Below are 57,671 nucleotides of genomic sequence, written 5' to 3' on the forward strand. Positions count from 1 at the left end.
GTGAAGCAGCTCGAGTACGAGAACTACGTCGGGAGTTTCTACCTGAGGACCGGGAAGTTGGGCTCCGCCATCAAACGTCTCAGCGAGGCGCTGCTGCGCTTCCCCAACGTCGCGAAGCTGGACCAGACCCTGTTCTACCTGGCTAAGGCCTATAAGGAGTCCGGGGACAAGGAACAGGCGCGCATGATCCTGAAGCGGCTGGAGACGGAGTTTCCGCAGAGCCCGCTGAACCGCGAGGCCGCCAAGCTTAAGCTGGGCTTTGCCGGTTCCACCTCGCAGCGCGGCTGATCAACCGGAGGTAACAGGAAATATGGCAGAAGAAAAGAAAGAACCTTGGCTCAACTACCTGGCACTCACCACCATCGTCCTGGCGGTCTGCGCCACCATGGCGACCTTCAAGGGGGGCGGCTACTCGACCCGCTCGGTTTTGAGCCAGACCCAGGCCTCGGACCAGTGGGCCTTCTTCCAGTCCAAGAGCATCAAGGGGTACCTCTACGAGATGCAGAAGGACCAGGTGGAGATGCAGCTTAAGACCATGAACGGCAGACTCTCTCCGGAGCTCGCCGCCGAATACCAGAAGAAGATCGACGGGTACGGCTCGAAGATCGCCAAGTACGAGTCGGAGAAGGCGAAGATCCAGGCGGACGCCAAGAGGCTCGAACAGGTGCGTGACGACGCGCAGCGCCACGGCAAGGCCTTCGGTGTCGCCGTGATCTTCCTGCAGATCGCGATCCTGTTCTCCTCGATTGCAGCCCTCTTGAAGAAAAAGTACATCTGGGTTATCGGCGTGGTCGTGGGCGCCTACGGCATCCTGCAGTTCGCGAACGGGTTTTTGCTGTTCATGTAGCCGCGTCCGGTTCGGCCAGTTGGGGATCCGTTCCGCGGCTGCCCGCCCCCCTGATAGCCGCAGCGCAGTCAGTCATAAAAAAAGCGGGCTCTCCTTTTCTTGGAGGGTCCGCTCTTTTTTTGCCGGGAATTCGGTGAGGCCGGATGACGCGTCCCCTCACCCTTGCGGGACAGGGTGAGGGGGCAGTGGCATTCCTGCAGACGAGCGGCTTCACCCACTCCCTGTCCCCCTCCCGTCAAGGGAGGGAGGATTGGCCCCTCTCTCTGATTCTGAACTTCCAATAGCTGCGGTACAGGTTCAGCTCGGCATGTCGCCGGTCGCCTGGCCCATCAGGTCCAGCATGGTCGCCCCCATCTTGGTGGGGCTTGGTGACACCGCCACGCCGCACTCGGCGAGCACCCGGATCTTGTCCGCGGCGCGCCCCTTTCCGCCGGTGATGATGGCGCCGGCGTGCCCCATGCGCTTGCCGGGAGGTGCCGTCACGCCGGCGATGAAGGCCGCCACGGGCTTCTTCATGTTGGCCTTGATCCAGTAGGCGGCCTCCTCCTCGGCGCTGCCGCCGATCTCGCCGATCATGAAGACCCCGTCGGTGTCGGGATCCTCGTTGAACAGCTCGAGGACGTCGATGAAGTTGGTGCCGATGATCGGGTCGCCGCCGATCCCCACCCCGGTCGACTGCCCGAGACCCGCGTCGGTGAGCTGTTTCACCGCTTCGTAGGTGAGCGTGCCGGAGCGCGAGACGACGCCGATCCTCCCGGGCTTGTGGATGTAGCCCGGCATGATACCGACCTTGCACTGGCCGGGGGTGATCACCCCGGGACAGTTAGGGCCGACCAGGCGCATCTTCGATTGGCCCAGGATCGCCTTCACCGGCACCATGTCGCGCACCGGAATCCCCTCGGTGATGCAGACGGCGAGTTCGAGCCCGGCATCGGCCGCTTCCAGGATGGCGTCCGCCGCACCCGGCGGGGGAACGAAGATCATCGAGACGTTGGCGCTGGTATAGCGCACCGCCTCTTCCACCGTGTTGAAGACCGGGATCCCCTCGATGTGGATCCCGCCTTTACCGGGGGTCACCCCCGCGACCACCTGGGTGCCGTACTCCCGGCACTGGCGGGTGTGGAAGAGCCCGCTCCTGCCGGTGATCCCCTGCACCACGACCCGCGACTGGTTATTGATCAGTATGGACATGACGATCTCCCAACGTCCGTTCTTAGTTCTAAGCCAAGTTCTACGTTTTCAGATTTTGGGTTCTGGGTATGAACCCTGCCCTAATAATCGAGCGGGGCGGGCGCGTGGGCCAATCGTGGCCGGCCGCTACTGCCGCAGCATGGCGACGATCTTTGCTGCCCCGTCGCCCAGGTTATCGGCGCTCTGCACGTTGAGACCGGATTCGGCGAGGAGCCGCTTCCCTTCCTCGACCTGGCTGCCGTCCATGCGCACTACGATGGGGAGGGTGCAGTTCACCTCGCCGGCCGCTTCGATGATCCCCAGGGCGATCACGTCGCAGCGCATGATGCCGCCGAAGATGTTGACGAACACGCCGCGGGCGTCGGCGTCCTCAAGGATGATCTTGAAGGCCTCGGCTACCTTCTCGCGGGTCGCACCGCCACCTACGTCCAGGAAGTTCGCAGGCTGTCCGCCGTACTCGGCGAGAACGTCGAGGGTCGCCATGGCGAGTCCCGCACCGTTCACCATGCAGCCGATGTTGCCGGAGAGTTTGATGTAGGAGAGGTCGTATTTGCCGGCGTTGATCTCCAGGGTATCCAGCTGGGAGTAGTCCATCATGTCCGGGTACTCGTGGTGCCGGAAGATGGCGTTGTCGTCGAAGCTGGTCTTGGCATCCATGGCCAAAAGCCAGCCGGCCCGGGTCACCACCAGCGGGTTGATCTCCACGAGGACGCAGTCCTTCTCCTGGCAGACTCGGTAGAGGTTCAGCATGAGGGTCACGCAGTCCTCGCAGATGCTTCCGGTAAGCCCCAGGCTGATGGCGAGCTTGCGGGCCTGGTAAGGGCGCAGCCCCAGCGCCGGATCGATGGTGAACATGAGGATCTTCTCCGGGCTGCGCTTGGCGACCTCCTCGATGTCCACGCCACCCTCGGCGCTGGCGATCAGGCAGTAGCGCGAGGAGTTGCGGTCCAGGGTGATGGAGAGGTAGAACTCCCGCGCCACCTCGACCGCCTCCTCGACCAGGATGCGCCGCACCTTGAGCCCTTCCGGACCGGTTTGCGGCGTCACCAGCCTTTTGCCGAAGAGTTCCTTACCAAGGTCCTGCGCCTGCTCCGGGTGGTGCACCACCTTGACGCCGCCGGCCTTGCCGCGGCCGCCGGCGTAGATCTGGGCCTTGACCACGCAGTGTCCACCCAGCTCCTTGGCGGCGCGCTCCACCTGGTCCGAGGTGAGCGCCACCCGGCCGCGCGGCACCGGAATCCCGTACGTCGAGAGAATCTCCTTGGCCTGGTACTCGTGAATGTTCATGGTTCGCTCCTGAGTCCGACTGCCGTGGCGACTGTTCGTTTATTAGAAAATAACAACAGGGAATGTTTATCACGGAAGCCTCAAAAGGCAAGCGGCCAAGGTGCGGGGAGAACGCTGCCCGGAAAGGGTCAGTTTGACGCCGGATTCATTCACTCAGACGGCGGTTTTGCATTGCCTCGCCCGCTCCGGCGAGTGTATAGTCCTCATGAGGCCGCCGGCCACGCCCGGCGTCCATGAAACCAGCAGGAGTGCTCATGTCCCAACAGCAGTTTTTCGCCACCACGGCCAAAGGAGTGGAAGAGGTCCTGGCCGCAGAGCTCACCCGGAGCGGTCTTTCCGGCGTGGTCCAAGAAAACGGCGGAGTCCGTTTCGCAGGCGGGCTGGAGGCGGCCTACCGCGCCAATCTCTGGTCCCGCACCGCAAGCCGGATCCTGATGCCGCTCGCCGAGTTCCCCTGCCAGAGCCCGGACGAGCTCTACCAGGGGGTGCGCGCCATCCGCTGGACCGAGTTCCTCACGCCTGCCCACACCCTCGCGGTGGACTGCAACCTGCGCGACTCGGCACTCACCCACTCGGGTTTCGTCGCCTTGAAGACCAAGGATGCCGTTGTGGATGAGTTGCGCGACCGGTTGGGAAGCCGCCCGAGCGTCGACACCAAGGACCCGGACCTGCGCATCAACGTGCGCCTCTTCAAAAACCGCTGCACGGTGAGCCTGGACCTCTCGGGGATGCCGCTGGACCGGCGCGGCTACCGCCTGGAGCGCCACGAGGCGCCCCTGAAGGAGAACCTGGCGGCGGCTCTCGTCGAGCTCTCCGGCTGGGACTGCAGCACCCCCTTTGTGGACCCGATGTGCGGTACCGGCACCATCGCCATCGAGGCGGCGCTCAAGGCGCTGCGCATCCCGCCCGGCCTTTTGCGTGGCAGTTTCGGCTTTCAACGCTGGCCGGGGTTCGACAAGAAGCTCTGGCAGCGTCTGGTGGACGAGGCGCGCCAGGGGGTGCTGAGCGCGCTGCCTGCCCCGGTCTTCGGTTCGGACATCTCGCACTCGGCGGTCGCCATGGCGCACCAGAATGCCCGGCGCGCCGGTGTGGGGGACCTCGTCACCCTGGGACGCGGGGAGCTCGCAGAACTGACACCGCCTCCGGGACCCGGCGTCCTCGTCTTCAACCCTCCCTACGGCAAGCGCCTGGGCGAGGAAGAGGCCCTGAAGCCGCTCTACAAGCAAATCGGCGACATCCTGAAGCAGCGCTGCAAAGGGTACAACGCCTACCTTTTTACCGGCAACCTCGAACTCGCCAAGTCGGTGGGGCTCAAGGCGTCTCGGCGCATCGTGCTCTTCAACGGGCCGATCGAGTGCCGTCTTTTAAAGTATGAGATGTACTGACCCTTGAGTGTCATTAAACCTTGACACTAGGTATCTTTTTACCTATAGTTGAATTTCGCTTTTCGGGCCTATAGCTCAGTTGGTTAGAGCTACCGGCTCATAACCGGTCGGTCCCAGGTTCGAGTCCTGGTGGGCCCACCACCCTCAACAATTAGGATGATGTGAGGATGCCCTTAAAGCACCTGGTCAGACGAAAAAATACACGAAAGTGGAGAGAAAGAGTGCACACCGATGAGGTTGCACTCTTTTTCTTTTGTGCGCGATGATTACTCCGAAACTTTCAGATATAGTTGGAATCACTAACAAAATAGCTCCAGCGCAGTTCGCGGAGTCCTGGGATAACGTTGGCCTGCAGCTCGGGGAGCCTGCCCAGGAGGTCTCCCGGATCATGGTGGCCCTCGACCCGGGTGCCCCCGCCATCGAAGCTGCCATCGCTGACCGTTGCGACCTTCTGGTGACCCATCACCCCTTCTTCTTCACCCCGCTGAAAAAGATCACCAGCGCCGACGAGACCGGCCGTCTCGCCCTGCGCGCCGTGAAGAACGATCTTGCCATCATCTCGCTGCACACGAACTACGATATCGCCTCCGGTGGGGTGAACGACCTGCTCGCCGGCCGCCTCGGGCTCAGCGATTGCCAACCGCTCAAGATCACCGGGGCCGCTGAGTACCTGAAGCTCGTGGTGTTCGTCCCCAAGGGTCACGAAGAGGCGCTTCTCAAGGCGCTCTCTCCCTCCATGGTGAACCTGGGGAACTACCGGGACTGCTCCTTCCAGGCCGACGGGGTCGGCCGCTTCACCCCGCTTCAGGGTGCGAACCCCTTCGTGGGATCGGTCGGGCGCCCGCAACGGCAGGAGGAGGGGCGGCTCGAGGTGCTCATCGCGAAGCAGAAGCTTGCCGCCGCGGTGAGCGCGCTCAAGGGGGCGCACCCCTACGAGGAGCCCGCCTTCGACATCTACCCCGTGCTGAACCAGGGGGAGGTGCGCGGACTGGGGCGGATCGGGGTGCTTGCCGAGCCGATGAGCGCCGCAGCCTTCGCGCTCCAGGTGAAGCAGGCGCTGGCGGCAAGCGGCGTGCGGTTGGTCGGGAACCCGGAGCGCGCCGTGAAGAAGATCGCCCTGTGCGGCGGTTCGGGGGCCTCGCTGTTGCACGAGGCGGCCCGCAAAGGGGCGGATGTCCTGGTGACCGGGGATGTGAAGTATCACGAGGCGCGCGAGGCCGAGGCGCTGGGGCTTGCCCTCGTCGACGCCGGGCATTTCGCCACCGAGTGGCCCATGGTGCACGGGCTGGCTGCGGCACTGGTCAAGGCGCTCGAGGCACGGAAGTATCAGACTGAGGTAGTGGCGTATCAGGGAGAGCGGGAACCCTTCAGTTTCTTTTAGGATTCTCGTTCCTTAAGACATAACAACAAGGTGTTGGGGAGGCAGATTTTGCGGAACAACTTGAATGCGCTGTACGAACTGCAGGAAATTGACCTGCGTATTGACGGATTGGATGGCGAGAAAGCCCAGCTGCTGGCTGAGGCTGCTGCTTTAGAGGCGAAGCTGGCCGAGGCACGCGAGAGGATTGCGGCGCGCCGCGAGGAGCTGGCTACCCTCGAAGCGGACAAGGAGGCCCTCGAAGCGAGCCTTGCCGGCGAGCAGGAGAACATCGTCCGCTCCGAGTCGCACCAGAAGGAGATCAAGACTCAGAAGGAGTACCAAGCCGTCTCCAAGGAGATCGCCACGGCGAAGAAGCAGATCACCGAGCTGGAGGAGCAGATCCTGCAGAAGGTGAATGCGATCGCGGAAGTAAACGCCGACATCGCCAAGAAGGAGTCCGACCTGGGGGAGCTGGAAGGTAACGTCACCACCCAGAAGGACGAGGTGCAGCACCGGGTCGAGGCGCTTGATTCGGGGATCGCCGCGGATGCCGCCAAACGGGAGGATACGGTGAAGGGGCTGCCGGCATCCATCATGAAGCGCTACATCCGGCTGCGCGACCAGCGTCGCGGTGTGGCCGTCGTCGAGGCGCGCGAGGGGAACTGCCTGGGGTGCAACATGCACCTGCCGCCGCAGCTCTACAACATGTTGTTCAGGGCCGACGACGTGATCACCTGCCCGCACTGCCAGCGCATCCTCGTCATGCGGCCGGCAAACGAGCAGTAATAACGGCCGTTCTACGTTCTAGGTTCTACGTTCTAGGTTAAAACCCGGGAAATGCACATTGCAGCAGGTTGCAAAGTGCAGTGGGGTTTGGTTCTTAACAGAGAACTTAGAACGCAGAACCTAGAACTGAAGTTAGGTTTTTCGGTTTGGCCGAAGCAGACCAGATGGCCGCTGCCTGCCTGAGCTTAGGCGCAGGCGGGGGGAGGAAAGTCCGGGCTCCACAGGGCATGGTGCTGGATAACGTCCAGCGGGGGCAACCCCAGGGATAGTGCCACAGAGAGAAGTCCGCCCGTCACGCTGAAGCTGCCAAAAGCGGGCTCGCCCGCCAAAGGCTTCAGCGCAGCCGGGTAAGGGTGAAAGGGTGAGGTAAGAGCTCACCGGGTCCGGCGGTGACGTCGGATGCCAGGTAAACCCCACCAGGAGCAAGACCAAATAGGGAAGCGTCAAGGGCGGCCCGTCCGTGCTTCCGGGTTGGTTGCTTGAGGGTGCCGGCAACGGTACTCCTAGATGAATGACCATCGCCCGCTTCCGGGTAACCGGCTGCGGGAACAGAACCCGGCTTACGGGCTGCTTCGGCCAATTTTTTTCTAACGACAGAGGCGGGTAGACCGCGGCTCCCCGATCACCTAAGTGACCGTCGGGTAAGGGCCGGGGTGCCGCCGCAGTAAACGGAGCGCCATAGAGGCGAGAGTCAGCCGCCTGTATGGCCCTTTTTGTTGGAGTAGGTGGGGCAAGTATGAAGGAACTCGGCGCGCACTGGCACGACGGAGTGCGCGAGGTAGAGCGGCTCTTTATGGGCCTCCCCAAGGAGCAACTGCCGCGCCTGCGGGAGCTTGCCGATCAGCTCAAGGCGCTGAAGGAAAACCTGCAGGAGCTGGTTGCCTGGGTCGACGCGGGGAGCCACTGCGCCGCCTGCGGCGGGGCGTGCTGCGTGGCGGGGAAGTTCCACGTAAGCCGCGTCGACCTGCTGGTGTACCTGCTGGACCGGGCACCACTCTTCGAGCCGCTCTTCGGCAACGGGCTCTGCCCCTACCTCGCTCCCGACGGCTGCCTGATGCCGGCCGCCTATCGTCCCTTCAACTGCATCACCTTCAACTGTGAACGGATCGAGGACCGGCTCACCGAAATGCAGCGCGCCGCCTTCTACCAGGGCGAGCGCGAGCTTAAGCGCTGTTACGGCGAGATCCGCTCTTTTTTTCCGGGGAATTCCATGCACGGTGCGGTCCTTGCCGACTGCCCTGCGTGACCAAGAAAGGGCAGGACCCAGACCACCGGAGGCAGTAACCATGGCAACGATTCACGACCTCGTGCTCGCGCACATCGACAATAAACCGGCCTTCTACGCCAGGATCGAGGAGATCACCCCCGACGTGAAGCCGGGGTGGTGGAAGGTGAGGCTCCTCGTGCTCACCGTTCCCCTGCAGGTCTACACCTGGATCCTCGACGAGAGCCAGGTAAACGGCGCACCCTTCACCATGGGGGAGACCCCCATCATGCTGGAGAAGGTGGTCCCGCCGGAGCCGCCCCAGAAACCGCTCGCCCCGGTCCACAAGGGGGGCGGCAAGAAAGACAACGTAGTCTCCCTCTTCGACCGCAAAAAGTCCTAAGCATTTCCTGCATATCCTCCCGGCGGAGGCGCCTGCCTCCGCCGGGTTACCACCCGATGTGTCCTTTTTAACCCTCCGAAATAACAGCCCTATTTTTCCACTTGTTGCCACCGCCCCCTCCTGCCAGGCCTCCCTTTGCTTAACTGCTTGGAAAATCTCCGAAAAATTCCTTTTTCCCGGGCATATTTGCCTTGACAACCTATTTACCCTCCCGTATAGTTCGTCCGCAAAGTGGTATAAAGTGGTAAGAGGTGCCATAAAGTGGTGAGGTAGGCATGTTCAGAGGGAAATTCGAAACGTCGATCGATGCCAAGGGGCGCACCAGCATCCCCGCGAAATTTCGCGAGGTTCTGGTGGATACCTTCGGTGACGAGCGTTTTTTCCTCACCAAGTCGAGCCCGGTGCGCCTGGGCGACGGCGCCGTCGGCTACGGCCTGGTCATCTACCCGTACCAGAAATTTCTCGAACTCGAGGAGCAGCTGAAGGACGGCAGCGGTCTGGGGCTGAGCCTTGCCGAGCTGGCCGCCGTGAAGCGCACCGTGCTGGTGCCGGCCGTCGAGTGCACCGCGGACAAGCTCGGCCGCGTGCTCGTTCCCAACGACCTGAGAAAGAGCGCGCTCTTGGAGCGCGAGATCATCTTCGTCGGTATGCAGACCAAGGTCGACATCTACAGCCAGGCAGTCTGGACCAAGGTCTGCGAGCAGGACGAGCAGAACTACCCGATCGATTCCCCGGCACTCGCGGCGTTGGGACTTTAGATGGAAGACTTCCACCACATATCGGTCCTACCCGACGAGGTGCTCGCGGGGCTCGCCCCGCACGCGGGAGGGGTCTACGTGGACGGCACCCTGGGAGGCGCGGGGCATGCGGGGCTGATCCTCTCGGCCTGCGGGCCGGACGGCATCCTGATCGGTTTCGACCGCGACGCCGACGCCCTCGCGGTGGCCCGGAAGCGGCTGGCGCCCTTCGGCGACCGGGCCCGGTTGGTTCAGAGAAACTTCGCCGAGGTAGCGGCCGCCTTGACCGAGTTCGGCATCGACCGGATCGACGGCTTCGTCCTTGACCTCGGGGTCTCCTCTTACCAGCTCGACACCGGAGAGCGCGGCTTCAGCTTTCAGGCCGATGCGCCCTTGGACATGCGCATGGACCGCTCCAGCGGCCCGAGTGCCGCGGACCTGGTGAACACGCTTTCCGAGACGGAGCTTTTCCGGATCATCTCGGAGTACGGCGAGGAGCGCTGGGCCAAAAGGGTGGCGGCCTTCATCGTTGCGGCGCGGGACAAGGAGCCGATCCTCACCACCTTCCAACTGGTGGACGTCATCAAGGGCGCGATCCCGAAGGCGAAGTGGGAAGAGCGCCTGCACCCGGCGACCCGGACCTTCCAGGGGCTGCGCATCGCGGTGAACGACGAGCTGGGAAGCCTGGAGCGCGGTCTGAACGACCTGCTCGGCTTCCTCAAAAAAGGGGGGCGCGGCGCGGTGATCTCCTTCCACTCCCTGGAGGACCGCATCGTGAAGAACAGCTTCAGGGCCGCGGCGAGCGGCTGCAGCTGCCCCAAAGAGCTCCCGGTCTGCGTGTGCGGGCGGGTGCCCCAGTTCAAGGTCCAAGGCGGCAAGCCCAAGCGCGCCACGGACCAGGAAGTTCAGGAAAATCCCCGTTCGCGCAGCGCGAAGTTGCGGGTCATCGAGAAGATCATCTAAGAAGAGGGTTGTGTCATGGGACAAAGTAAAGTTGCTTACGGCAAGGTCGCCGCACCGGCGCGCACCGGAGCGGTCCCCAGCAGGGAAAGTCTGATCACGCTGCCGTACCTGACCGGGGTGATGGTGCTCCTTACCCTGGTGTCCATTTTCCACGTCTGGTCCCGGGTCGAGGTGATCGACCTGAACCTGAAGATCTCCGAATCGGCCCGCCTCCTGAAGGAACAGCAGCAGGAGAACAAGCGTCTCAAGGTCGAGGTGGCATCCCTGAAGGCTCCGGCCCGCATCGAGGTGCTCGCCAAGGGTGAGCTGGGGATGACCCTTCCCACCGAGCAGCAGGTGGTCCTGGTCAAGTGATCGAGAAACGGGAGAAATGGGCTCGGCTCCGGATGCGAACCGTGGCCGCCATCTTCGCCCTGGTTTTTGTAGTGACCGCCGGGCGTGCCTTCTATCTGCAGGTGCTGCAGAAAGAGCGCCTGGTGAAGCTCGCAGAGAAGCAGCATCAACGGGTGGTGGCGCTCACCCCCGGGCGCGGCGCGATCTTCGATCAGCACAACGCGCCGCTTGCCGTTTCCATCGAGATGGACTCCTGCTACGCCGAGGTGAAGCACCTGGAGAACGTCCCGGAGGCGGCCGGCAAACTGGCGCCGCTTTTGGGCTACAGCGCGGCCGAGTTGGAGGCCAAGTTAAAGGGGAGCCGCAACTTCGTCTGGCTGGGGCGCCGCCTGGCACCCGAGGTGGCCCAGAAGATCCGGGACCTCGATCTGGAAGGGATCGGCTTCGTCAAGGAGACCAAGCGTTTCTACCCCAACTCCGAGGTGGCGGCCCACGTCATCGGCTTCACCGGCACCGATCCGGGCGGGCTTGAGGGGGTGGAGAAGAAGTACGATTCCACCATCCTGGGGAACACCGGCTTCCTGGTCACCCAGCGCGACGCCCTGGGGCGCGATATCGACCTGCAGCAGGCCGGCGAGGGGAAGAGCGGCACCAAGGGGAACAACGTCGTCCTCACCCTGGACAAGAACGTGCAGTACATCGCGGAGAAGGAGCTGGCCCAGGCGGTCGTGAAAAACGGCGCCAAGGGGGGGATCGCGGTGGTCATGGAGCCGGAGACCGGGCGGGTGCTGGCCATGGCCAACTACCCGACCTTCAACCCGAACAGCCCGTTCAAGTACGGGCCGACCACCCTGAGAAACCACGCCATCTCCGACAGCTTCGAGCCGGGCTCCACCTTCAAGATCTTCCTGGTGGCAGCGGCGCTGGAAAACCACGCGATCCGGCCGAACGACAGCTTCAACTGCGAGAACGGCGTCTACAACTTCGCGGGGCGCACCATCCACGACACGCACAAGTACGCCTCGCTCACCGTGCCGCAGATCCTCAAGTACTCGAGTAACATCGGGGCGGCAAAGATCGGCAGCAGGCTTGGTGCGGAGCGGCTCTATGCGGCGCTCACCGGGTTCGGCTTCGGCGAGAAGAGCGAGATCGACCTCCCCGGGGAGACGGGGGGGCTGTTGCGCAAGCAGTCCAAGTGGTACGGCATCGATCTTGCCACCATCTCCTTCGGCCAGGGGGTGACCGCGAGCGCGCTGCAGATAGCCACCGCGGTCTCGGCGGTCGCCAACGGCGGGAACCTGATGAAGCCCTACTTGGTGGATCACATCGCCGACGACTCCGGCAACGTGATCAAGCAGTTCGCCCCCCAGGTCAAACGCCGGGTGATCTCCCCGGACACCGCCAGGAAGGTGGCCCACATGCTGGAGGGGGTGGTCAACGAGGGGGGGACCGGTACCGGTGCCGCCGTCGACGGCTACCGGGTCGCCGGCAAGACCGGAACCGCCCAGAAGGCCGACGGCCGCAGCTACTCGGCGAAGAAGCGCACCGCCTCCTTCGTCGGTTTCGTGCCGCTGGAGAACCCCAAGCTCACCATCTTGGTGGTGGTGGACGAGCCCACCACCAGCCCCTACGGCGGGGTGGTGGCGGCGCCGGCGTTCAGCGCGATCGCGCAGCAGGCCCTGTGCTACCTGAAGGTGCCGCTGGACCGTTCGGTGAAGAAGAAGGCCGAGCCGGTCGAGGAAAAGAAGGAGCTGCAGCCCGCTCCGGAGGCCGCCGAGGGAGGGACCGTCGAGGGGAGTGTCGCGGCGGGGGGCGAAGCCGGAAGTATGCCGAATTTCAGGGGCATGAGCATGCGTCAGGTACTGCGCATTATGGAAAAGCGTGGTCTCAATGTTAAACTGCAGGGGAGCGGCCGGGCCGTAGAACAAAGCCCACCGCCGGGAAGCCGGATCACCACGCAGGACCCTGTCTGGGTCCGGTTCGTCCCGTCCGCATGATATGAAATGGGGGTAGCATGAAACTCCGGGATTTGTTGAGCTGTCTCGAAGGTGCCCAGGTGATCGGGAACAGCGATGTCGAGATCGAGGCCCTGCACTACGACTCGCGCAGTGTCGGCCCAGGCGGGCTCTTCTTCGGGCTGCGCGGTGTAAAAAGTGATGGCTGCCAGTTTCTGGAAGCCGCGGTACACGGGGGGGCGGTCGCAGTCGTTGCGGACCGCCCCTGCGCCGTTGCCGGGGCCACCTTCGTCCAGGTACCCGACGCGCGCCGTGCGATGAGCCTCTTGGCGGCGCGTTTCTACGGCGAGCCGACTGCCGCCATCCCCACCATCGGGATCACCGGCACCAACGGCAAGACCACCACGAGCTACCTCGTCGAAGGGGTGCTGGAAAAGGCGGGGGTCCCCGCTGCGGTGCTCGGCACCATCAGCTACCGCTTCGGCGGCAAGGACATCCCGGCCCCCAACACGACCCCCGAGTCGGTCGACCTGCAGCGCACCCTGCGCGAGCTGGTGGACCTTGGTGCGCGCGGCGTGGTCATGGAAGTATCCTCGCACAGCCTCGAGCAGCGTCGCGCCGACGGCTGCGTCTTCGACGTCGCGGTCTTCACCAACCTGACCCGCGACCACCTCGACTACCACCTCGACATGGAGTCCTACTTCGCCAGCAAGTTGCGGCTCTTCACCGACCTCACCACCCCCGACGACCGCAAGCCCCGGCGCCGCGCCGTGGTGAACCTGGACGACCCCTACGGCCCGCGTATCAAGGCCGCCGCCAGCTGCCCCGTGCTCACCTACGCGATGGCGGGCGAGGCCGACGTGACGGTCGCCGAGGTCGACTTCTCGGTCAACGGCATCAGCTGCCGGCTGAACACCCCGCGCGGCGAGCTGAGCCTGCACTCCGACCTCCTGGGGCGCTTCAACCTGTACAACATCATGGCCGCCGTCACTGCCGGCATCGCTCTCGAATTTTCCGACGAGGCGATCCGTGCCGGCATCGAGGGGCACAAGAAGGTGCCGGGGCGGGTCGAGCGGGTCATGAACGACAAGGGGATCACGGTGCTGGTCGACTACGCCCACACCGGCGACGCCCTGGAGAACGTGCTCGCCACGGTGAGCGAGCTGAAGACCAACCGGATCATCACCCTCTTTGGCTGCGGCGGCGACCGCGACAAGGGGAAGCGGCCGGTGATGGGGGAGATCGCCGCGCGCCTGAGCGACCTGGCCATCATCACCTCCGACAACCCGCGCACCGAGGATCCCCAGGCGATCCTGGCCGATGTCCGGGCCGGGGTGGCACCGCTCGGGCTCAAGGAATACGGCGCCGACGAGCTGGCGGCGGGTTTCGAGCAGAAGGGTTTTGCCACCATCGCGAACCGCCGCGATGCGATCCGCGCGGCGCTGAAGGCGGCGCGCCCGGGCGACATCGTGGTACTGGCCGGCAAAGGGCACGAGGACTACCAGATCATCGGTACCCAAAAGCACCACTTCGACGACCGCGAAGAGGCCGCCGAGGCGTTGAAAGAGCTGTAGCATCATGTTCGTCCGATCAGTCGGATCGGTCCGATTCTAGAAAATAAGCAGGAGCAGTAATGGCACCATTTACCCTTGAAGAGCTGGCCCAGGCAACCGGCGGAACCACGCTGGGTGCGGCGGGCGCGAGCGCAACCGGCGTCTCCACCGACTCGCGCAGCGTTTCCGGCGGACAGCTCTTCGTGGCCTTGCGGGGCGAGCGCTTCGACGGCCATGACTTCATCTGCGCTGCGGCCGAGCGCGGCGTCACCCTTTTCCTGGTGGACAGCGCCTGGCAGGCGGCTCATGAGCTTCCGGCCGGCTGCTCCGCGGTCGTGGTTCCCGACACCCTCAAAGCCTTGGGCGACCTGGCCGCCTGGCACCGGCGCCGCTTCAAGATCAAGGTGGTGGGGATTACCGGCAGTAACGGCAAGACCACGACCAAGGAGATGCTGGCGCGCATCCTGACCCAGACCGGCCCCGGCCTCAAGACCGAGGGGAACCTGAACAACCTGATCGGCCTGCCGCTCACCCTCTTGCGCCTGACCGGCAAGGAGCGCTGGGCGGTGCTGGAAATGGGGATGAGCGCCTTTGGCGAGATCGACCGCCTGGCCGAGATCGCGGCACCGGACCTGGGGATCATCACCAACGCCTTCCCGGCGCACCTGGAGACCCTGGGGAGCGTGGAAGGGGTGGCCAAGGCCAAGGGAGAGCTCTTCCTGCGCCTGAAAGACGGCGCCTATGCCATCTACAACGTGGATGATCCCCTCATCTCCAAGTGCCCGACCCACGCCGACGTGAACCGGCTCACCTTCGGGCTGCGCGGCGCCGAGGTGAGCAGCGCCTCCATCAAGAGCCTGGGGAAGAAGGGGGAGAGCTTCACCCTGCGGCTCCCGAACGAGGAGTTCCCGGTAGAGCTCGCCGCGTACGGCCGTCACAACATCTACAACGCGCTGGCAGCGGCGGCCGCGGCCTACGCGCTGGGGATTCCCGGCGAGGTGATCAAGCAGGGACTCGAAGATTTCACCCCGTACGACAAGCGTTTCCAGCTCGAAGAACACGCAGGAGTGGTGCTCGTCGACGACAGCTACAACGCGAACCCCGCCTCGATGAACGCCGCACTCACGACCCTCAAGGAGATCTGCGATGCCGGTCGTGCCGTTGCGGTTTTAGGCGACATGCTCGAACTCGGGCTGGGGACCGAAGAGGCCCATCGCGAGCTCGGCAAACAGGCCGCGGCCAATGTGGAGCGGCTCTACCTCCTGGGCGACCTGGCCACGCTGGTGGCCGCAGGTGCGCTCGAGGCCGGAATGACATCCGATCAGGTCCTGGTGGCGCAGAGCCATGAAGAGATCGCCAGGGACCTGCTGGCCTGGCTGCAACCGGGCGATTGTGTAATGGTCAAGGGTTCCCGCGGCATGCGCATGGAGCGGGTGGCGCAAGCGGTGAGGGATGCCCTGGGGACTCCGGTGCAAGGAGGAAATAACTGATGCTGTACCACCTGCTCTTCCCGCTCGCCTCGAGCTACAAGCTTTTCAACGTCTTCAAGTACTTAACCTTCCGCACCATCTACGCCATGATCACGGCGCTGGTGCTCTCCTTCATCGTGGGCCCCTGGGTGATCCGCAAGCTGGAAGGGCTGCAGGCCCGCCAGGTGATCCGCACCGACGGCCCCGAGTCGCACCTGAAAAAACAGGGGACCCCCACCATGGGTGGCGTCCTCATCCTGGTCTGCATCATCGTACCGACCCTGCTCTGGGCCGACCTAAGAAACGCCTTCATCTGGCTTACCCTCTTCATCATCGGCGGCTACGGCCTCTTGGGCTTCTTCGACGACTACAAAAAGGTGGTGGAGAAGAACCCGAAAGGGCTCTCCCCGCGCCAGAAGATGTTCTGGCAGATCCTTTTGGCGGGCGCCGTCGCCATCACGCTCTACAACCTCCCCGGTTTTTCCACCGAGCTCTACCTCCCCTTCTTCAAGAAGGTGCACCCCGAGCTGGGGCTGCTCTTCATCCCGTTCGTCACCGTGGTGATCGTCGGGGCCAGCAACGCGGTGAACCTCACCGACGGCCTGGACGGCCTGGCCATCGGGCCGGTCGCCATCAACGCCGCGACCTACATGCTCTTTTGCTACATCGCCGGTAACGCGAAGCTCTCAGGCTACCTGGCGATCCCGTACGTGCCGGGTGCCGGCGAACTGGCGGTTCTCTGCGGCGCGGTCATCGGCGCGGGCCTTGGTTTCCTCTGGTACAACTCGTACCCCGCCGAGGTCTTCATGGGGGACGTCGGCTCGCTCGCTCTGGGCGGCGGTCTGGGAACCCTGGCGGTCCTGACCAAGCAGGAGATCCTCCTGGTGATCGTGGGGGGCGTCTTCGTGGTCGAAGCACTTTCGGTGATCTTCCAGGTCGGCTCCTACAAGTACCGCGGCAAGCGCATCTTCCGGATGGCGCCGATCCACCACCACTTCGAGCTGAAAGGGGTGGCGGAGCCGAAGATCATCGTGAGGTTCTGGATCATCACCATCATCCTCGCACTGGTGGCGATCTCGACCCTGAAGATGAGGTAGCAAGGCTTAAGCGGGTACTCACCATTTTTTCCGCAAATGAGGGTGGTTTTCAGGTAGTATGCTGAGTTTTTCGGGACGATCCGCCCCGACGGGGCCCGCCCCGGACTTCGGCATGGCAAGGCGAAAAGCGATGGAACTTAACGGGAAAAAGGTTTTGGTGGTAGGTCTGGCCCGCACGGGCGTGGCGGTGGTGCGCTTTCTGGCGCAGCAGGGCGCCGAGGTGACCGTGACGGACATGCGCGACGAGGAGAAGCTGGCCGAGAGCCTGGCAGAACTTGCCGACCTGGAGCTCAACCTGGAGCTGGGGCGCCACGTGCCGCACAGCTTTTTGATGGCGGACCTTATCGTGGTGAGCCCGGGTGTCCCGATGGACATCAAGCCGCTTCTGATGGCGCGCTCCCAGCACCGCCGCGTGGTGAGCGAGGTCGAGCTCGCCTCCTGGTTCATCGAGGCCCCCATGGTCGCCATCACCGGCACCAACGGGAAGACCACCACGACCACCCTGACCGGCGAGATCTTCAAGGCCTGTGGTTTGGAGACCTTCGTGGGGGGGAACATCGGCCGGCCGCTCATCGAGCTGGCAAGCTCCGGCGAACGCGTGGACCGCGTGGTGGTGGAGCTCTCCTCCTTCCAGCTGGAGGGGATAGAGAGCCTGCGCCCCAACGTGGCGGTGCTTTTGAACCTGACCGAGGACCACCTGGACCGCTACGCGAGCTTCCAGGAGTACATCGACGCCAAGCTGCGCATCTTCGAGAACCAGACCTCCGAGGACTTCGCGGTCCTAAACATCGACGACCCGCTGGTCGCGGCCTGCGCCGGGAAGCTCAAGGCGCGCGTCTTCCCGATGAGCCGGCTTCAGGAGCTGGAAGAGGGGATCAGCTACCGCGACGGGTTCATCACCTTCGCCCACAACGGCAAGGTGCTCCGCTTCGGTACCGACGGCTTCCGCCTCAAAGGGGTGCACAACCTCGACAACATCATGGCGAGCCTCGCCGCGACGCTCCTGCTGCGCTGCGACGGCGACTGCGCCTACCAGGCGGTCCGCACCTTCAAGGGGCTGCCGCACCGCATGGAGTTCGTCACCGAGTTTAACGGCGTCTCCTGGTACGAGGATTCCAAAGGTACCAACGTGGGGAGCGTGGTGAAGTCGCTGGAGAGCTTCCCGGCCAACATCACCCTGATCGCCGGCGGCAAGGACAAGGGTGGTTCCTACCAGCCGCTCGCCGAACTGGTGGCCAACCGGGTGAGCCACCTGATCCTGATCGGCGAGGCGCGGGTGCGCATCAACGAGGAGCTCGGCCACCTGACCGACACCCGCCTCACCTCGAGCCTCGAGGAGGCGGTCGAGTTGGCGGGAACACTGACCCAGCCGGGCGGCGTGGTACTCTTCTCGCCCGCCTGCTCCAGCTTCGACATGTTCAAGGATTACGCGGAGCGCGCCGAGCGCTTCAAGGCGGCGGTGCGCGCGCTTGAAGAGGAGGCCAAGGGGTGAAACGGGTAGAGGGGTTCGACATCATAGTCCTCGTCATGGCGGTGATCCTCACCTGCTTCGGCGTGGTCATGGTCTACTCCGCCTCCTCGGTGATGGCCGCCAAGAAGTTCCACGACGGGTTCTACTTTTTAAAGCGCCAGTCGCTCTTCGCCCTGATTGGTTTCATCGGCATGGGCATCTTGATGCAGATCGACTACCACGTCTGGAAGAAGTGGGCGGTGCCGCTCTTTTTCACCTGTTTTTTTCTGCTCCTCTTGGTGTTTCTCCCCGGCATAGGCGGGACCGCCAAGGGGGCTTCGCGCTGGATCCGGCTTCCCGGCTTCAACTTCCAGCCCTCCGAGCTGGCCAAGGTGGCGCTCATCATCTATATGGCCTACTCGCTGGACAAGCGCCAGGACAAGCTGAAGCAGTTCATGTCGGGCTTTTTCCCGTACCTCTTGATCCTGGGCGTCTTCATCGTGGTGCTTTTGTGCCAGCACGACATGGGGGCCGCCATGACCATGGGGGCGGTCGCCATCGTGATGCTTTTCGCCGCCGGGACCCGGGTGCAGTACATCGTCGGCATGCTGTTGGTGGCGCTCCCCGGCGTCTGCTTCCTGATCTTCACCAAGGCCTACCGAATGCGGCGCATCACGGCGTTCCTGGATCCGTGGCAGGATCCAACGGACGCGGGATTCCAGATCATCCAGTCCTGGCTGGCGCTGGGGACCGGCGGGGTCTTCGGGCAGGGGCTCGGTGAGGGAAAACAGAAACTCTTCTATCTCCCCGAGGCGCACACCGACTTCATCCTGTCGGTATGCGGCGAGGAACTCGGATTCATAGGCGTCATCGTGATAGCCTCCATGTTCCTGTTGCTGGTGCAGCGCTCCATACGGGTGGCGATTGCGGCCGAGGATAACTTCGGTCGCTTCCTTGCGTTCGGGATCGCGATCCTCATTGGCCTTGAAGGTTTCATCAACATGGCGGTGGTCACCGGGATGCTCCCCACCAAGGGGATCGCGCTTCCCTTCGTGAGCTACGGTGGCAGCTCGCTGATCATCACACTCTGCGCGGTGGGCATCCTGCTCAACGTGTCCACCAAGATGAGGGTCGCGGCATGAGGCTGGTCATTGCAGGAGGCGGCACCGGGGGGCACCTCTTTCCCGGCATAGCGATCGCCGAGGAGTTCCTGGCGCTCAACCCGGCGAACGAGGTGCTCTTCGTCGGCACGAGCCATGGCATCGAGGCGCGCCTGCTCCCCAAACTCGGCTACCCGCTGGCGCTCATTTCGGCAAGCGGCGTGAAGGGGCTCGGTACCGCCAAGAAGGTCCTGAGTGCGGCGCGCATGCTCTACGGCTACGCACAGTCCCGCAAGATTTTAAAGGAGTTCAAGCCCGACCTGGTGCTCGGTGTCGGCGGCTATGCCTCGGCGCCCCTGGTGATGGCGGCACGCGGCATGGGGATCAAGAGCTTCATCCACGAGCAAAACGCCTTCCCCGGCCTGGCCAACAAGCTTTTGGGGCGTTTCGTGGAGCGCGTCTTCATCTCCATGAAGGGGGCGGAGGGGTTCTTCCCCAAGAACCGCACGCTCATGACCGGCAACCCGATCCGCAAGGAGATCCTCTGGGGCTTCCAGGAGCGGCAGCAGCGCGCAACCGAAGCTTTCAGCCTGTTGATCTTCGGCGGCAGTGCCGGGGCGCACCGGATCAACACCGCCGTTATCGAGGCGCTTCCTTTTCTGGAAGGGGTAAAGGAGAAGCTGCGCATCACGCATCAGACCGGCGAGAAGGACCAGGCGCTGGTGCGGGACGCCTATCGCGCTGCCGGTTTCCAGGCCCAGGTGTCGAGTTTCATCGACAACATGTCCACCGCCTACGGAGCCGCCGACCTGGTCGTCTGCCGCGCCGGGGCGACCACCATCGCCGAGATCACCGCCTGCGGCAAGGCCTGCGTGTTCATACCGTTTCCCTACGCGACCGACGACCACCAGCGCAAGAACGCCGAGTCGCTGGTGAACGAGGGGGCCGGCTTCCTGATCGTCGAGGACGACCTGAGCGGCGAGGTATTGGCCAAGCAGCTGCTCGAGCTCATGGAAGACCCGAAGCGGCTGGCCGCCGTGGAGCGCAACGCCCGGAGTCTTGCCCAACTCGACGCCGCCCAGGTCATCGTCACGGCGATGATGGAAAAATAGAAACCTGAGAAACCGGTTCTACGTTCTACGTTCTAGGTTCTACGTTAGAACCAGAAGCGAAACTTGCGGTCGGTTTACCGTTCTCCGGGAGGACCAGGAACCGGCAGGGAAGATTCTCAACCTAGAACGTAGAACATAGAACCTAGAACAGCCTTTAGGAGTTTTCGTGTACGGAAAAATAGAGAAGATCCATTTCGTCGGCATCGGCGGCATCGGCATGAGCGGCATCGCCGAGGTGCTCTTGAACCTGGGCTACAAGGTATCCGGCTCCGACCTGCGCGCCTCGGAGATCACCGAGCGGCTGGCCGGGTTGGGGGGCGAGATCTACTTTGGCCACGCCAAGGAAAACCTGAAAAACGTCGACGTGGTGGTGATCTCCTCCGCGGTGCACGACGACAACCCCGAGGTGGTCGAGGCGCACCTGAACCTGATCCCGGTCATCCCGCGCGCCGAGATGCTCGCCGAGCTCATGCGCATGAAGTACGGCATCGCGGTGGCTGGCACCCACGGCAAGACCACCACGACCTCCATGGTGGCGACGCTCCTCTCCAAGGGGGGGATCGACCCGACCATCGTGATCGGAGGGCGCTTGAACTCCATCGGCACCAACGCGCGCCTGGGGCAGGGGCAGTTCCTGGTGGCCGAGGCGGACGAGTCGGACGGCTCCTTCCTGCTCCTGTCGCCGACCATCGCCGTGGTCACCAACATCGATGCCGACCACCTGGACTTCTACAGCGGCATCGAGGAGATCAAGGACACCTTCGTCGAGTTCATCAACAAGGTCCCCTTCTACGGGCTGGCGGTCCTCTGCCTCGATAACCCGAACGTGGCGGAGATCCTCCCCAAGGTGAAGAAGCGCTTCACGAGCTACGGCCTCTCGGCCCAGGCCGACTTCCGCGCCACCGAGGTGAAACTCTCCGGCTTCTCGACCAGCTTCGTCGCGCACCACAAGGGGACCCGCCTGGGCGAGATCTCCTTCGCCATGCCCGGCGCCCACAACGTCTTGAACGCCCTCGCCGCCATCGCGGTCGCCATGGAACTCGACGTCCCGTTCGAGACGATCCAGGCGGGCTTCGCAGCCTTTGGCGGAGTGGGACGCCGCTTCCAGATGAAAGGCGGCGCCAACGGCGTCATGGTGGTCGACGACTACGGCCACCATCCGACCGAGATCCGCGCCACCCTGGCAGCCGCCAAATCGGGATGGGACCGCCGCCTGGTCGTCGCGTTCCAGCCGCACCGCTACTCGCGCACCAAGGAACTCTTCGAGGAGTTCGTCACCGCGTTCCACGACGCCGACGTCTTGCTCCTCACCGACATCTACCCCGCGGGCGAGGCCCCTATCGAAGGGGTAACCGCCGAAGCGCTCAGCACCCGGATCCGCAGGCACGGGCAGAAGGACGTCACCTGGATCTCGGACCGCGAGGCGCTCTACCAGCACCTGGAGCAGGTGCTGCAGCCGGGCGACATCCTGCTCACCCTGGGTGCCGGTAACATCTGGCAGGTGGGCGAGGTGATGCTGGAGCGGCTGGCTGCCAAGGGAGAGCAGTAACCTTGACCGGCGGTCTGGAAACCGTGCTGGCCGGGCTGCGCGGCGACGCCAAAAGAAACGAGCCGATGGCGCGCCACAGCTCGCTCAAGGTGGGCGGTCCGGTCGACCTCTACCTGGAGCCGGCGGACCTAATCGACCTGCAGAACGCCCTGGCCGTGTTGCACAAGGAAAAGATCCCCTACTTCGCGGTGGGGGGCGGCTACAACCTCCTGGTCCGCGACGGCGGATTCCGCGGCTGTGCCGTATCCCTGAAACGCCTCGATGAAGTGACGCCGCTCCCCGGGCTGCGGCTGGAGGTCGGTGCGGGGGTGATCAACGGAAGGCTCTGCAAGGTAGCAGCCGAACACTCCCTGACCGGTGTCGAGTTCCTGGTCGGCATCCCCGGCAGCTTCGGCGGCGCGCTCACCATGAACGCCGGCGCCCACGGAGGCGAGACGCTCAAGCGGGTGGAGAGCCTGGTGACCGTGCGCGGCGGCAAGGTGCTCAGCAGAGTGCGCGACGATCTCGACTTCGGTTACCGCTACCTCACCCTGCAACCCGGGGAGGTCGTGGTCGGCGCGACGCTGCAGTTGGAGCAGGGGGAGCGCAGCAGCATAGAAAAAACCATGGCGGATTTTCTGGCGCACCGCGGAGGGGCGCAGATGGTCGGCTTTCCCAATGCCGGCTCGTTCTTCAAGAACCCGCCGGGGCAGCAGGCCTGGCAGCTCATCGACCTGGCCGGCCTGCGCGGGTGCCAGGTAGGCGGCGCGCAGGTCTCCGAGGTACACACCAACTTCCTGGTGAACCGCGGCGGCGCCAGCGCGGGCGATTTCCTGAAACTGGCGGCGCTCATCAAGGAGAAGGTGCTCGCACAAAGCGGCATCGAGCTGCAGGAAGAAGTCCGGATCGTCGGGGAAGACTAACGATACGAAGGAATACGAACATGACGCTTGAGGAGCTTAAAAAGAAGAAGATCGGTGTCCTGATGGGCGGGCTTTCCGCCGAGCGCGAGGTCTCTTTGAAAAGCGGCGGCGCAGTGCTCGCCACCCTGAAGGCCAAGGGGTACCGGGCGGTTGGCATCGACGTGAACCGCGACCTTCCGGGCCAGCTCTCGGCCGATGCAATCGAAATCGCCTTCGTTGCCCTGCACGGCCGCTTCGGCGAGGACGGATCGGTCCAGGGTGTCCTGGAGCTCATGGGCATCCCCTACACCGGCTCCGGCGTCTTGGCCAGCGCGCTCGCCATGGACAAGGTCTTCTCGAAGATCGTCTTCCGCTCCGCAGGGCTCACCGTCGCTCCCTACCAGGTGCTGCGCCGCGGCGAGAAGCGCCCGCTCTCCTTCGCGGTTCCCGCGGTGGTGAAGCCGGCCCGCGAAGGATCCTCGGTCGGGGTCAGCATCGTGAAGGATCCCGCCGACATGGACGCCGCCCTCGACGAGGCCTTCCGCTACGACGACCAGGTGCTGGTGGAGCGCTTCATCGACGGCCGCGAGGTGCAGGTAGGCATCCTGCACGGCAAGGCGCTGGGCGCCATCGAGATCGTTCCCAAGAACGAGTTTTACGACTTCGAGGCGAAGTACACCCCCGGCATGGCGGAGCACATCCTGCCGGCCAGGCTGCCGGCCCAGATCTACGCCGAGGTCCTCAACGCCGGCGAAGTCGCGCATGCTGCCTTGAGCTGCGACGGCTACAGCCGGGTCGACTTCCTGGTGACCGAGGCGGGCGAGGCCTACATCCTCGAGGTGAACACGCTTCCCGGGATGACCGACCTAAGCCTCCTTCCCGAGATCGCCCGAGGGGCCGGGATCGACTTCCCGGAACTGCTCGAGCGGATCCTGCTCGGTTCGGGGCTTAAGATTTAAATTCGCCGGAGACGTTAAAAACAATTGACAATCGGCAATCGAAAGTGTGAAAACAGTCAGTTATTATCCGGCAGACGGTCGGGGAGATTTACGGTAATCCATGCGCGACCTACACGTCAAAAATAAGCGCCAAGCTCCGCAAAACCGGGTGAAGAAAGCACCCAAACAGCGGAAGCCGATCAACTGGCGCCCGATCCTTACCTGGCTATCCCGGGGGATCGGAGGGGCGGCGCTCGTTGGCGCGCTCGTTTTCGGCAGCGTGCAGCTTTACCGTCTGGTGTCACGCACGACCTTCCTGTGCCTGGAAACCATCGAGGTGTCGCAGCTCACCCGCCTCTCGCGCAGCGAGATCGTCGCGCTCGCCGGGGTAAAGCCGGGCGACGCCATGCTCGGCATCAAGCTTAAGGAAATAGCGGAAGAACTCTCCAAGAACCCGTGGATCGAGAAGGTCCAGGTGCAGCGCTTCTTCCCGCACACCCTCTCCATCAGGCTCGCCGAGCGCACGCCGCGTGCGGTCGCCAACGTCGGCTGCCTCTACTACGTGGACACCAAGGGCGAGCTCTTCAAGCCGCTCATGGAGGGGGACCAGCTCGACTACCCGCTCATCACCGGGCTCAGCGAGCAGGACGTGCAGAGCGATCCCAACGGGAGCAAGGAGGCGCTCAAGGACGCGCTGGCGCTCATCGACAGCCTCAAGGCCGGCCGCGTGTTCAGCCTCGAGGACGTCTCCGAGATCCACTACGACAAGGGCTACGGCTTCACCCTGTTCACCATGCAGGGGGGAGTCCCGGTGAAGCTCGGCAACGGTGGCTTCTCCGACAAGCTGGCGCGCCTGGGGAACATCTACCGGGACCTCAAGCCCCAGATGCAGGCGTTGGACTACATTGACCTGGATTACAGTGACAAGATCATAGTGAAAAAAGCGTAGTAACAAGGGGGGAGCATGTCCGGCAAAAGGGATAATCTGATCGTAGGTCTCGACATCGGCACGACCAAGATCTGCGCCATCGTGGGGAACCTGACCGAGGACGGCCTCGACATCGTCGGGATCGGCACCAGTCCGTCGAAGGGGCTCAGGAAAGGCGTGGTGATCAACATCGAAAGCACCGTCGCGTCGATCAAGAAGGCGATCGAGGAGGCGGAGCTCATGGCCGGCTGCGAGATCAAGTCGGTCTACGCGGGGATCGCCGGCGGACACATCAAAGGGTTCAACTCCCAGGGCGTCATCGCCATCAAGAACCGCGAGGTCTCCCCCGAGGACGTGAAACGCGTCATCGAAGCGGCCAAGGCGATCGCCATCCCGATGGACCGCGAGGTGATCCACATCCTCCCCCAGGAGTTCATCATCGACGACCAGGACGGCATCCGCGAACCGCTCGGGATGAGCGGCGTGCGCCTGGAGGCCAAGGTGCACATCGTCACCGGCGCGGTGGCGAGCGCCCAGAACATCGTGAAGTCCTGCAACCGCGCGGGGCTCGAGGTCGCCGACATCGTGCTCGAGCAGCTCGCCTCCTCCGAGGCGGTGCTCTCGGCCGACGAGAAGGAACTGGGTGTGGCGCTCGTCGACATCGGCGGCGGCACCACCGATATCGCCATCTTCGTGGACGGCGCCATCAAGCACACCTCGGTGCTCTCCCTGGGCGGCAACCACCTCACCAACGACATCGCCGTGGGGCTCAGGACCCCGATGGCCGAGGCCGAGCGCATCAAGCAGAAGTACGGCTGCTGCCTCTCCTCGCTGGTCGGCAAGGACGAGACCATCGAGGTCCCCAGCGTGGGGGGCCGCAAGCCGCGCATCCTGTCGCGCCAGCTTTTGTGCGAGATCCTCGAGCCGCGCGTCGAGGAGATCTTCACCCTGGTGAACCGCGAGATCGTGAAGAGCGGCCTCGAGGACCTGATCGCCTCGGGCGTGGTGATCACCGGCGGCAGCACCATTTTGGAAGGCATGCCGGAGCTCGCCGAGCAGATTTTCAACCTGCCGGTGCGCCGTGGACTGCCGCAGCGTATTGGTGGACTGACCGACGTAGTGAATTCACCTGTTTACGCGACTGGAGTAGGCCTTGTGGTGTATGGCAGCAAAAACGTCGGTGTTCATGAATTCCCGACGGCGCAGACCGATGATACTGTCTTTCGCAGGGTGACCAGAAGAATGAAGGAATGGTTCGGAGAGTTCTTCTAAAAAAACGTCTTTTGACGGCATTTTGAGCTTCCAATCGTCGGCAAAAACCTGTATAAAAACGCCTAATATAGATTATCCGCCGGGGGGCGCGACAAAAAGGGGAGGGCGAATATGTTTCAGTTCGATGAAAGTATCGACCAGAGTGCAAAGATAAAGGTCATAGGTGTCGGTGGTTCCGGTGGCAACGCCGTTAACACCATGATCGCATGCGGCGTGACCGGGGTCGATTTCATCGTTGCTAATACCGATGCTCAGGCGCTTCGCATGTCGAAGTCGCCCGTGAAGATCCAGCTCGGAGCCCAGTTGACCAAGGGCCTCGGCGCCGGCGCGAACCCCAACGTGGGGCGCGACGCTGCCTTAGAGGACAAGGAGAAGCTGGCCGAGGCGCTCAAAGGCGCCGACATGATCTTCATCGCAGCCGGTATGGGCGGCGGCACCGGTACCGGCGCGGCTCCCGTCATCGCCGAGGTGGCCCGCGAGCAGGGTGCCCTCACCGTCGGCGTGGTGACCAAGCCGTTCACCCGCGAAGGGCGTCAGCGCCTGGCCAAGGGTGAGGACGGTATCAAGGAGCTCAAGAAGCACGTCGACTCCCTGATCGTGATCCCCAACGACCGTCTGCTCGGCCTGGCCGGCAAGTCCATGTCCATCCTGGACGCCTTCAAGCCCTCCGACGACGTGCTGCGTCAGGCGGTGCAGGGTATCTCCGACCTGATCACCCAGTCCGGCCTGATCAACGTCGACTTTGCCGACGTGAAAGCCATCATGAGCGAGCGCGGCATGGCGATGATGGGCATCGGCCTGGGGAACGGCGAAAACCGCGCCATCGACGCTGCAGTCCGCGCCATCTCGAGCCCGCTGCTCGAGGACATCGACATCTCCGGCGCCAAGGGGGTCCTGGTCAACATCTCCGGTTCCGCCTCCATGACCATGGACGAGTTCGACGCGGCGAGCAAGATCATCCACGAGAAGGTGCACGAGGACGCCAACATCATCATCGGTCTGGTGATCGACGAGAGCCTCGGAGAGACCATCAAGATCACCGCCATCGCCACCGGCTTCGGCGACCGCTTCGATCTCGAGAAGGGGCGTCACGAGATGAAGAACGTGGCACCGCTCGTCAAGCAGACCGAGATCAACCGCGAGATCCCGACCTTCATCCGCGAGAAGCAGCAGCGCGACACCCGCACCAGCAACCGCAACAGCTTCATGATGGAAGACGAGGACCAGTACGACATCCCGACCTTCCTCAGGAAGTCGGTCGACTAAGGTCGAGTTTGAGCCTAGCTGAAAAGCCCGGTCCCCCGAAAGGGAGGCCGGGCTTTTTTTGTATCGCGGAGGTTTCCGAGAAGGATTTGCGGTTGACGCTGAAATGACTCAGATGATATACGTGCATATACACGCATAGTTCAAGGACACGAGACATGAAAATACCCAACCAGAACCCCAGCATCTGCAGCTGCGTCAATCTGCGCCGGGCCTCGCGGGCGATCACCCGGATCTACGACAAGGCCCTGGAGCCGGTCGACCTGAAGATCACCCAGTACTCGGTCCTGGCCAACGTGGCGCGCTCGGGCCCCTTGAGCAGCAGTAACCTCGCCAGGATCCTCAGGCTGGACCGCACCACCCTGGTGCGCAACCTGAAAAGCCTTGAGGCGGCCGGCTTCATCGAGGAGCACCCAGAGGTCACCGACCCGCGGGAGCGCGCCATCCGCATCACCGAGGCGGGACGCCAGATGGTGGAAAAAGCGAGGCCGCTGTGGGTGCAGGCGCAACAACAGGTAGAAGATCACCTGGGAAGCGCTGCCCTGCAGCAATTAACCACCTTGGTAACCTCCCTGGAAACCCTTTCCGATCACATCGCTTGAACTATATGGAGGAATCCCCGTGGCACATCATGACGACGTAACCAGTTACCAGAACCCGCCGCCGGAAAAAGGGCGCCGCCTGCACTACGCCTGGTTCGTAGCCGCCATCACCTTTGTGACCCTGCTCACCGTCGCGGGGATCAGGTCCACACCCGGGGTGCTCATCGTTCCGCTTGAGCACGAGTTCGGCTGGTCGCGCGCCACCATCTCCATCGCCATCTCGGTGAACCTGTTGCTCTACGGTCTCATGGGCCCCTTTGCCGCCGCCTTCTACGACAAGATCGGGGTCAGGCGCACCATGGCCATCGCGCTCACCCTGCTCACCGTCGGCGTCAGCGCCACGACCCTCATGACCCGCCCCTGGCACATGGCGCTCATCTGGGGGGTGCTGGTCGGCTGCGGCGCCGGTATGCTCACCAACAGCCTGAGCGCCACGGTCACCGCGCGCTGGTTCCGGAAGGGGCAGGGGACCGTGATGGGGGTACTGACCGCCAGCGTCGCGACGGGACAACTCCTCTTTCTCCCCTACCTGGCGTCACTCACCGAAACCAAGGGGTGGCGCAGCGCCGCCTTGCTCATCGCCTGCGCCGCGCTGGCCATTCTCCCCCTGGTGCTGCTCGTCATGCGCAACTATCCCGAGAGCATCGGCCTCAAGCCGTACGGAGCACCCAAGGACGAACCGGACCAGACCCTGCTGCGTCCTACCGGCAACCCCTTCAAGGTCGCCATTAGCGGGTTGCAGCGCGGGTTGCACTCCCGGGACTTCTGGCTTTTGGCGGCAAGTTTCTTCGTCTGCGGGGCGAGCACCAACGGGCTTATCGGCACCCACCTCATCCCGGCCTGCGTCGATCACGGCATCCCCGAGGTGCAAGCCGCCGGGCTGCTCGCCATGATGGGGGTTCTCGACCTGGTCGGTACTACCCTGTCGGGGTGGCTTTCCGATCGCTACGACAGCCGCAACCTGCTCTTTTGCTACTATGGCCTGCGCGGGCTCTCCCTGATGGGGCTCCCCTTCGCGCTGGGCGGGCCGCACTGGAGCCTCACCGCCTTCGCCATCTTCTACGGCCTCGACTGGATCGCCACGGTGCCCCCCACCGTCCGGCTCACCGCCGACTCCTTCGGCAGGGAGAACGTCGGCGTGATGTTCGGCTGGATCTTCGCGAGTCACCAAGTAGGTGCCGCGCTCGCCGCCACCTTCGCCGGCACGGTGCGCACCTACCTGGGCGACTACCTGGTTGCCTTCCTGCTGTCGGGTGTCATCTGCCTGCTCGCCGCGGGCCTGGTCCTGCGTATCAACAAGGCAGCGCTGCCCGGGATACCGGCAGAAGCGACCAACTAGCCGGCACCGGGAATGACGTCCCCGGGTAACCGGGATGGGGCCGGCGGCAACTCCGGCCCTTCGCTGTTTTTGCAGGAGCGTTACGTCATATAACGAAAATTGGCAGGGGTTCTGCTCTCCCACGTGTGCACGTGCTTCTATCCTAACGCGCGCAGAATCAAAGGCTTGTGTGTATCGATGAAGGTACGTCATATTGTGGCATGTAAGTTGTAACACTACAGCATCAAGGTGTACTGGATTTACGGTCAAACCCTTTCATGTTGCATTTGATGAGGTACTGCAATGACAAAGGACACTCTGCACGGCACAGGCATACAGAAATGCGAGTGCACGGCTCCCGACGAACAGGAGTCCTGCAACTGCGCTTGCGAAAATGACAGCACTCCCACCACGCACAATGACAAGCTGATCGACTTCAAACAGCGCAGCAGCGAACTGCGCAAGAAGGGACTGCTCTCCTCGTCGGTCTCCGCGTTCGAGGCAACCCGCGCTCTCGCCTTCGGGATCATGTACCTGACCGGCGAGGGGGTGGTGCGCGACACCGCGAGAGCTGCCGAATTCCTCGCCACCGCGGCAAAGGGAGGAATCTCCCAGGCCAAGCACGAACTGGCCAAACTGCACCTGGAGGGGGTGGCGGTCCCCTACGATCCGGATTACGCCCGCCTGCTTCTCGAGGGCGCCTCCGACGACGAATACCTCCCCAGCACCGTCTATCTGGCCGAGATGTACCTGTTCGGTAAAAACGGCCCGAAAGACATCGAAGCGGCCCTGGAACTGCTCTATGTCGGCGCGGCCAAGAGCGACCCGGCAGCCATGTACTACCTGGCGCTCATCTACGACAAGGAGGCTGAGTACCAGAACTCCTTCGAAGCCGCTTACTGGTACCGCCGCGCCGCCGAGTACGGCCACTTCAAATCGCAGATCAGGCTGGCGTCGCTCTACGCGATGGGGCAGGGCGTGCCGCAGTGCCCTGAGACCGCCCAAGCCTTCCTCGAAGTGGCCCAGGAGTCGCTCGAAGAGCAGGACCCGCGTTTTCTGCTCTGGCAGGGCGAGCATTTCGTGGCCCAGCCGGAGACCGAGTTCCTGGCCCAGGCCCTCATCCAGGCCGCCGCCGACATGCACCATACCCCGGCCCAGCGTGTGCTGATGCAGCGGGGCTGGAGACGCTAATCACTTCAGGTACGGTGACCCGCTACAGTCATGTTTTGTTCCGCTCGCCCCCTCGGTCCGCCGTGGGGGCATTTTTTTGCCGGTCCGTCATTCGTCCAGAAAGCCGACCCATTTCACCCGCAACGTCGCCACGCCGAACTCCACCTCGACGATCCCCTTGATGAGGTAGGGCCTGCGCTGGGAGAGCTTGCGGCAAAACCTCGCGTAGACATCGGGGAAGAAGGTGGCGTCGAAGATGGCGCTCACGTCCTCGAACGAGACGAACTCCATCGGCCTGCCGCGCTTGTCCTCCACCATCTTGGTGGTGATCCACCACCCCACCATGGTCACCCACTTCCCCGCGTAGTCCATCATCTCGGCCCCCTTGATGGGGCGGTGCCTGAGCCAGGCCTCCTTGTACAGGGTAAGCGGGTGGCGCGAGACCAGAAACCCGAGGCTCTCGGTCTCCTGGCGCAGTACCTGGCGTGCGTCGTAGGGGGGCGGGGCGGGGAGCTCGGTCTGCTGCTCGAAGAGGAGCCCCGTCGTCTGCTGCTGGGAGTGCAAGAGTTCCCACAAGAGCGCCGGACGCCGCTTAAGCCCCTCGATACTGTCGAAGCATCCCGCCTTGATGAGCCGCTCGCCGTCCACCCTGGTCACCTTGACCCGTGCCAGGAAGTTTTTGAAGGAGCTGAACCTGCCGCGTTCGCGCTCCTTCAAGAGCTTTTCCGCCCCGTCCCGGGTCAGCCCGTCGATCTGCATGAGCCCTACCCTGAGGCCCTGCCCCGCACCGGTGTACGGGTAGTCGCTGTCGTTGACGTCCGGCGGCAGGATGGCGAGCCCGAGCCGCCGGGCCTCCGAGATATAGGCGAAGGCGGAGTAGTAGCCACCCTGGTTCGAGATGACCGCTGCCATGAAGGGGGCCGGGTGGTGAGCCTTCATGAAGGCCGCCTTGCCGCTTAGGAGCGCGTAGCTCGCGGAGTGCGGTTTGCAGAAGGAGTAGCCGGAGAAGGAGAGGATCTGCTCCCAGATCTCGGCAAGGACCGGTTCCGTTACCCCGCGCGCGACGCCCCCCGCGAAGAACTTGACGCGGTAGTCGGCAAGGCGCTTCTCGCGGTGTTTCTTGGTGATGATCTTGCGCAGCTGGTCCCCCTCATAGGCGGAGAAACCGGCGAGTTCCATGGCGATCTGGGTGATCTGCTCCTGATAGATGGCGATCCCGAACGTCTCGTCGAGGACGCTCTCCAAAAGCGGGTGCAGGTGGCTCCAAGGCTTCCCCTGCACCCGCGCGACGTACTCCTGGATGAAGCTGTTGGCGGCCGGCCGGATGATGGAGGAGGCCTGCACCAGCACCTCGAAGAGGTCCAGCCCGAAGGTTGCACTGGTGGCCGTACTGCTCCAGATCTTGCGCAGCAAAAGCCGGATCGAGGGGGATTCGAGGTAGAAACAGCCGATGGTAAGTCCGCGGCGCAGGATCTCCTGGGTCTTTGCGTCCTCGAGCGGGCGCCAGGAGGCGTAATCGATCGCGCCGTCCCCCTCTTTTTTCACGGCGGCCATGGCGTCGCGGATCACGGCCAAGGAACGGTTCCCAAGGATATCGATCTTCACCAGCCCGGAGTCCTCCGCCTGGTCCTTCTCCCACTGGATGAGCGGCAGCCCCTTGCGCGAGAGCTCGACCGGGACGTACTTGCGGATCTCGTCCGGGACGATGACCAGGCCGCCGCAGTGCAGCGAAAGGTGGCGCAACTGTCCTCCCAGGCGCTGGGCGGTGTCGATAATCTCCTGCCAGTCCGCAGAGATCCGCTCCCCCTTGAACAGCGGGTGCGACGTGATGGCGGCCGCCGTCTGCTCCGATTTCCAGAAACCGGAGACCCGCTCGGTCATCTCCTTGATCTCGTAGTCCGGCAGCCCGTACACCTTGGCCACCTCGCGCAGGGCGGAGCGCCCTTTGAATCCGACGTGGTTGGAGACCATGGCGGCGCGCTGGGCGCCGTAGCGGGCGAAGGCGAAATCGAGGATGGCGTCGCGCTCGTCCCAGGGGAAATCGATGTCGATGTCCGGCGGGTCGGTGCGCCCTTCGTTCAGGAAACGCTCGAAGAAGAGGTTGTGGCGGATCGGGTCGACGTGGGTGATCCCCAGGCAGTAGGCGACCAAAGAGGCGGCGGCACTCCCCCGGCCGCAGGTCCGCTCCGACTGTTTGGAGATCTCCTCCACCACCAGGAAGTAGTGCGCGAACCCCTTGTCGCGGATGATGCCGAGCTCCTTGGCAAGCCGGGTCTCTGTCTTCTCGTCGAGACAGCCGTAGCGCCAGAGCGCCCCCTGATGCGCGCGGCGCTGCAATTCCAAAAAGGCGCTGTCGTTCCCCAGGTCGCGGAAGGCAGGGAATATGGTGCGGGAGAAATCCCACTCGTTGCGGCAGAGTTCCGCGACGTGGAGGGTGTTTTCCAGCGCCTCGGGGCAGTGCGGGAAGAACTCAGCCATACGCTGCGCCGGGAAGAGCAGGTCGGCATCGCAGGCGCTCTCTTCCTGCTTCAGGCGGGAAAGCTTGCTGTTCAGGTGGATGGCCCGCAGCACGCGATGCAGGTGAAATTCGCCGCGGTCGAGCATGAGTGCCCGCGCCGTGGCGACCGGCGGGAGGTTCAGGTCGCGCGCCAGGGCGAGCGAGCGGTGCAGTGCGTGCCCGGGGGAGAGTTCCACGAAGAGCGCGGCCGGCGACTGGCGTTTCAGGGCAGTGACGAGTTTGGCGTCGTCGCTCGCGACGACCACGTTGTGACGGTACTCGGTAAGCGCCTGGATCAGGTCGAACTCTCGGCGGCAGTGCAGGTCGGATAAAAGGCGCGAGATGTTGGCGTAGCCTTCTTCGTTGCGGGCCAAGAGAACCGCGCGATGTCGCTCGGTCACCGCCTCGGTCCCGATGAGCGGCGTGATGCCGGTCTCCTGGGCCGCCTGCAAAAAGCGGGGGATGACGTAGAGACCGTTACGGTCGGTGAGTGCGAGGCTCTGGTAGCCAAGAGCCCGAGCCGAAGCGCAGAGCCGCTCCGGGGAATGCAACCCCCAGTTGGGCGACAGCGCAGAGTGGACGTGCAGATGGACGAACATGGATGTGACCTTTGCGATGATGACGTGCGGCAAGGGGAATAATCAGCTCTGCCGTGAATCTTCTGAAAAGCGTGGACAGCGACGTTGTTTCCTCGAAGCGTGGCTGGTGACCTCTCGTCCTCCCCTTAGCGAAGGGGAGATAGAGGGGATTCGATTCAGGTTGCTACCACTTCTCGTTTGCCACAGGGCTAAATCCTCCCCCTTCGCAAAGGGGGGGGCGCGGCAACGGCCCCAATTCTTCGTGGCCCGAGAGTCAGAGTGCCGAGGCCTCTAGGAAGAACCTTGCAAAATTGGAGGGCTATTCTTCCCGGGTCAGTTCTTGGTGACCGTCATGTACTTGCAGCGTTCCGGGTCCCACGCCGGCGCAGGGCCGCTCATGGACAGCTGCTCGCGGCGCGCCGGGATCCCTTTCCCCCAGCGGACCGAGGACTCGCCGTACTTGGCGCGCAGCTGGTCCAGGGTCTCCTGCAGGTCGACCTGCTTTTGCGAGCGCACCGGCGTGGCAGGGGCGAAGAGTTCCAGCTGCGCGGCCGCTGCAGCCACCTGGTCGCAGGCAAGGCGTAGCCCCCGCACGCGCTGGCGCCTTTTGCAGGTGGCAAAGAAGAGCTCCTCGGCGAGGTCCAGAAGCTCCAGGTCGAGCGAGAGCGGCACCGATGCGGACCGTTTCCCCTCCTCGGTCACGCCGTCGACGTAGCTTACGACCAGCGATACGGTGTGCGCCTCCTTGCCCATCCGGCGCAGCCTCAGCCCGCACCCCTCCACCAGGCGCAAGAGTTCGCTCAAAATCACCGCGTCGTCGTTCTCGTCTTGGCCCAGGAACCCTTCCTCTACGATCTCGGTGCTCAAGCGGGGAGGCTGGACGGGAGTGCGGTCGATGCCGCAGGCGCGGTCGTGTAAAAGCGGCGCGAAGGGGCCGACCGCGAGGCGCAGCTGCGGCACCGAAAGTTCGGCCACCTGTTCGACCCGCTGCAGGTTCAGATCGCGCAAGAGCAGCGCCTGGCGCGCACCCCCCACGCCCGGGAGCACCTTGACGGGGAAGGGGGCCAGGAAGCTGCGCTCTGCGCCGTGGAAGACGTCGAAGACACCCGGCTGTTCCATGGCGTCGGCCGCCACCCGCGACACCAGCTTGTTGCCGCCGGTACCCGCCATGGCGGAGAGCCCCATGTCCCGCGCGATGCGGCGCTCCAGCCGGCTCGCCACGTCGCGGGCCGGACCAAAGAGCCGGCGCGAGCCGGTCAGGTCGAGGTAGACACGCCCAAGACCCGACTCTACGACCGGGGTGAACTCGGCCGAGAGCTCGGTGAGCGCCCGGCTCCCCTTGGTCAAAAGGTGCGGGTCGGGTGGAATGACGATGAGCGACGGGCAGCTCTTGCGCGCCTGGAAGATGGGTGTGCCGGCATGGACCCCTTCCGCCGCAGCCTCGCTTGACACGCACTGCAGCAGGGCGCGCTCGGAGTTGAGCGGCGCCACGGCAACCGGTCTCCCCCGCAGCTGCGACTGGAGCACGCGGGCCAGGGCGATGGGAAAAGCTGGTACGGTAAGGTGCAAGATATGCCGGTCCACGTGTGCTGCCTCGACAATGTGCTGATCTACAAGGTTTTTGCCTTCTGACCTAGAGATACCATTTGATAACCATTGTGTGTCAACAGTTTTTCCGGGGGCATGAGGACGTTTGGCGGGTCGGGAGATGCGAAAAAAGCCGCCTACCGGATCGGCAGGCGGCTCAGGGGGAGCGGGGCGGGTACGGGGCTACAGGAGCTTTTTCGCGGCGGCGATGACGGCGGCGTAGTCCGGCTCCTGGGTCACCTCGGGGACGTGCTGGATGTAGCGGATCACGTTCTGCTTGTCGATGACGAAGATCGAGCGGGAAAGGAGCTTCAGTTCGTCGATGAGGACGCCGTAGGCGGTGCCAAACGAGCGGTCGCGGTAGTCGGAAAGGGTCACCACCTTGTCGATGCCGGCGGCGCCGCACCACCTTTTCTGCGCGAAGGGGAGATCCTGGCTGATGGTCAAGACCACCACGTCACCCGGAAGCGCCGCGGCTTCCTGATTGAAACGCCGCGTCTCGGTGTCGCACACCGGGGTGTCCAGCGAAGGGACGGCGCTGATGATCTTCACCTTCCCCTGGTAGCTGGCGAGCGTCACCGGTGCCAGACCGTTGTCGACCACGGAAAACTCGGGAGCGGCAGCGCCGACCTGAAGCTCCGGCCCTACCAGCGTTATCGGATTACCTTTGAACGTGACTTTAGGCATTGGTTCCTCCTGCAATTTTTGCACAAAGCCTACGGCAATTCCCGACGATTGCAAGCAGCAAAGGCGGCTTTTCTGGATCAACCCAGACTCTAGAAGCGTTTTTGCCACAGGAAAAGGCATCTGCTGCAGACGTTGCGGAAAAAGAGGGGACCAGAGTCAGTCGTGTTTCCTAGGCGACAAAGCGTGTGAGCTTCTAGCGGCACTCCGCGCAGGATGTGCCGCTCGACGACCTGAAGAGAGGGTAAAACGCGTGCTCCAGTTACAGTGGGGAGTTCGGCAGGTTCAGCGAGGCGATCATCTTCTTGAGTTCGGAGACCTTGTAGGGCTTCTGCAGGAAACCCGCGAGTCCCTTGCCGGCGAACTTCTGGGTCACCTCGTGCTCGTTGTAGCCGCTGGTCATGATCACCTTCACCTGGGGATCGAGCTTGCGCAGTTCGCGGTAGCACTGCTCGCCGTCCAGGTGCGGCATGGTGAGATCCAGGATCACGAAGTCGATGTTGGGCACCTCCCGGAAGATCTTGAGCGCCACGAGACCGTCTTCCGCCGTCACCGTCAGGAAGCCGAGTTCCTTGAGCATTTCGGAACCGATGTCGCGCACCGTCTGCTCGTCGTCCACCAGTAAAACCGTGCCCCCACCCGGCACCTCGGGTTCGGCCTCGTCACGGGGCGCAGGGTCGACGGGGCGGTCGCTGAGCGGCAACAGTATCTTCAGCGTTGACCCCTTGCCCGCCTCGCTGTAGACACGGATCGCCCCCTTGTGCCCCTTCACGATGCCGAGTACGGCGGCCATCCCCAGCCCGCGGCCGGAGAACTTCGTTGTGAAGAAGGGATCGAACAGCTTGCTCAGGGTCTCGCGGCTCATGCCGCAGCCGGTGTCCGCGACCTCCAGGTAGACGTAGCGCCCGGGTTTCGTGTTTTCGCTCAGCCAGACGTTTTGCAGGTAGTTCGCGTCGCACTCCTGGCACCCCGTGCTGATGGCGATCACCCCGTTCTCGTCGCCCAGCGCCTCGGAGGCGTTGATCACCAGGTTCATCACGATCTGGCGGATCTGGGTGGCATCGACCTCCACTGCGGGGAGCGGGCGGGTGAGGTTCAGGCGCAACCGCGCCTTCTTGGTCACCGAGACCTCGAGCATGTGCACCATCTCCTCCAGGAGGATGTTGAGGTCGAGGTGCTCGACCACGAACTTCCCTTTGCCGGAGTAGGCGAGCATCTGCTTGGCGAGATCCGCGGCCCGCGCCGAGGCCTTCTCGATCTGGCGCAGGTTCTCCACCGCGGGAGACTCCTTGGTGATGCGCATCAGGGCAAGGTCCGCGTTGCCGATGATGGACATGAGGATGTTGTTGAAATCGTGGGCGATACCGCCTGCCAGGACCCCCAGGCTTTCCAGCTTCTGGGCGTGCAGCATCTGCTCTTCCAGGCGCCGGCGCTCGTCCTCGGCCTGCTTGCGCTCCGAGATGTCGTGCATTACCGCGACGAATTCCAGGTTGCCATGGGTGCCGGTGAGCGGCGAGATGGAGAGCTCGGCGCTGAACCGCCCCCCCTCCTTCTTGCTGCAGAGCACCTCGCCGCGCCAGTGCGACCCCGCGGTGATGGTCTCCCAGAGCTGGGCGTCCGGAGCGAGTTCGGCGGCGCTCTCCAGCAGCATCCGGAAGTCCTGGCCGAGGACCTCGTCTTTGCGGTAGCCGGTTACTTCGCTAAAGCGCGGGTTACTGTAGGTGACCGCTCCCCGTGCGCTGGCGATCAAGACGAGATCGCTGCTCTGCTCGATGACGCTCGAGAGCTTGCCGATGAAGTCGTTTTGCGCCTTGAGTTGCCGCTCCATGGTGATGCGCGCCACGCAGTCGTCGATGGAGTCGAACAGCGCCGAGAACTCGATCGGCTTCAGCATGTAGCGACTGATACCGATGCGCACCGCGTCGATGAGAAACAGGGTCTCGCTGATGGCGGTGGCCGCGATGATCTTGGCGCCCGGGTCGAGCTCCTTGATCTGGGCCGCCATCTGGATGCCGTTCATCTCGGGCATATTGACGTCGGTGATCACGATGTCCGGGCGGTGCTGCCGGAAAAGGTCCAGTCCGATGCGGCCGTTGTGGGCCACCCAGACGCTGAAGGCGGGGTACTTGAGGGAGATGGTCTGCCTGAGCGAATCGACTGCCGATACGTCATCCTCGACAATGAGCAGCGAGATAGCTTGTACCGTGTGTTGCAGGGATTTCATAGCGAACCCTAAATAAGATTGATCAGATACGTCATAAAGACATTGTGTCGCCGGCCATTCCTGCACATTTAGTTGCTCGCCACCACGATTGAGCGGGCGGAGTCCCGAGGTTGCGACTCATTCAGTATAACAGCATACTGTATTTGGTCCAGAAGAACGTTGTTTTTGCTTGCCGGGCGATATTAGTAGCGCTTATAACGTATTACCTAATAGAATGCAACTGGTTTAACAGCCGGGGACGCTAGTTGCAGATAAATCTCAAGGAAATACTGTGCCAGTGTTAATTATAAATCACTCTGTTTCAGCTCCTCTTGGACCGCGGATTATCAGGTAGGAGTCTCCTGCGCTGGCGAGCGGGTCTGAGACCCGAGCTTCATGCCGATCGCAAGTGCCGCAGCGGCATTGCTGGCGGCCAAGCGCAGGTTCGGGGCGGCCTGTTGCAGGGCCTCGTCCAGGGAGCAAGGGCGCGACACTGCGGCGAAAAGCGCGTCGATACCCTGGTGGCGCAGCTGGGCCGCTTCCGGCTCCAGGGAGCCCGCGATCACCAGGACCGGCTTGCCGAACCTTTTGGCGAGCAGTGCCACCCCCAAGGGGGCCTTGCCGGAAGCCGTCTGACCGTCGCAGCGTCCCTCGCCGGTGACCACCAGGTCCGCAGCTTGAAGAAGCTCCTCCAATCTGACCGCCTCGAGCACGATCTCGATCCCCGGCCGCAAGGTGGCGCCGAGCACGGCAAGGAGCGCGGCTCCCATCCCTCCGGCGGCACCGGCGCCGGGCACCTCGGCGACGGCCTTGCCCAGGTCGCGCTCGATGAGCCGCGCGAAGTGTCCCAGCGCCGCGTCCAGGCGCGCCACCATCTCGGGAGTCGCCCCCTTTTGCGGCCCGAACACCGCGCTGGCGCCTCGGGGCCCCACCAGCGGGTTGTCCACGTCGCAGGCCGCCTCGATACTGCAGCGCGCAAGCCGCGGGTCGAGGCGCGCGGCATCGATACGGGCCAACCGCTCGAGGCCGGCGCCGCCGGGGGGGATCGGGTACCCTTGCGCATCCAGCAGGTCGACCCCCAGGGCCTGGAGCATCCCCGCACCGCCGTCGTTGGTGGCGCTGCCGCCGATCCCCACCACGAGTCGGCGCGCCCCGGCGTCGAGTGCCGCCCGGATCAGCTCTCCCGTGCCGAAGCTCGTCGTTTCCAGCGGGTTGCGCCTCTCCGGGGGGACCAGGGTGAGCCCGCTCGCGGCAGCCATCTCCACGACCGCGCTGCGGTTGTCCCCCAGCAGGGCGAAGCTCGCCTCGACCGGATCCCCCAGCGGGCCGCGCACCCGGGCCGGAACGAGCCTCCCTGCAGTGGCCTGGGCGAGGGCCTCGGCGGTCCCTTCCCCCCCGTCGGCAAGCGGCACCAGGTGGTAGCGGGCCTCGGGAAAGACCTCGCGGAACCCTTCGGCCAGCGCGCGTGCCGCCTGGGGAGCCGAAAGGCTCTCCTTGAAGGCGTCCGGCGCAATGACGATGTCCATGCAACACCTCCGGCGACTGATCTGGCTCTCTCATACACCGCTCTTCGAAATAGCGCTAGTAAAATCAGCACCTCTATGCTGTAATGAGACCGCTTGTGCCTGCAGCCGACAGTTACCTATGGGCAGCCAACGAGAGAGCCGTGTCATGGAAGATAGGGATCAAGGGAAGGCCAACCCGACAAGCTGCGACGACGCCTGGTTGTGCCAGGCGAAGCCCTCCGCGGGGAGCTGTTCCCTGCTCGACAGCATCATCGATCAAAGCCCCAACCCCATCTGGATCTCGGACAGCCAGGGGACGCTGATCCGGATCAACCGCGCCTGCACCCGGCTTCTGAACATCACCGAAGCCGAGGTCGTCGGCACCTATAACATCCTCAAGGACAACATCGTCCGCGAACAGGGGCTTTTGCCGCAGGTGGAGCGCGTGTTCCGGGACGGGGAGACCGCCCGTTTCGAGATCGTCTACGACAGCTCCACCTTGAAGACCCTGGCGCTCGCCCAGACCTCACGCGTCATCCTCGACGTAACCATCTTCGCCATCCGCGACCCCCAGGGGACCATCACCAACGCCGTCATCCAGCACATCGACATCACCAGCCGCCGGGAGTCCGAGGAGAAACTGCAGCGGGCCAACCAGGAGCTGGAGTCGCGGGTCATGGAGCGGACCCGCGAGCTTACCCTGGCGAACCAGGCGCTGCGCCACGAGGTGGCCGAGCGGGCCGAGGCCGAGGCGGAGCTGCGCCTGAGCGAGCGGCGCTTCCGCACCCTGTGCGCGGCGGCCCCGGTCGGCATCTTCATGAGCGACGACCGGGGGAGGTGTGTCTACGCCAACCCCAGGCTGCAGGAGTTGACCGGGCTGAAGGCCGGCCAGCTGATGGGGAGTGGCTGGAGTGCGGCCCTGCACCCCGAGGACCGCGAAAGCACCACCGTCAAGTGGCTCGAGATCTCCGGGCAGGGAGGGACCTTCCAGCACGAGTGCCGCTTCCTGCGTGCCGGCGCGCCGGTCTGGGTGCGCGCGCTGGCGCAGCCCTTCAGGGGCAAGGACGGCAGCGTCGCTGGGTACGTCGGGGTGGTCGAGGACATAACCGAACAGCGCCACGCCCGCGAGGAGCTCCTGAAGACCCAGAAGCTGGAGTCGCTGGGTGTGCTGGCCGGCGGCATCGCCCACGACTTCAACAACATCCTCTCCATCATCCTGGGCTACATCTCGCTGGCCCGCTCGGCCGCGCACGACCCCGACCTGGTTTTGAGCCGCCTCAAGGACGGCGAGAAGGGGGTTTTGAGGGCGCGGGACCTGACTCAGCAACTGCTCACCTTCGCCCGGGGCGGCGACCCGGTGAAGCGGGCCGTGGATCTGAACGCCCTCTTGCGCGAGGCGGCGCAGTTCGGGTCGCTCGGCTCCAACGTGCGCTGCGACTTCGAGCTGAGCCCCGAGCAACTCGCCCTTGCCGCCGACGAGGGGCAGCTGAGCCAGGTGGTGCACAACCTGGTGATCAACGCGACCCAGGCGATGCCCGAAGGTGGCGTCATCACCATCCGCTCGGGGCGCGCCCGCTCCAGGGAAGGGGAAGAGCTGCTGAGCTTTTCGGTGAGCGATACCGGCACCGGAATCCCCGAATCCATCAGGGCGCAGGTCTTCGATCCCTACTTCACCACCAAGCAGGGGAGCGGGCTCGGGCTTACCAGCTGCTACTCGATCATTAAAAAGCACGGCGGCGGCATCACCTTCGAATCGCTGCCGGGAAAGGGGACGACCTTTACCGTGACCCTGCCGGCGCAGCTGCGCCAGGCCGCCTTGGAAGCCACCGGTCCGGCTCTCGAAGCCAAGGGGGAGGGGGACGTGCTCGTCATGGACGACGACCGCCTGATCCGCGAGCTTGCGGTCGAAATGCTGGAGGAACTGGGCTACCGGGCCGAGAGTGTGGCCGACGGCGCCCAGGCGGTGACCGCCTATTACAACCGGCAGCGCAGCGGCTCCCGTTACGCGGTGGTGATCATGGATCTCACCGTGCGCGGCGGCATGGGAGGGCGCGAGGCGGTGAAGGCGCTTCTTGCCCTGGACCCGCAGGTCAAGGCGGTGGTGTCGAGCGGCTACTGCGACGACCCCGTGCTCGCCAACTGCCGCGCCTACGGCTTCAAGGCCGTGCTCCCCAAGCCGTACAACCGCCAGGAGCTGGGGCGCGTCCTCGACGAGGTGCTGAAAGGGTAGGGGGCGCCCAGGCGTCCTCGTGTTTATGCGAGCTGGCAAAAGCTCATCCGGAGGAGCATGGAAACCAACCTGAAGCTCAAGCTGCTCTCCTACGACCGCGCCGGGGTGCTGGCGAGCCTCGCCACGCTGATGGCGGGGGAAAAGTTCAACATCGCGGCTCTCGACGTGGAGCGCGGCAACGGCAAAGCGACCCTCTACCTGGAGGCCGAGGGGAGCGCGGAGGGGAGCCAGCGCGTGGTGGAGCGCCTGAGCGCCCTGCCGGACCTGCTGGAGATCTCCTCGGTCCAGACCATGCCGCACGAGCAGCGCGAAAAGCGGATGCAGATCCTCCTGGACAGCGTAAGCGACGGCATCTTCTTCATCGACGAAGAGGGGAGCCTCGCGCTCATCAACCGGGTGGCACAGCAGGCGCTCGGGATCGATCCGGCACAGGCGCTGGGTAGCCGCATCACCACGCTGTCGCTTCCCGACTACACCATCCTCGAGTGCCTTTCCGGGCGCAGTTTTCTGAACCTCAAGAAGGACATCATCACCAAAAACGGCCGCCTGCAGTTCTTCGTCACCTGCAAGCCGATCACCAACAGGGAAGGGCGCATCATCGGCGCGGTCGAGATCATGAAGGACATGAAGGAGATCCGCAGCCTGGCGAACGCCGTCCTGCAGCCGCGTCAGATCACCTTCAGCGACATCATCGGCGAGAGCCGTGCGGTGAAGGACGCCATCGCCTTCGCCCAGAAGGTGGCGCGCACCGACTCCTACATCTCGATCCAGGGTGAGAGCGGTACCGGCAAAGAGCTCTTCGCCACCGCGATTCATTTCGCCAGCGGCAGAAGCGGACCCTTCGTCCCGGTGAACTGCGCGGCGCTTCCCGAGCAGCTTTTGGAGAGCGAGCTCTTCGGCTTCGTGGGGGGGAGCTTCACCGGCGCGCGCAAGCAGGGGAAGCCCGGCCTCTTCGAGCTGGCCCAGGAGGGGACCATCTTCCTCGACGAGATCACCGAACTCCCCTTGCCGCTGCAGTCCAAGCTTTTGCGGGTGATCCAGGAGAAGAGCGTGCGGCGTATCGGCGGCACCCACGAGATCGCGGTGAACGCGCGGCTCATCACCGCCACCAACAAGCGGCTCGAGCAGATGATCCGCGAGCGCTCCTTCCGCGAGGACCTCTACTACCGGATCAACGTGCTCCCCATCCACATCTCCCCCCTGCGCGAGCGCCCCGAAGACATCCCGCTCTTGGCGGAGCACTTCCTCATGCAGCTCAACTCCCTTTTGGACAAGAACATCCGCGGTTTCCAGCCCGAGGCGCTCGCCCGGCTTTCCCGGCACAACTGGCCGGGGAACGTCCGCGAGCTCAGAAACGTCATCGAGCGCGCCGCCATCCTCTGTTCCGGCGACCAGGTCGACAACGACAGCATCATGATAGGGTTTGACCTGGACAAGACCATCGCCGAGATGAAGAGCCAGGCCCATGCCACCGACGCCACCCCCACCTTGCAGGCCCGGCTGGAAAGCTTCGAGAGGCAGATCCTGGAGGAGACCCTGGCCGCCTCCCGGAGCGTGCGCCAGGCTGCGCAGCGCCTGGGGATTTCGCACACCGCGCTTTTGAAAAAGCTGAAGAAGTACGCGCCGGCCGACTCGTAGGGGGAAGCGACCGTGATCGCCATGATCGACCCACTGCTGGCGGCCTTACGTCCTCCCCTTTGCGAAGGGGAGACAGAGGGGATTTGCTGTTCGGCCTTCGTGGCGCGCGCATCGGGCAGTGACTGCCAGTAGCGAAGCCTCTCGTTTTGGAAACCTTTGGAACCGCTGGCAACCAAGGTTTCCACCTGATATCCCCATTCTTTCGCTATCTTAGCCAGATTTAACCCAATTTGCGGTAACCAAAGTTTCCAATTCTCTCGTCTCAGCTTTATACATCCTCTCTTGCCAATCGATACAACTCATTTAAAATCAGCATGTTATCCGTTTCTCTCCACGCTGGCACGCACCTTGCCGTATACAGCCCGCGAACGATCCCCTGCACCAAGCAGTTCGGTCCCTGGAGGTGGCGATGGAGCCCTGGTACGAGAGCAAGCTTTCCCCCGTAGCGCTCCCCGACGGAATAACCCTGCCGCTGGAGATCCGGGTGCACGGACGCGGCGGGCAGGGGGGTGTCACCTGCGCAAAGCTGATCGCGGCGCTCTACGCCGGGATGGGGCTGGCGGTGCAAACCTTCGGCGATTACGGCAGCGAGCGCTCCGGCGCCCCGGTCCAGGCATTCACCCGGGTGGACCGCACCCGGATCACCAACCGCAACAAGATCTACCGCCCCGATCACCTGCTGGTGCTCGATCCCGGCCTCCTGGAGACCCCGGTCCTCTCCGGTGTTGCACCGGGCGCGCTCATCCTGTTGAACGCGACGGCCCCCCCCGAGGCCTTCGCCGACACGTTCCGCCACTTCCGCTACGCCGTCGTCGACGCGACGGAAATCGCCCGCGAGCAGGGGATCGGCTCCAGCTCGGTGGTCATCATCAACACCACCATCATCGGTGCGTACCTGCGCCTGCTCGGCCTGCCGCACGAGCTTTTGCGCGCCGCCTTCGACAAGCTGGGGTTGCTCGGCGACCTCCCCGCTGCCGAGCTCGCCTACCAGCGGGTGCAGATCCGCGAGACCGCCGAGTCTGGCGCGGCCGCAGCGCAACCGGCAGCGTTCAGCGCCGGGAGTGCCGAGGTAACACCGATCGCCGGCGTGGCGCAGGATTTTCCCGTCGACCTGAAGACCGGCCTTTGGAGCAACCTCTCCCCCGGCTACCGCAACTACACCCCGCCCTGCAATGCCGCCTGCCCGGCCGGAAACGACATCGTCGCCTTCGTGCAGGCCCTGAAGAAAGAGGGGCCGGAGGCGACCGCCGCCATCCTCTTGCGCACCCAGGCGCTCCCCGCGGTCTGCGGCCGGGTCTGCCCGGCCCCCTGCATGAACGACTGCAACCGCAAGGCGTTCGACGGCTCGGTCAACATCCGCAGCCTGGAGCGCTGGATCGCCGACCACAGCGAACTCTCTCTCCCCAAAGAGACGGCGGCAGAACCGCGCCGCTTCGCCATCGTGGGGGGCGGCCCGGCCGGGCTGAGCGCCGCCTACCAGCTGGCGCTGCGCGGCCACCATGCCACCATCCACGAAGCCGCAGCGAAGCTCGGCGGCGTGCTGCGCTACGGGATCCCGGAGTTCCGGCTTCCCGCCGAGGTGCTGGATCGCGACCTCTCCCGCATCCTCGCCCTGGGAGTGCAGACGGTCTGCGACCGCCCGGTCACCAGTGCCGAACTGACACGCCTGGCAAGCGAGTACGATGCCGTCCTCATCTGTACCGGCTTCGGCGCGCCGCATACCCTCGGGGTCTCCGGCGAAGAGCTCCCGGGGGTCGAGCAGGGGCTCCCCTTTCTGGAACGGGTGAAGAGTACCGGCGAAAAGGTCTCCGGACAGGTCGTCGTGGTGGGCGGCGGCAACTCGGCCATCGACTGCGCCCGAAGCGCCCTGCGCTGCGGCGCCGATTCGGTGCGCATCGTCTACCGGCGCAGCCGTGAGGACATGCCCGCCATCGTGGAGGAGATCGCCGAGGCCGAGCAGGAGGGGACCCGCCTGATGACCCGGCGCCAGCCGGTCTCGCTGAGCGGCGCCGACCGGGTCACCGGGATCACCATCGCGGAAGTCGAAGCCGGCGCACCCGACGCGAGCGGCCGCTGCCGCCCGGTGGTCACCGAGCGTACCACCGAGCTTACCTGCGACCTGGTGCTGCTCGCGCTGGGGCAGGTGAACGAGCGCGAGCTGCTCCCCCGCGACTGGGAATTCAAAGAGGGACGCATCTACCGGGGCGAGAGCGCTCTGCCGGTCTGGCTGGCCGGCGACTGCTGCACCGGCGAGGGAACCGTGACCCACGCCATCGGCAACGCGCGCCGGACCGTGCTCAGAATGCTCGCAGAACTCGCTGCCGGTCCGCTGGAAGCGCAGCCGGGCGTCGCGGACCAGGTGGTGGCGCCGGCCCAGATCCGCTTCTCGGCCTTCGAGGTGGACCCTCCCGGCCAGGACCGCCACATCCCCATCGCCCAGGCGCGCCAGGGGTTCGCCGAGTTCAACCTTGGCCTTGACGGCCCCCAGGAGGCCCAGCGCTGCTTCTCCTGCGGACAGTGCACCCAGTGCGATACCTGCCTCATCTATTGCCCGGACGGCATCATCTACCGCTGCGACGACGGCTACCGGGTCGACCTGGAACGCTGCAAAGGGTGCGGCATGTGCGTTGCCGAGTGCCCGCGCTGCGCCATGGAGATGCATGAGAAAAACGCACAGGGAGGCAAACCATGAAGGGCGAACTCTTAAGCGCCAACCACGCCGCGGCACTGGCGGCCACCCTTGCCGCGCGCGCCAACCGCTTCGGCCGCGGCTTCTGCAGCGGCGTTTACCCCATCACCCCCTCCACCGAGTGCATGGAGTTCCTCTGCAACCAGGTAATCGAGAAGGGGAAGGTGGTGCGCGTCGAGAGCGAGCACAGCGCCATGGGTGTCTGCATCGGCGCCTCGGCGGCCGGCGCACGCTCCTTCACCGCCACCGCCTCCAACGGGCTCGCCTACATGGCCGAGAACTGCGTCGCCGCGGCGAGCCTGCGCCTCCCCATCGTGTTGACCGTGGCCAACCGGACCATGGGGCCTCCCTGGAACATCTGGGCCGACCACGGCGACGCGCTCATGCTGCGCGACCTGGGGCTGATCCAGTTCTACTGCGCCGACAACCAGGAGGTGTTCGATACCGTGCTGGCCGCGTTTCGCTTGGCCGAAGACCCGCGGGTGCTGATGCCGGTCATGGTCTGCATGGAAGGGTTCATCCTCTCCCACACCGTGGCGCAGACCGACGTCCCCAGCCAGGAGCAGGTGGATGCCTTCCTTCCGCCCACCCGGGTTCCGCAGCAGCTCGGCAGCACGCCGCATTCGCTGGGGCAGATGGAACTGCCGCGCCAGACCGAGGCGCACCGCAAGCAGCACCACGAGGCGATGCGCGCGGCCGGTGCCGTGCTTGACGAGGTCCGCGCCGAGTTCGGCCGTCACTTCGACCGCGAACTCCCGGGTGCGGTGGTCCCCTACCGGATGGGGGATGCCGAGACCGTCATCGTCTCCCTGGGCACCATGGGGCTTACCGCCGAGCGGGTGGTGGATTCTCTGCGCGAGCGCGGCCAGCAGGTGGGAGCGCTGCGGGTGCGGCTCTTCCGGCCCTTCCCCGTTGCGGACCTGCGCCGTCAACTGGCCGGGAAAAAGCGGATCGCCGTGCTGGACCGCGACCTGAGCGTCGGCCTGGGGGGGATCCTCTGGAGCGAGCTGCGCGGGGTTGCCGACCCCGGCGCGCTGGTGCAGAACTACCTCACCGGTCTGGGGGGCGGCGACGTCTGTCCCGAGCACCTGGAACGGATAGTGGACGATGTGTGCAGTCGCAGCGAGGCCGGCGACCCGGTCTTTTTGGAGGAGCTATGATGAACGAACCGCTTCTGGGGGGGATGGCGCAGACCGTGCTCGATCGCGGCGAGCCGCTCTTGCGCCCCGGCAACACCAACTGCGGCGGCTGCGGCATGTCGAACCTCATGCAGATGCTGAGGCGCGCGGTGGCCGACCGGCCGGTGCAGTTGATCATTCCCGCCTGCTGCGGTGCCATCGCGGCCGGCTCCTTTCCGCAAAGCGGCTACGGCGCGCCCACCCTGCTGACCACCTTCGCCTCCGCGGCGGCAGCGGCCAGCGGCGCGGCGAACGTGGCCCAGCTGAACGGCGAGGAGACCCGGGTCATCTGCCTGGCCGGCGACGGCGGTACCTACGATATCGGTTTCGCCACCATGTCGGCCGCCGCCGAGCGTAACGAGGACATCCTCTACATCTGCTACGACAACGAGATCTACGGGAACACCGGCGGTCAGCGCTCCTCGGCCACCCCGGCCGGTGCGGTCACCAGCAACACCCCCGGTGGCAAGAAAGAGGAGAAGAAGGACCTGATGGCCATCATGGCCGCCCACCGGATCCCCTACGCCGCCTCGATCTCGCTCGCGCACGCCGACGATACCATGAGGAAGCTGAGGCATGCCCTCGACCTGAAAGGATTTCGTTTCCTGCACGTGCTTTCCCCCTGTCCGACCGGGTGGAAGTCCGAGCCGGCGCTGGGGATCGAGCTGGTGCGGCTCGCGGTGCGCTCCGGCATCTACCCGGTGTTCGAGGTCTTCGACGGCCAGCGCCACCAGATCAACATCGAGCCCGACTTCTCCGACGAAGCGCTGGAGATGTACCTCTCCCTGCAGCGCAGATTCCAGCGTTCGGGCCTGAAGGCATCCGACCTGCGTCCGGCCATCGACCGGCACTGGCAGCACCTGCGCGTCCTAAGCGGCAGGATCGTTCCGGCGAAGCGGGTGTAAGAGGGGGACGAGCTCCGGGGGGCTGGCTCCGCCAGGTGCCTGACCCCTTAGCCGGGAAACGCTGAAGCAAAGGGGGCCGTTCCGCCGGCTCTCCTCATGCTCCCAAGGCCGCCGCGGGAAAGGGTGAGGATCGGCTCTGCAAAGGTTTTTCCAGGAGCAATGGAGCGTGGATGAAGATGTCACGCGGCGCGGCCGGCGGCCCCACGTTCTCCCCTTTGCGAAGGGGGGGACCTGAGGGTTGCTGCAGCGCTGCGTGGCAACGTCAAACAACCTTCGTCACATCATCAACGAAAGGAGCAACCGATGCGCAAGTACGTGGGTGAAAGGGTGAAAAAACTGCGCGAGGCGCAGGGGCTCGCGTTGGAGCAGGTCTGCAAGCTGACCGGCATTCCCGCCGACCAGCTGCGCGCCATCGAGGAGGGGGACTCGGTCCCGGCCATCGGGGTGGTGATCAAGCTCTCGCGGGTGCTCGGCTCCCGGATGGAGGGGCTGCTGCACGGCGGCGGGGTGGTCTCCGAATCGCTCACCATCTGCCGCTCGGGCGAGTCGCTGGTCCCCGAGCAGGGCGATACCAACCAGGGGTACGCCTATAAGTCGCTCACTCGGCCGGGGACTGCAGGGCACCTCATGGAGCCGTTCCTGCTCTCCTTCGATCCCCAGTCCGAACCGGGGGTGCCGATCAGCCATGACGGGCAGGAGTTCGTCTTCGTGCTGGACGGCGAGATCGAGCTCTTCTACGACGGACAGAGCTATCGCCTGGCGCGCGGCGACAGCGCCTACCTGGACGCCTCCCGGCCTCATACCTTCCACGGCCTGGGCGACCGGTTGGCCCAGATGATGGCGGTGGTCAGTTCGGGGTAGCCACCAAAAGGCACAAAAACCACAAAAGGGAAACCTTACCAGCTGGTTTGGCCTTGGGCGTTGACGGAAAAGGCCGGACCCGTTATGGTTGAGGGCTTTTTTGTGTCTTTTGTACCTTTTGGCGGCAAAGAGAGCCCTTGCCTTTCTCCTTTGCCTCTTTTCCCTTCCACGGCCACCGCCAATGGTGGTACTTTGTCGGCATGTCTTGGAAAGTCATCGAAAATCGACGCAATACCTTGGCCGGAGAGAGCGGAGCGCTGCAGCAAAAGCGTGGCGGCCGTCTCTCCTGCTGTGTGGTCTACCCCAACCGCTACCATTCCGCGATGAGCAACCTCGGGTTTCAGACGGTGTACGCGCTGCTGAACGAGCACGCCGAGGTGGTCTGCGACCGCGCCTTTCTCCCCGACCGCGAGGAGTTGGGCGAACTCGAGCGCACCCGCGGGACGCTCCTCTCCCTGGAAACCCAGCGGCCGCTCTCCTCCTTCGACCTCATAGCCTTCTCGGTCTCCTTTGAAAGCGATTACCTGAATATCCCGGTGATCTTCCGGCTCTCGGGCATTCCGCCCCTGGCCGCGGAGCGCTCACCCCTGCAGCCCCTGGTGCTTGCCGGCGGTGCCGCCCTGTTCCTCAATCCCGAACCGGTAGCTCCGCTTTTGGACCTCGTCTGCATTGGGGAGGCTGAGCCGCTGCTACCCGGTGTCATCGACCTGTTTTTGGAGGGTGCGGAGAGCCGGGACGACCTGCTTACCCGGGCCGCACAGCTACCGGGAGTCTACGTCCCTTCTCTGTACGAGCCGGTTTACGACGGGGCTCGACAGGTGGCGTTGCACGCTCAGGCGGGAGCTCCCCAACGGGTGCGCCGGATCTGGGATCCCGAGATCGAGGCACGTCCCACGGTGACCGAGATCCACACCGAGGCGACCGAGTTCTCCGGAATGCACCTGGTGGAGCTTTCGCGCGGCTGCCCGCGCGCCTGCCGATTCTGCGCCGCAGGGTTCATCTACCTGCCGTACCGGACCAGGTCAGTGGAGGTGGTGCGCGATGAGGTATTGAAGGGGGTAGCTGAAGGGCGCAAGGTCGGCCTCGTAGCGGCGGCGGTTTCGGACTACCGGGGGATCGGTGACCTCTGCCAGGAGATCATTGACGCGGGGGGGACCTTCTCGGTCTCCTCGTTCAGGATCGATCACCTCGACTCGGCCATGATCGAGGCGCTCAAGGCCAGCGGTCAGAAGACGGTGGCACTCGCCCCCGAAGGCGGTTCGCAGCGGCTGCGCGACCTGATCCGCAAGGGGATCGACGAAGAGCAGATCCTCTCCGCCTGCGACCTCTTGATTGGCCACGACATACTGAACCTGAAGCTCTACTTCATCATCGGGCTCCCGACAGAAACCGCCCAGGACCTGGAGGAGCTAGTTTCCCTGGTCCTGAAGATCCGGGAGCGGGTGGTGACTGCGGCGAAGGCGAACAAGCGGCTCGGCGAGATCCAGCTTTCGGTAAATCCCTTCATCCCCAAGCCCTTCACGCCGTTTCAATGGTGCGGCATGGAGGATATGAAGAGCATCGAGAAGAAGTGGAAGTTCCTGCAGAAGGCCTTCGGAAAGCACGCCAACCTGCGCATCCAGATGGAGAGCCCGCGCGAGGCCTACCAACAGGCGCTCTTTTCACGCGGCGACCGCAGGCTCGCTCCGCTGCTCATCGAGGCGGACCGGCAGGGGAACTGGAAGAGCGCGTTGCGGGAGATGGAGTTCGACAGCGACAGCTTCGTCTACCGGGACATACCGCTCGAGGAGATGCTGCCGTGGTCCTTCATCGACGGTGGTGACGAGGCGAGGCTGGTGCGGGAGTATCGGCGGGCTTTTGGACTCGAGAGGGAACCTGGTGAAGCTGATCAGCAGGAACTACCGAAATGAAGCCTCGCGTGGCGAAATGAAGCTTCGTGGGTGCGAAGTGAAGTTTCGTGGGTGCGAAGTGAAGCTTCGTGGGTGCGAAGTGAAGTTTCGAGCCACGAAGTGAAGCTTGGGAACGAGGTGATTTTCTAATCTCGGTGCTCTCGTAGTGGGGAATGATTATTCTCCCCCACCGAGATTCTCTTAAAAGATGAGTGCCACCCGGAGAACAACGAAAAAGGCCCGGAGGAGCTTTCCTGCTCATCCGGGCCTTTAGTGTCTGTGTAACGCCTTCCCTTAGTTAAAGAAGAACCTCGCACCCACGGTGAAAGAGAGGTTGGACGGATCAAAGCTGCCGATCTTGGTCCCGTTGAAGTTCTTCACGTCGGCGGAGAACGCCTCGACACCGTTCACTTCCGCGGTCAGGGCGATCTGGCGCTGCAGGAAGTAATCGATACCAGCGGCCACATGCAGGCCGAGCACCGTTTCAGAGGTGTTGTGCGGCAGGTCGTTGATCAGGACGTTCATGCCGGCACCGAAGTAGGGGACCAGGCGCTGCCGCTCCGGCAGGCGGTACTGGGCGCCGATGGAGAGGTTGGTGACGTCAGCGTCCCCGTAGGTGCCGGCGTGGAACGAGGAGCGGGTGATGTCGAGTTCGGCGGCGATGTTGTCATCGACTCCGAAGAGCAGTCCGCCGCCGCCGATGAAGCCGGCATCGGTTTTTACCACGAGGGTGCCGACACCCGGAACATCGAGCTCGCTGTTGGCGGGGTTGATGACGCCGACCCGGCCGGTCACGGCGACGCGGCCACGCAGGTCACTGGCGTTTGCGGTACCGGCCACAAGTGCGGCCAGCATGGCACAGACGGCAAGGGAAAACAGTTTACGCATCAGTATCCTCCATGTTTGTGTGTAATGAATAACAGGGTTTGCGCAGTCTAAGACAAAAGCGGCTCCCCTTCAAGCGAAAAGCCTGTTCCCTTAAAGGAAACAGGCTTTTTGGTGCCTCCAGCCCCTCGAACTAGGAGATAAGCTTGATGGTTTCCTGGACTGCCTTCTCGATACCTACGGCAGCCTCGGCGATGCTCCCTGCCAGCATGTAGGCGGGGGTCGAAACGATCTTGTGCTCACGATCCACCACGAACTCGCTGACCGGACACGGTACGTGCTTGCTGCCGGTAGCGTTGATGGCCTCGGCGGTCTCGGTATCGGTACCGATGGTGAGTTGCGGTGCGAGGTCCCGGCCCAGGGCGAGGGCGAGTACCGAGGGCGCGATACAGATGGCGCAGATCGGTTTTTTGGCGAGAGCCATCTCTTTTACCAGGCGCAGCACGTCCGGCTGGACCGAGCCCTGGGGGCCGTCGTAGGCGAAGCTGCACAGGTTCTTGGCGGCACCGAAACCACCGGGAAGGATCAAGGCGTCCAACTCGGCGGCATTCACGTCTTTGACGTCGCTGATATCGCCGCGGGCGATGCGGGCAGCCTCCACCAACACGTTACGTTTCTCGCCCGTCTCCTGCATGGTCAGGTGGTTAACTTCGTTTACTTCCATATCCGGAGCCAGGCAGACGGCCTTGGCGCCACTCCGGCCGATGGCGAGCAGGGTGAGCACCGCTTCGTGGATCTCACTACCATCGCGGACTCCGCAGCCCGAGAGTATAACACCGACTTTTTTCATATAAGTCCCCTCCGGTCTCATTGATGTCCCATCATCGGGATGGCTGATATTCTAAGCGGGATACTGTTTACGCGCAAGCAGTTTGTATGTGGATCATCCAATCTAACACTCGATCACGTTCCATGCTTCACGCTCCACCTCTTTAGTTCGAGTTGAAGATCTGGAGTTGAGCGATTCCGGTTCCAACCTAGAACTTAGAACGTAGCACGTAGAACAGGCTACGGTGTGGGAGTAAAGGTTTGTTGACTGCGTGCCGAAGATACCCTAGTCTGGAGTTCCCACCACTAGTGGCACTATTGAAACGGATATCGACCATGTCTATCGCCTCACACCCCTATCCCGAAGTGAAGATCGAGCGCTGTACCGGCTGCGGGCGCTGTGTCGCCGCCTGTCCCGAGCGCCTTTTCACCTTTAAGGTGGTGGGCTACCGTAAGCACGCCACACTCACCGCGCCGGAGCGCTGCACCCAGTGCGGCAAATGCATCGTGGAATGCCCCTTTAACGCCCTCTCCTGACTTCCCCTCTCTAGTTTCTCTGCAGCGTGTCTACCTGTGCCAGTTTCGGGAACAGCTTTATCCACAAAAGCACCACGACGATGGTACCGATCCCACCGATGAGCACCGCCGGCACCGTCCCGAACAGGGCGGCTGTGGTCCCCGATTCGAATTCCCCCAGTTGGTTCGAGGTGCCGATGAACATCGAGTTGACCGCGCTCACCCGGCCGCGCATCTCGTCCGGCGTCTCGATCTGCACCAGGGAACTGCGGATCACGACGCTGATGACGTCGGCCGCTCCGAGGACCACCAGGGTGGCGACCGAGAGGGCAAACGAGGTGGAGAGCGCGAAGACGATGGTGGCGACGCCGAAGATGAAGACGCTGATGAACATGGTGCGTCCCACCCGACGCCGGAGCGGGGCACGGGCCAGGAGAACCGACATCCCCAATGCCCCCAACGCTGGTGCCGCACGCAAAAGACCAAGACCTTGAGGCCCGGTATGCAGGATGTCGCGCGCATAGACGGGCAAGAGAGCCGTGGCGCCTCCCAAGAGCACCGCGAAGAGGTCTAAAGAGATGGCGCCGAGAATTTCCGGACGGCTGCGGATGAAGGCGATGCCGGCAAATAGGGAGGAGATGCTGACCGGTTCGCGTTTGGACGCCGGACGCTCCAGCCGGATCAGCGAGACCATGGCGCAGGCCGTAAGGAAAAGGACGCTGGCCAGGGCGTACACCGTGGTAGGACCCAGTACGTAGAGGATCCCGCCCAAAGCGGGGCCGACGATACTGGCGGTCTGGTTTGCCGAAGCGGACCAGGCCGCGGCGCTTGGGATCAGCTCCTGCGGTACCAGGGTCGGCACCAGCGCCTGCATGGTAGGGCTTTCGAAGGCGCGGGCAGCCCCGGTCACAAAGACGGTCACCAAGATGACCTCCTTGGTGATCCACCCGGTGTAACTCCCCACGGCGAGCAGGGCGAGGGCGGCTCCTTCGATCACCTGGCAGATGGCCGAGATGCGGCGCCGGTCGTAGCGGTCGGCGACGTGCCCCACGGCAAGTGTCAGGAGCAACATGGGGAGGAACTGGGCGAGCCCGACCAGCCCGAGGTACCAGGCGCTGCCGGTCAGGTGGTAGATCTGCCACCCGACGGCCACCCCCTGCATCTGGAAGGATATCGTGGAGCTTACGCGGGCCAGCCAGAAGAAGCGGAAGGCAGGATGGCGCAGGACCGATTGTTGGACGTGGTGTGGAGTGGCAGACATGAAACCTCGCTTCTTGCAGCGAAAAATCGCAAATTCCCCTGTCCGATTGACAAGAAAAGGAGCTCTTACATACTCTACAGGGAAACTGAGAGTGAAGAGGCTGGTTGGGGATTAACTCACAAAAAAGTGCAAAAAAGGAGGACGCTATGCTCTTATTTGTCCAGCAGAACAAAGTGCATCACTACCCGGTCGAAAAGAACTGCAGTGCAGTTTATCAGAACGAGCAACTGCGCGATACAGTTCCGCACGGCGCCAAGCCCTGTCCCTACTGCATGAATGTCTGGCCGGAGAGTAAGGACAAGCGGGTGACCGCCTGAGTTGGCAGGGGCTTTGCGGCGGATCGGGGGCGACTGATTATCGGAAATCCAAGCAGAGGTACTTTCGCCAAAATCTAGGCGACGCAACAGGCGTCACGTCCTCCCCTTTGCGAAGGGGAGACAGAGGGGATTTGCTGTAGCCTACGTGGGGCGGAGGAGGCGGTAGCAGAAAAGGTTCAGATCCTGCGGAGCAAAAAAACAAAGAGGCCGCCTTCCCGAATGGAAAAGGCGGCCTTCTTGTTGTGGTGATCCCAAGGGGACTTGAACCCCTGTTACCGACGTGAAAGGCCGGTGTCCTAACCACTAGACGATGGGACCGAGAAGTAAAACAGGCTAAGGCTGAACCTTAACCTGTCTTGTGAGGAGGTGGTGAGCCGCGTTGGGATCGAACCAACGACCACCTGATTAAAAGTCAGGTGCTCTACCAACTGAGCTAGCGGCTCCTATCTTCTCTCTCTACTTAGCAGCATCGCAAAAAAAGCCCCGAAGAAGCTCGGGGCGTTCTTTTTGAATGGCGTCCCCAGCCGGATTTGAACCGGCGTCGCCGCCGTGAAAGGGCGGTGTCCTGGGCCGGGCTAGACGATGGGGACGGAACTGGTGAGCCGCGTTGGGATCGAACCAACGACCACCTGATTAAAAGTCAGGTGCTCTACCAACTGAGCTAGCGGCTCTAATGTTCCCTGCAGAAGCAAGAACAACCTTATAGCAAATTAGAATCTGAGGGTCAACAATTTTTTTGCGAAAAAGTTACGCCTCGAACGGGTTGCGCAGGACAATGGTCTCGCTGCGGCGCGGCCCCACGGAGACCAGGACCACCGGAGCCCCGGAGAGTTCCTCGATGCGTTTGATGTAGTTCTGGGCATTTTCAGGCAGTTCGGCCAGCGACTTCGCGCCGGTGATGTCTTCGGTCCACCCCGGGAACTCCTGGTAGATCGGGCGGCACTGCTCGATGACCTCGAGGCTCGCCGGCACTTCGTCGAGCACCTGGCCGTTGTACGAGTAGCCGGTGCAGACTTTCACGGTTTCCAGGCCGGAGAGGACGTCCAGCTTGGTGATGGCGATGCCGGAGAGGCCGTTGACGCGCACCGCGTAGCGGGCCACCAGTGCGTCGTACCAGCCGCAGCGGCGCGGCCGGCCGGTGGTGGAGCCGAACTCGCGGCCGGCCTGGCGCAGTGCCTCGCCGGTCTCGTCTTCCAGTTCGGTCGGGAAGGGGCCGCTCCCCACGCGGGTTGCGTAGGCCTTGGCGATGCCGATTACTTCGTGGATCTCGCGCGGGCTCACGCCGGAGCCGGTGCAGGCGCCGCCGGAGCAGGTGGAAGAAGAGGTCACGTACGGATAGCTGCCGTGGTCGACGTCCAAAAGGGTCCCCTGAGCCCCTTCGAAGAGGAGACTCTTGCCGGCCCGGATCTCCTTGTGCAGGAGCAGCGAGGTGTCGGCCGCGTACTTGCGGAGGGTCTCGGCGTAGCCCATGTACTCTTCGTAGATCTCCTCGAAGGTAAACGGCTTGTCGTTCAGGAACTGGGTGAGGATGAGGTTCTTCTCGTCGAGGATCTCCTTCACCTTGCGGGAGAAGGACTTCTCGTCCAGAAGGTCCATGAGCCGGATGCCGCGGCGGCCGATCTTGTCCTCGTAGGCGGGTCCGATGCCGCGACCGGTGGTGCCGATCTTCTTGGCGCCGCTTTTCGCCTCGCGGGCGATGTCGATCCGCTTGTGGTACGGCATGATGATGTGCAGCGACTCGGAAAGGCGCAGCATACTGTCGTCTTTCAGGTAGCCGTTGGCCTTGAGCTTGGTGATCTCCATGATGAAGACTTCGGGGTCGAGCACCACGCCGTTGCCGATGATGCAGCGCTTCCCTTCGTGCAGGATCCCGGAGGGGATCAGGTGCAGGATGACCTTCTCGTCACCCACCACGAGGGTGTGGCCTGCGTTGTTGCCCCCCTGGTAGCGCACCACGTTGTCGGCAAATTCCGTGTAGATGTCGACGACTTTCCCTTTTCCTTCATCGCCCCATTGGGCACCGATTACGACGACGTTAGCCATGATTTTCCCCTTGTGAATCGAATTTCAGATCCAGACTCTTTTCGAACAGCGCCTCCCGCGGCAGCGTGATGGCGCGCCGGTCTGCGACCCGCACCACGTAGACTTGGTCCGGGGGGCACTCTTCCGCGCCGATGACCAGAAGCCAGCGGATGTCCATTTTCTTTGCGTAGCTAAAAGAGCTCTCGAAGTCGCGCTTGATGATGTCCCGTGCGCAGGAGTAACCCAGGGCCCTCAGCTGTTGTGCGATTTCCAGCGCCTCGCGGCGCTCGTCCTTCTGGTTGAAGATCAGGAAATCGCGGCTGCGGCTCGCCTCGACGTCGGGGCGCTTGGAGAGGCTCGCCAAAAGCGCCATGATGTTGAAGGCGAAACCGGTCGCCGGGGCCGGGAACCCGTATTTCGCGGTGAGGTCGTCGTAGCGGCCGCCGCTGCAGACCGCCTCTCCCAGTCCCGGTACGAACCCTTCGAAGGTGATGCCGGTGTGGTAGTCGAGGCCGCGGATCTCGCCAAGGTCAACGGTGAGGTAATCGGAGACGCCGTAGATGTCGAGGATCTCCAAGACCTGGCTCAGGTTGTCCAGGGCCTTCAGCGAGCGCTCGTTTGTCACCGCGCGGCGGGCCTCCTCGACGATCTCGCGGCCGCCGTAGAGTCGGGGGAGCAGGAGGATCGCCTCTTTCACCTGGTCGGAAACCGGCTCCGCTTCAAGGATGCTGCGTACCGCCGAGACGTCCTTCTTGGAGATCGCCTCCTGCAGCCGGAACTGGGCGGCCGGGGCGAGCCCCGAAGCCTCCATGATGCCGCGGTAGAAGCCGACCTGTCCCAGGTCGATCTTGAATCCGGAGAAACCGAGGTTTTTCAGCACCTCAACCGCCATGGCCACCATCTCGGCGTCCGCCTCGGGGGCGTCCAGGCCGATGAGCTCCACGCCGGACTGGAAGATCTCGCGGCTGCGGCCGGACTGCATCTCGGCCTGGCGCAGCACGCGCCCGTTGTAGTAGAGGCGGTGCGGCAGCGGCTGGGCGTGCATCCTGGTTGCTACGATGCGGGCCACCTGGGGGGTGATGTCGGGGGGGATGGCCAAAAGCCGGCCTGTCTGTCGATCGTCGAAGCGGAAGGTCTTGCCGCGTAGTTCCTCGCCCATGCCGAGGGCCAGGACTTCTTCGAATTCCAGAAGCGGGGTGATCATGCGGCGGAAGCCCCACAGGTCGAAGACCTGGTGGATGCGTGCCGCGATGTGGTTGATCTTGTCGGCCGTCTCTGGGAGGAAATCGCTTACTCCCTTGGGAA

47 protein-coding genes, 5 tRNA genes and 1 other RNA gene (2 of these 53 cut by a window edge) are annotated in these 57,671 nt (G+C 63.8%); 37 read left to right on the forward strand and 16 right to left on the reverse strand.

Annotated elements, in window-relative coordinates:
• Both GMST_RS10240 and GMST_RS10245 read left to right on the forward strand, forming a co-directional pair.
• Positions 1 to 288, forward strand: the 3' end of a protein-coding gene (locus tag GMST_RS10240; RefSeq protein WP_183354556.1) for an outer membrane protein assembly factor BamD. 480 nt of this gene lie to the left of the window's left edge; 288 of the gene's 768 nt are visible here — the last part of the coding sequence; the start codon falls outside the window, past its left edge; the stop codon is at positions 286 to 288.
• A gap of 22 nt (positions 289 to 310) precedes the next feature.
• Positions 311 to 847 (forward strand): DUF4337 domain-containing protein, encoded by a 537-nt coding sequence (locus GMST_RS10245; protein WP_183354557.1) that lies wholly within the window; start codon positions 311 to 313, stop codon positions 845 to 847.
• A 297-nt stretch (positions 848 to 1,144) separates the two neighbouring features.
• Here GMST_RS10245 and sucD read toward each other — a convergent pair whose 3' ends face one another.
• Both sucD and sucC read right to left on the reverse strand, forming a co-directional pair.
• Positions 1,145 to 2,038: a succinate--CoA ligase subunit alpha gene (sucD, locus tag GMST_RS10250; protein WP_183354558.1), complete on the reverse strand. Its 894-nt coding sequence runs from the start codon at positions 2,036 to 2,038 to the stop codon at positions 1,145 to 1,147.
• Positions 2,039 to 2,164: 126 nt separating this feature from the next.
• Positions 2,165 to 3,325, reverse strand: coding sequence for an ADP-forming succinate--CoA ligase subunit beta (sucC, locus tag GMST_RS10255; protein ID WP_183354559.1), 1,161 nt, complete (start codon positions 3,323 to 3,325; stop codon positions 2,165 to 2,167).
• A gap of 254 nt (positions 3,326 to 3,579) precedes the next feature.
• Here sucC and GMST_RS10260 point away from each other — a divergent pair, with 254 nt between their 5' ends.
• The 26 genes from GMST_RS10260 to GMST_RS10385 all read left to right on the forward strand — a co-directional run bounded on the left by GMST_RS10260 (position 3,580) and on the right by GMST_RS10385 (position 30,174).
• A complete protein-coding gene (locus GMST_RS10260) occupies positions 3,580 to 4,710 on the forward strand; it encodes a THUMP domain-containing class I SAM-dependent RNA methyltransferase (protein WP_183354560.1) in 1,131 nt (376 codons plus the stop codon).
• Between the two features lie 64 nt (positions 4,711 to 4,774).
• Positions 4,775 to 4,851 (forward strand) — tRNA-Ile (locus GMST_RS10265).
• 121 nt (positions 4,852 to 4,972) lie between these two features.
• Positions 4,973 to 6,091: a Nif3-like dinuclear metal center hexameric protein gene (locus tag GMST_RS10270; protein ID WP_183354561.1), complete on the forward strand. Its 1,119-nt coding sequence runs from the start codon at positions 4,973 to 4,975 to the stop codon at positions 6,089 to 6,091.
• Positions 6,092 to 6,139: 48 nt separating this feature from the next.
• A complete protein-coding gene (locus GMST_RS10275; protein WP_183354562.1) occupies positions 6,140 to 6,856 on the forward strand; it encodes a zinc ribbon domain-containing protein in 717 nt (238 codons plus the stop codon).
• Positions 6,857 to 7,008: 152 nt separating this feature from the next.
• An RNA gene (gene rnpB, locus GMST_RS10280) (RNase P RNA component class A) lies at positions 7,009 to 7,434 on the forward strand.
• Between the two features lie 158 nt (positions 7,435 to 7,592).
• Positions 7,593 to 8,102, forward strand: a complete 510-nt coding sequence (locus GMST_RS10285) for a hypothetical protein (protein ID WP_183354563.1) — start codon at positions 7,593 to 7,595, stop codon at positions 8,100 to 8,102.
• 40 nt (positions 8,103 to 8,142) lie between these two features.
• The gene (locus GMST_RS10290) at positions 8,143 to 8,463 is read left to right on the forward strand and encodes a hypothetical protein (protein ID WP_183354564.1); all 321 of its coding nucleotides are present in this window, start codon (positions 8,143 to 8,145) and stop codon (positions 8,461 to 8,463) included.
• 275 nt (positions 8,464 to 8,738) lie between these two features.
• Positions 8,739 to 9,221, forward strand: coding sequence for a division/cell wall cluster transcriptional repressor MraZ (gene mraZ / locus GMST_RS10295; RefSeq protein WP_183354565.1), 483 nt, complete (start codon positions 8,739 to 8,741; stop codon positions 9,219 to 9,221).
• Positions 9,222 to 10,163: a 16S rRNA (cytosine(1402)-N(4))-methyltransferase RsmH gene (rsmH, locus tag GMST_RS10300; RefSeq protein ID WP_183354566.1), complete on the forward strand. Its 942-nt coding sequence runs from the start codon at positions 9,222 to 9,224 to the stop codon at positions 10,161 to 10,163.
• 15 nt (positions 10,164 to 10,178) lie between these two features.
• Positions 10,179 to 10,517 (forward strand): cell division protein FtsL, encoded by a 339-nt coding sequence (ftsL, locus tag GMST_RS10305; RefSeq protein ID WP_183354567.1) that lies wholly within the window; start codon positions 10,179 to 10,181, stop codon positions 10,515 to 10,517.
• Between the two features lie 32 nt (positions 10,518 to 10,549).
• Complete coding sequence (locus GMST_RS10310; protein ID WP_281380029.1) at positions 10,550 to 12,493, forward strand: PASTA domain-containing penicillin-binding protein; 1,944 nt, start codon at positions 10,550 to 10,552, stop codon at positions 12,491 to 12,493.
• A gap of 17 nt (positions 12,494 to 12,510) precedes the next feature.
• The gene (locus GMST_RS10315; protein WP_183354569.1) at positions 12,511 to 14,025 is read left to right on the forward strand and encodes a UDP-N-acetylmuramoyl-L-alanyl-D-glutamate--2,6-diaminopimelate ligase; all 1,515 of its coding nucleotides are present in this window, start codon (positions 12,511 to 12,513) and stop codon (positions 14,023 to 14,025) included.
• A gap of 59 nt (positions 14,026 to 14,084) precedes the next feature.
• The gene (locus tag GMST_RS10320) at positions 14,085 to 15,494 is read left to right on the forward strand and encodes a UDP-N-acetylmuramoyl-tripeptide--D-alanyl-D-alanine ligase (RefSeq protein ID WP_183354570.1); all 1,410 of its coding nucleotides are present in this window, start codon (positions 14,085 to 14,087) and stop codon (positions 15,492 to 15,494) included.
• Positions 15,494 to 16,570 (forward strand): phospho-N-acetylmuramoyl-pentapeptide-transferase, encoded by a 1,077-nt coding sequence (gene mraY, locus GMST_RS10325; protein WP_183354571.1) that lies wholly within the window; start codon positions 15,494 to 15,496, stop codon positions 16,568 to 16,570. The genes GMST_RS10320 and mraY overlap by 1 nt, the downstream gene beginning before the upstream one ends.
• Before the next feature lie 130 nt (positions 16,571 to 16,700).
• A complete protein-coding gene (murD, locus tag GMST_RS10330) occupies positions 16,701 to 18,062 on the forward strand; it encodes a UDP-N-acetylmuramoyl-L-alanine--D-glutamate ligase (protein ID WP_183354713.1) in 1,362 nt (453 codons plus the stop codon).
• Complete coding sequence (gene ftsW, locus GMST_RS10335) at positions 18,059 to 19,162, forward strand: putative lipid II flippase FtsW (RefSeq protein WP_281380024.1); 1,104 nt, start codon at positions 18,059 to 18,061, stop codon at positions 19,160 to 19,162. The genes murD and ftsW overlap by 4 nt, the downstream gene beginning before the upstream one ends.
• Complete coding sequence (gene murG, locus GMST_RS10340; protein WP_183354572.1) at positions 19,159 to 20,232, forward strand: undecaprenyldiphospho-muramoylpentapeptide beta-N-acetylglucosaminyltransferase; 1,074 nt, start codon at positions 19,159 to 19,161, stop codon at positions 20,230 to 20,232. The genes ftsW and murG overlap by 4 nt, the downstream gene beginning before the upstream one ends.
• 166 nt (positions 20,233 to 20,398) lie before the next feature.
• On the forward strand, positions 20,399 to 21,781 hold the full coding sequence (gene murC / locus GMST_RS10345) for a UDP-N-acetylmuramate--L-alanine ligase (RefSeq protein ID WP_183354573.1): 1,383 nt from the start codon (positions 20,399 to 20,401) through the stop codon (positions 21,779 to 21,781).
• A 2-nt stretch (positions 21,782 to 21,783) separates the two neighbouring features.
• Positions 21,784 to 22,683 (forward strand): UDP-N-acetylmuramate dehydrogenase, encoded by a 900-nt coding sequence (gene murB, locus GMST_RS10350; protein WP_281380025.1) that lies wholly within the window; start codon positions 21,784 to 21,786, stop codon positions 22,681 to 22,683.
• A 20-nt stretch (positions 22,684 to 22,703) separates the two neighbouring features.
• Positions 22,704 to 23,621: a D-alanine--D-alanine ligase gene (locus GMST_RS10355; protein ID WP_183354574.1), complete on the forward strand. Its 918-nt coding sequence runs from the start codon at positions 22,704 to 22,706 to the stop codon at positions 23,619 to 23,621.
• A 100-nt stretch (positions 23,622 to 23,721) separates the two neighbouring features.
• A complete protein-coding gene (locus tag GMST_RS10360) occupies positions 23,722 to 24,549 on the forward strand; it encodes a cell division protein FtsQ/DivIB (RefSeq protein ID WP_183354575.1) in 828 nt (275 codons plus the stop codon).
• Positions 24,550 to 24,564: 15 nt separating this feature from the next.
• A complete protein-coding gene (gene ftsA / locus GMST_RS10365) occupies positions 24,565 to 25,800 on the forward strand; it encodes a cell division protein FtsA (protein ID WP_183354576.1) in 1,236 nt (411 codons plus the stop codon).
• Between the two features lie 111 nt (positions 25,801 to 25,911).
• The gene (gene ftsZ, locus GMST_RS10370; protein WP_183354577.1) at positions 25,912 to 27,066 is read left to right on the forward strand and encodes a cell division protein FtsZ; all 1,155 of its coding nucleotides are present in this window, start codon (positions 25,912 to 25,914) and stop codon (positions 27,064 to 27,066) included.
• 155 nt (positions 27,067 to 27,221) lie between these two features.
• Positions 27,222 to 27,665, forward strand: coding sequence for a MarR family winged helix-turn-helix transcriptional regulator (locus GMST_RS10375; RefSeq protein WP_183354578.1), 444 nt, complete (start codon positions 27,222 to 27,224; stop codon positions 27,663 to 27,665).
• A gap of 19 nt (positions 27,666 to 27,684) precedes the next feature.
• The gene (locus GMST_RS10380) at positions 27,685 to 29,004 is read left to right on the forward strand and encodes an MFS transporter (protein ID WP_183354579.1); all 1,320 of its coding nucleotides are present in this window, start codon (positions 27,685 to 27,687) and stop codon (positions 29,002 to 29,004) included.
• A gap of 282 nt (positions 29,005 to 29,286) precedes the next feature.
• Positions 29,287 to 30,174: a tetratricopeptide repeat protein gene (locus tag GMST_RS10385; RefSeq protein WP_183354580.1), complete on the forward strand. Its 888-nt coding sequence runs from the start codon at positions 29,287 to 29,289 to the stop codon at positions 30,172 to 30,174.
• An 87-nt stretch (positions 30,175 to 30,261) separates the two neighbouring features.
• On the opposite strand, the gene GMST_RS10390 is transcribed toward GMST_RS10385, so the two are convergent.
• The 5 genes from GMST_RS10390 to GMST_RS10410 all read right to left on the reverse strand — a co-directional run bounded on the left by GMST_RS10390 (position 30,262) and on the right by GMST_RS10410 (position 39,228).
• The gene (locus tag GMST_RS10390; protein WP_183354581.1) at positions 30,262 to 33,249 is read right to left on the reverse strand and encodes a DNA polymerase III subunit alpha; all 2,988 of its coding nucleotides are present in this window, start codon (positions 33,247 to 33,249) and stop codon (positions 30,262 to 30,264) included.
• 312 nt (positions 33,250 to 33,561) lie between these two features.
• Entirely contained in the window at positions 33,562 to 34,812 is a 1,251-nt protein-coding gene (locus GMST_RS10395; RefSeq protein WP_183354582.1) for a DNA polymerase Y family protein, read from the reverse strand.
• A gap of 186 nt (positions 34,813 to 34,998) precedes the next feature.
• Positions 34,999 to 35,502, reverse strand: a complete 504-nt coding sequence (gene tpx, locus GMST_RS10400) for a thiol peroxidase (protein WP_183354583.1) — start codon at positions 35,500 to 35,502, stop codon at positions 34,999 to 35,001.
• Between the two features lie 259 nt (positions 35,503 to 35,761).
• Positions 35,762 to 37,723, reverse strand: coding sequence for a response regulator (locus GMST_RS10405; RefSeq protein ID WP_183354584.1), 1,962 nt, complete (start codon positions 37,721 to 37,723; stop codon positions 35,762 to 35,764).
• A 326-nt stretch (positions 37,724 to 38,049) separates the two neighbouring features.
• Complete coding sequence (locus GMST_RS10410) at positions 38,050 to 39,228, reverse strand: glycerate kinase (RefSeq protein ID WP_183354585.1); 1,179 nt, start codon at positions 39,226 to 39,228, stop codon at positions 38,050 to 38,052.
• 145 nt (positions 39,229 to 39,373) lie between these two features.
• Between GMST_RS10410 and GMST_RS10415 the strand changes: the two genes are divergently transcribed.
• The 7 genes from GMST_RS10415 to GMST_RS10445 all read left to right on the forward strand — a co-directional run bounded on the left by GMST_RS10415 (position 39,374) and on the right by GMST_RS10445 (position 50,618).
• Positions 39,374 to 41,437, forward strand: a complete 2,064-nt coding sequence (locus GMST_RS10415; protein ID WP_183354586.1) for a PAS domain-containing hybrid sensor histidine kinase/response regulator — start codon at positions 39,374 to 39,376, stop codon at positions 41,435 to 41,437.
• Positions 41,438 to 41,494: 57 nt separating this feature from the next.
• Positions 41,495 to 43,075 (forward strand): sigma 54-interacting transcriptional regulator, encoded by a 1,581-nt coding sequence (locus tag GMST_RS10420; protein WP_183354587.1) that lies wholly within the window; start codon positions 41,495 to 41,497, stop codon positions 43,073 to 43,075.
• A 409-nt stretch (positions 43,076 to 43,484) separates the two neighbouring features.
• Positions 43,485 to 45,767, forward strand: a complete 2,283-nt coding sequence (locus GMST_RS10425; RefSeq protein ID WP_183354588.1) for a 2-oxoacid:acceptor oxidoreductase family protein — start codon at positions 43,485 to 43,487, stop codon at positions 45,765 to 45,767.
• A complete protein-coding gene (locus tag GMST_RS10430) occupies positions 45,764 to 46,924 on the forward strand; it encodes a pyruvate ferredoxin oxidoreductase (protein ID WP_183354589.1) in 1,161 nt (386 codons plus the stop codon). The genes GMST_RS10425 and GMST_RS10430 overlap by 4 nt, the downstream gene beginning before the upstream one ends.
• Positions 46,924 to 47,847: a thiamine pyrophosphate-dependent enzyme gene (locus GMST_RS10435; RefSeq protein WP_183354590.1), complete on the forward strand. Its 924-nt coding sequence runs from the start codon at positions 46,924 to 46,926 to the stop codon at positions 47,845 to 47,847. The genes GMST_RS10430 and GMST_RS10435 overlap by 1 nt, the downstream gene beginning before the upstream one ends.
• Positions 47,848 to 48,150: 303 nt before the next feature.
• Entirely contained in the window at positions 48,151 to 48,708 is a 558-nt protein-coding gene (locus GMST_RS10440; protein ID WP_183354591.1) for a cupin domain-containing protein, read from the forward strand.
• 200 nt (positions 48,709 to 48,908) lie between these two features.
• On the forward strand, positions 48,909 to 50,618 hold the full coding sequence (locus GMST_RS10445) for a radical SAM protein (RefSeq protein ID WP_183354592.1): 1,710 nt from the start codon (positions 48,909 to 48,911) through the stop codon (positions 50,616 to 50,618).
• Positions 50,619 to 50,891: 273 nt separating this feature from the next.
• On the opposite strand, the gene GMST_RS10450 is transcribed toward GMST_RS10445, so the two are convergent.
• Both GMST_RS10450 and elbB read right to left on the reverse strand, forming a co-directional pair.
• Positions 50,892 to 51,485 (reverse strand): outer membrane beta-barrel protein, encoded by a 594-nt coding sequence (locus tag GMST_RS10450; RefSeq protein ID WP_183354593.1) that lies wholly within the window; start codon positions 51,483 to 51,485, stop codon positions 50,892 to 50,894.
• Between the two features lie 130 nt (positions 51,486 to 51,615).
• Positions 51,616 to 52,272, reverse strand: a complete 657-nt coding sequence (elbB, locus tag GMST_RS10455; protein ID WP_183354594.1) for an isoprenoid biosynthesis glyoxalase ElbB — start codon at positions 52,270 to 52,272, stop codon at positions 51,616 to 51,618.
• Positions 52,273 to 52,586: 314 nt separating this feature from the next.
• Between elbB and GMST_RS10460 the strand changes: the two genes are divergently transcribed.
• Positions 52,587 to 52,787 carry a DUF362 domain-containing protein gene (locus tag GMST_RS10460; RefSeq protein WP_183354595.1) on the forward strand — a complete coding sequence of 67 codons (201 nt, stop codon included), beginning with the start codon at positions 52,587 to 52,589 and terminating at the stop codon, positions 52,785 to 52,787.
• A gap of 10 nt (positions 52,788 to 52,797) precedes the next feature.
• On the opposite strand, the gene GMST_RS10465 is transcribed toward GMST_RS10460, so the two are convergent.
• Positions 52,798 to 54,027: an MFS transporter gene (locus tag GMST_RS10465; RefSeq protein WP_183354596.1), complete on the reverse strand. Its 1,230-nt coding sequence runs from the start codon at positions 54,025 to 54,027 to the stop codon at positions 52,798 to 52,800.
• Between the two features lie 146 nt (positions 54,028 to 54,173).
• Between GMST_RS10465 and GMST_RS10470 the strand changes: the two genes are divergently transcribed.
• Positions 54,174 to 54,344: a hypothetical protein gene (locus tag GMST_RS10470; protein WP_183354597.1), complete on the forward strand. Its 171-nt coding sequence runs from the start codon at positions 54,174 to 54,176 to the stop codon at positions 54,342 to 54,344.
• Between the two features lie 243 nt (positions 54,345 to 54,587).
• Here the strand turns inward: GMST_RS10470 and GMST_RS10475 are convergent.
• The 6 genes from GMST_RS10475 to GMST_RS10500 all read right to left on the reverse strand — a co-directional run.
• A tRNA-Glu gene (locus GMST_RS10475) sits at positions 54,588 to 54,662 on the reverse strand.
• A gap of 49 nt (positions 54,663 to 54,711) precedes the next feature.
• A tRNA-Lys gene (locus GMST_RS10480) sits at positions 54,712 to 54,787 on the reverse strand.
• Positions 54,788 to 54,856: 69 nt separating this feature from the next.
• Positions 54,857 to 54,934, reverse strand: a tRNA-Glu gene (locus GMST_RS10485).
• Between the two features lie 5 nt (positions 54,935 to 54,939).
• Positions 54,940 to 55,015: transfer RNA gene (locus GMST_RS10490), tRNA-Lys, on the reverse strand.
• A 76-nt stretch (positions 55,016 to 55,091) separates the two neighbouring features.
• Positions 55,092 to 56,387, reverse strand: a complete 1,296-nt coding sequence (locus tag GMST_RS10495; RefSeq protein WP_183354598.1) for an adenylosuccinate synthase — start codon at positions 56,385 to 56,387, stop codon at positions 55,092 to 55,094.
• A protein-coding gene (locus tag GMST_RS10500) for an ATP phosphoribosyltransferase regulatory subunit (RefSeq protein WP_183354599.1) crosses the window boundary here: on the reverse strand, positions 56,380 to 57,671 show its 3' portion. It continues 31 nt past the right edge of the window; 1,292 of the gene's 1,323 nt are visible here — the last part of the coding sequence; its start codon lies beyond the right edge, outside the window; it ends in the stop codon at positions 56,380 to 56,382. Before GMST_RS10500 ends, GMST_RS10495 begins: the two co-directional genes overlap by 8 nt.

Source organism: Geomonas silvestris, assembly GCF_014193515.1.
GTDB lineage: Bacteria > Desulfobacterota > Desulfuromonadia > Geobacterales > Geobacteraceae > Geomonas > Geomonas silvestris.

Bases quoted from the DNA above. Each gene is read 5' to 3' on its own strand.
- GMST_RS10245 (WP_183354557.1), top strand. From the start codon at position 311: ATGGCAGAAGAAAAGAAAGAACCTTGGCTCAACTACCTGGCACTCACC.
- sucD (WP_183354558.1), bottom strand. From the start codon at position 2,038: ATGTCCATACTGATCAATAACCAGTCGCGGGTCGTGGTGCAGGGGATC.
- sucC (WP_183354559.1), bottom strand. From the start codon at position 3,325: ATGAACATTCACGAGTACCAGGCCAAGGAGATTCTCTCGACGTACGGG.
- GMST_RS10260 (WP_183354560.1), top strand. From the start codon at position 3,580: ATGTCCCAACAGCAGTTTTTCGCCACCACGGCCAAAGGAGTGGAAGAG.
- GMST_RS10270 (WP_183354561.1), top strand. From the start codon at position 4,973: ATGATTACTCCGAAACTTTCAGATATAGTTGGAATCACTAACAAAATA.
- GMST_RS10285 (WP_183354563.1), top strand. From the start codon at position 7,593: ATGAAGGAACTCGGCGCGCACTGGCACGACGGAGTGCGCGAGGTAGAG.
- GMST_RS10290 (WP_183354564.1), top strand. From the start codon at position 8,143: ATGGCAACGATTCACGACCTCGTGCTCGCGCACATCGACAATAAACCG.
- mraZ (WP_183354565.1), top strand. From the start codon at position 8,739: ATGTTCAGAGGGAAATTCGAAACGTCGATCGATGCCAAGGGGCGCACC.
- rsmH (WP_183354566.1), top strand. From the start codon at position 9,222: ATGGAAGACTTCCACCACATATCGGTCCTACCCGACGAGGTGCTCGCG.
- ftsL (WP_183354567.1), top strand. From the start codon at position 10,179: ATGGGACAAAGTAAAGTTGCTTACGGCAAGGTCGCCGCACCGGCGCGC.
- GMST_RS10310 (WP_281380029.1), top strand. From the start codon at position 10,550: ATGCGAACCGTGGCCGCCATCTTCGCCCTGGTTTTTGTAGTGACCGCC.
- GMST_RS10315 (WP_183354569.1), top strand. From the start codon at position 12,511: ATGAAACTCCGGGATTTGTTGAGCTGTCTCGAAGGTGCCCAGGTGATC.
- GMST_RS10320 (WP_183354570.1), top strand. From the start codon at position 14,085: ATGGCACCATTTACCCTTGAAGAGCTGGCCCAGGCAACCGGCGGAACC.
- mraY (WP_183354571.1), top strand. From the start codon at position 15,494: ATGCTGTACCACCTGCTCTTCCCGCTCGCCTCGAGCTACAAGCTTTTC.
- murD (WP_183354713.1), top strand. From the start codon at position 16,701: ATGGAACTTAACGGGAAAAAGGTTTTGGTGGTAGGTCTGGCCCGCACG.
- murG (WP_183354572.1), top strand. From the start codon at position 19,159: ATGAGGCTGGTCATTGCAGGAGGCGGCACCGGGGGGCACCTCTTTCCC.
- GMST_RS10355 (WP_183354574.1), top strand. From the start codon at position 22,704: ATGACGCTTGAGGAGCTTAAAAAGAAGAAGATCGGTGTCCTGATGGGC.
- GMST_RS10360 (WP_183354575.1), top strand. From the start codon at position 23,722: ATGCGCGACCTACACGTCAAAAATAAGCGCCAAGCTCCGCAAAACCGG.
- ftsA (WP_183354576.1), top strand. From the start codon at position 24,565: ATGTCCGGCAAAAGGGATAATCTGATCGTAGGTCTCGACATCGGCACG.
- ftsZ (WP_183354577.1), top strand. From the start codon at position 25,912: ATGTTTCAGTTCGATGAAAGTATCGACCAGAGTGCAAAGATAAAGGTC.
- GMST_RS10375 (WP_183354578.1), top strand. From the start codon at position 27,222: ATGAAAATACCCAACCAGAACCCCAGCATCTGCAGCTGCGTCAATCTG.
- GMST_RS10385 (WP_183354580.1), top strand. From the start codon at position 29,287: ATGACAAAGGACACTCTGCACGGCACAGGCATACAGAAATGCGAGTGC.
- GMST_RS10390 (WP_183354581.1), bottom strand. From the start codon at position 33,249: ATGTTCGTCCATCTGCACGTCCACTCTGCGCTGTCGCCCAACTGGGGG.
- tpx (WP_183354583.1), bottom strand. From the start codon at position 35,502: ATGCCTAAAGTCACGTTCAAAGGTAATCCGATAACGCTGGTAGGGCCG.
- GMST_RS10405 (WP_183354584.1), bottom strand. From the start codon at position 37,723: ATGAAATCCCTGCAACACACGGTACAAGCTATCTCGCTGCTCATTGTC.
- GMST_RS10410 (WP_183354585.1), bottom strand. From the start codon at position 39,228: ATGGACATCGTCATTGCGCCGGACGCCTTCAAGGAGAGCCTTTCGGCT.
- GMST_RS10415 (WP_183354586.1), top strand. From the start codon at position 39,374: ATGGAAGATAGGGATCAAGGGAAGGCCAACCCGACAAGCTGCGACGAC.
- GMST_RS10420 (WP_183354587.1), top strand. From the start codon at position 41,495: ATGGAAACCAACCTGAAGCTCAAGCTGCTCTCCTACGACCGCGCCGGG.
- GMST_RS10425 (WP_183354588.1), top strand. From the start codon at position 43,485: ATGGAGCCCTGGTACGAGAGCAAGCTTTCCCCCGTAGCGCTCCCCGAC.
- GMST_RS10430 (WP_183354589.1), top strand. From the start codon at position 45,764: ATGAAGGGCGAACTCTTAAGCGCCAACCACGCCGCGGCACTGGCGGCC.
- GMST_RS10435 (WP_183354590.1), top strand. From the start codon at position 46,924: ATGAACGAACCGCTTCTGGGGGGGATGGCGCAGACCGTGCTCGATCGC.
- GMST_RS10440 (WP_183354591.1), top strand. From the start codon at position 48,151: ATGCGCAAGTACGTGGGTGAAAGGGTGAAAAAACTGCGCGAGGCGCAG.
- GMST_RS10445 (WP_183354592.1), top strand. From the start codon at position 48,909: ATGTCTTGGAAAGTCATCGAAAATCGACGCAATACCTTGGCCGGAGAG.
- GMST_RS10450 (WP_183354593.1), bottom strand. From the start codon at position 51,485: ATGCGTAAACTGTTTTCCCTTGCCGTCTGTGCCATGCTGGCCGCACTT.
- elbB (WP_183354594.1), bottom strand. From the start codon at position 52,272: ATGAAAAAAGTCGGTGTTATACTCTCGGGCTGCGGAGTCCGCGATGGT.
- GMST_RS10460 (WP_183354595.1), top strand. From the start codon at position 52,587: ATGTCTATCGCCTCACACCCCTATCCCGAAGTGAAGATCGAGCGCTGT.
- GMST_RS10465 (WP_183354596.1), bottom strand. From the start codon at position 54,027: ATGTCTGCCACTCCACACCACGTCCAACAATCGGTCCTGCGCCATCCT.
- GMST_RS10470 (WP_183354597.1), top strand. From the start codon at position 54,174: ATGCTCTTATTTGTCCAGCAGAACAAAGTGCATCACTACCCGGTCGAA.
- GMST_RS10495 (WP_183354598.1), bottom strand. From the start codon at position 56,387: ATGGCTAACGTCGTCGTAATCGGTGCCCAATGGGGCGATGAAGGAAAA.